The organism is Mesorhizobium sp. B3-1-7, assembly GCF_006439385.1.
Taxonomy (GTDB): Bacteria; Pseudomonadota; Alphaproteobacteria; order Rhizobiales; family Rhizobiaceae; genus Mesorhizobium.
Genome location: NZ_VFTL01000011.1, coordinates 57,672 through 113,023, shown reverse-complemented (window position 1 = coordinate 113,023; position 55,352 = coordinate 57,672). Strand labels below are relative to the sequence as shown.

Genomic DNA, 55,352 nt, shown 5'->3' with positions numbered 1-55,352 from the left:
TTCGACGCAATGGGTCGTGCCGTCCTATCACACGGCTAAGCCCGGCGAAGCCGAGGCGCTCGACCTGCTTGCCGAGATCCTCGGCGGCGACAACCGCAGCAGGTTGTACCAGCAGCTCGTCGTCAAGCAGGGTATCGCCTCAGAGGCCGGCGCCTACTTCCAGGGCACCATGCTCGACGCCACCAACTTCACCGTCTATGGCGCCCCGCGCGGCGACGCCAGGCTCGCCGATGTCGAGGCCGCGGTCGATGCCGAGATCGCCCGCATCGTCAAGGACGGCGTGAGCGACGATGAGCTGGAGCGGGCCAAGACCCGCTATGTGCGCTCCATGATCTTTGCGCGCGACAAGCAGGACGACATGGCCAACATGTACGGCTCGACGCTTGCCACGGGCGGCAATGTCAAGGACGTCCAGGAATGGCCGGACCGCATCCGCAAGGTGACCGCCGATGAAGTCAAGGCGGCTGCCGCCCGCTACCTCGTGCTCGATCGTTCCACCACCGGCTATCTCTTGCCGCAGCAGCAGGCGGGGAATTGATGATGAGCATGGTTCTTGGCCATACGATCGCTTCTCCTTCTCCGGCGAGCGAGGAAGGCAAGCTCTATCGCGCCGTCGCCACCCTTTGCTTCGCCCTGTTCTTCCTGCTTTTGCCGGTGCTTGCCGCGCGCGCCGAAATGAACATCCAGGAGGTGAAGTCGAAGAAGGGCGTCACCGCCTGGCTGGTGGAAGACCATTCGATTCCGCTGGTTGCGATCCGTTTCGTTTTCGACGGCGGCACCGCGCAGGACCCCGCCGGCAAGGAAGGCCTGGTCAACCTGATGACCGGCCTGTTCGACGAGGGCGCCGGCGACCTCGACAGCGAGGCCTTCCAGTTGAAGCTCGACGATGCTGGCGCGGAGATGAGTTTTCAGGCGGCGCGCGACGGCACCTATGGCTCGATGCGCATGCTGTCCGACCAGAAGGACGAGGCTTTTGGCCTGCTGAAGCTGGCGGTGAACAGCCCGCGCTTCGATCAGGCGCCGATCGACCGCATCCGCGCCCAGACACTCTCCGGCATCCTCGCCAATGAGCGGGACCCCAATACGATCGCCCAGCAGCGCTGGCTGCGCGCGATCTATGGCCAGCACCCGTACGCGCGGCCGGACGAGGGCAACAAAGACAGCCTCGAAACCATCACTGCCGACGACCTCAAGGCCTTCCACAAGGCGAATTTCGCCCGCGGCGGCCTGCATGTGGCGGTGGTGGGCGATATCGACGCCGCCACGTTGAGCGGCAGGCTTGACGAGGTGTTCGGCGACCTGCCGGACAAGCAGACGCTGGCGCCGGTTGCCGATATCACGCCCAAGCTCGGCCAGCAGCTCGAAGTGAATTACGATCTGCCGCAGACCTCCCTGCAGCTTGCCTGGCCGGGCGTGAAGCGGAGCGATCCCGATTTCTACGCCGCCGTGCTGATGAACGAGATTCTCGGCGGCTCGACTTTCACGTCGCGCTTGTATGAGCAGGTGCGCGAGAAACGCGGCCTTGCCTATAGCGTCAGCTCCGATCTCGTCGATCACGAGCATTCCAACGCGCTGCTGGTGACGACGGCGACGCGTTCCGACCGCGCCGCCGAAACGCTTTCGATCGTGCGCCAGGTGGTGAAGGACATGGCCGAGAACGGCCCCACCGAGGAGGAACTCGCGGCGACCAAGAAATACATGGTCGGCGCTTACGCCATCAGCAATCTGGATTCGTCCAGCTCCATCGCAGCGACGCTGGTGGAGCTGCAGATCGATGATCTCGGCATCGATTATATCAAGCGGCGCGCGGCTCTCATCAACGCGGTGACGCTCGCCGACGTGAAGGCGGCGGCTAAGAAGCTCCTGTCGTCCGACCCCGCGGTGATGGTCATCGGGCCGCCGCTGGTGCAGGTGGCGGGAGGCGGCAAGGGATGAGCCCGACCTTCGGGGTGGCCTTTGGCGGCGGCGGCGCGCGCGGTCTCGCGCATATCCACATCATCGAGGCTCTCGACGATCTCGGCATCAAGCCGGTGGCGATTGCCGGCTCGTCGATCGGCGCCATCATGGGCGCCGGCATGGCGTCGGGCATGAAGGGTGCCGAGATTCACGATTATGCCCGGTCGATCCTCGGCAGCCGGGCTGAAGTGGCCGCGCGCATGTGGCGCTCGCGGCCGGGCACGATCGCTGAGGCCATGCAGGGCGGCATTCGCGTCAGCCAGTTCAACATCGAGCGCATTCTGAAGGCTTTCCTGCCCGAGGCGATCCCGCAGACGTTCGAGGCGCTGAAGGTTCCGCTCAAGGTGACGGCGACCGACTATTTCGGCCACAGCCTTGCGGTGTTCGCCGAAGGCGACCTGCGTTCGGCGCTTGCCGCTTCGGCGGCCATCCCGGCGGTCTTCCGCCCGGTGACGCGCGAGGGCCGCGTGCTGATCGATGGCGGTATCTACAACCCCGTGCCTTTCGACCTCATCGAGAAGGACGCCGACATCATCATCGCCGTCGATGTCGTCGGCGCGCCGAGCGAGGCCGAGCGCAGGCATCCGACCACAGTCGACCTGATGTATGGCGCCACCCAGCTGATGATGCAGTCGATCATCGCCAACAAGCTCAGGCAGCACCCGCCGGACATTCTGATCCGGCCGAATGTCTCGAAATACCGCGTGCTCGAATTCCTCAAGATCGAGACGCTGATGGCCGAGACGGTCGAGATCAAGGACGAATTGAAGCGCGCCGTCGAGAAGGCCGTGGAAGCGCATGGCGGCAGGCGGGGAGAAGGGCGGTTTAGGTAGATCCGTGGAAGGCTCAGGCCTCGGCCAGGCTGGATCGCCGGTGTAAGCCGCCTCTCGACCTGTCGCGGCGCGCATTTACCACTAGCGGCGAACAGACCGCACATCATAATGTCGCGCCCATTCGAAGTGCCTTGAGGCCGCATGACCAAGCTCCTTTTCACCCGCGTTCCTTTCAACCCGGTCTCTCTCGGGCTCGTCTGCAATTTCATTGCGCACTATCCGCCCTTTGATGGATACGAGTTTGGACAGATGGTGAAGTCCTTGCGCTTCCAGATCGAGCAGCAGACGCACCTTATCGGTTCCATCGACGACGCGATCGTTGCTTACGTCGGCTGGATCGTGACCAACTGCGAAATTGCCGAAACGTGGGTTGCAAACAAGGGGCCGCTCAATCCCGATCCCGGCGGCACTGCCATTGCCGCGACGATTATGGCAACGCGCTCGTCCTCGCACATCCTGCCGCTGATCAAGGAAGCGAAACTGCTCAACCTCGACAAGTCGGTCTACTGGAAGCGCGACTTCATCGACGCCCGCGGTGCAATGAAACGCGCCGTCCGCAAACGGGACGCGTGATGGAACAGGCTACCCCAGGCGAGGCGCTGACCCAGGAAATCCTGATCCGCCTCGGCGACCGTTACGCCTCGATGTTCGTGCGCATCTGGCAACCGGCCGGCCAATCGCGCGGCACCGTGTTCTGCCTGCACGGCTTTGCCGGCAATGGCTCCGATTTCGATTACCTAGCGGCGTTCCTCTGCCGCAACGGCTATCTGGTGATCTGCCCCGACCTGCTCGGACGAGGGCGCAGCGCCTATCTCGGCTCGGGCTACGATATGGATCTCTATTCCAGGTGCCTACGCGCGCTCAGCCAGTTTGCCGGCAAGGAGAACCATTTCGTCGGCACGTCATGGGGCGGGCTGATCCTGCTTCTCTTTCTCTACGCGAACCGCGGCCGCGTCGACAGGATCATCCTCAACGATGTCCCCCTGATTGGCGGGCCGAAGGTCGATGCTTTGCGAAACGAGGCCATCCGCGAAGCCGCGCTTGTATTCCAGACGCGCGCCCAGGCAGGGGAATATCTGCGTGCCTCAAATCCAGGCATGGGGCGGGTGGAGAGGCCGGTCCTCGACCGCTTCATCGATAACAGAATTGCCGCGAGGGCTGGCGAGTTTCGTTTGGCCTACGATCCGGCCACGACCGGGAATTTCGAGGCCATGACCGGCCGCGAATACGACCTGTTTCCCATGGTCGCTAAGCTCGACGCCCAGGTCATGCTCATGTACGGCCGCGAGAGCGGGTTCATCGACAGGCAGGCCTTTGAACGATCCCGCTGCGCCCGACCCGATCTTTGCATCGTCGACAATATCGATGTCGGCCATCCGCCGTCGCTGATGACGCCCGATCAGGCTCTCCTGATCTTCGGGTTTCTGTCCGCCATGTGAGCAGTATCCGTCATGGCGGCATCGCACTTCGATGAAACATATACCCGATTGCTCTCAGCTGATCTCGATCGCGACGACGCGGCCGAAAATCCGTATAGAATCCTGATTTGCACCACGCCGAGAACCGCCGGCCATACCTATTGCCAGGTCATGCGGCATTTTGGACTTGGCCTGCCCACCGAATACTTCCAGTGGCAATTCGCGGTACCGCTCATGCGGCGCTGGACGGGAGACGACACATTCGACGTCCCGGCGCTCGATCGCGGTGCGTCGTCATATGGAAAGCATCTTCTGATGCGGCGCTCAGTCGAAGGCGTATTCGCGGCCAAGCTGTTTTTCGGCAATCTGGACTTCGCCCGCCTCTCGATCGGCGAGGATGATGCAAGCTCGTTCTATGTATTCCTGTCCCGCCGGAACAAAGTCGATCAGACGGTCAGCCTGCTTTCGATGCTGCATACTGGTCAGCCATTCGATGGCGGGGAAACGCTGCCCGGTGTCCCTATGTTGAGAACGATAAGTCAGAAGGCGGTTATTGACACCGTGCGACACATCGCGGACTCCGAGGCAAAGTGGCGGAGCTACCTTTCGACCATTGACGTGACGAGGGTTGCTCATGTGGCCTATGAGGATTTCGTCGTCAATCCCCACGACAATGTGAAGGCGACGATGCGGAACTGGTTTCCAGCCCGCAATCTGCGCAATGATGCCCTCGCTGCAAATGGTCGCTACAGCAACGACGCCTCCGTAAAGTCGATTATCGCAAGACAGTTCGGAGGCTTGATCCGTCAACTTTGGCGCGACATGCCTGTCGAGGCGGAGCGGAGCCGATCAGCGCCTTGACACTTGGACGGACATGCCGCTCGCCGGGCGCAGCGCCAGCGCATAGTCGAAGCGGATAACGTCGTCGGCGCGAGTAAAGGCGAACTGGCGCACGACCGCGCGAACCGCCTGCTCCACCTCGAGTCGGCCCAGGCGTGCGCCCCCGCACATACGCGGTCCGGTTAGGAAGGGAATGAAGGCGCGGCGGTCGAAACTGTTGTTGATGAACTCCTTGCGGCTGGCATCGAAAGTCCTCGGATTTTCCCAGAATTCAGGATGCTGGTGCACACCGACGACGGACAGCATGATAAGTTGCCCGGCCCGTAGCGACGTGCCATCCAGAACCGCATCGGTGCTTACTTCGCGGGTGAGGAACGGTATAGGTGGGAAATAGCGCATCGTCTCGTTGATGAAGCAGTCAGTAAACGGTGTCTGTGCCTTGCCGCCAGCAATCTCACTATAGATACGCTCCTGCACCTGCTGGTTGGCGCCGAGCCTATCGATCACCCACTGCACTGTCGTGACGGTGGTTTCGACGCCAGCGAACAGATTCATCACGAATTCTTCGATCGGGGAAAAGCCGTCGATCTCGGCTGCTCTTTCCGAGAAACGGTCCATTTCCGCAGCCGCCCGCGGATCCGCCATCAGTTGCGAACCGAAATCCGCGATGACCGCGTGGGCATCTTGGATGGCGCTGTCTCTTTCGGCATTGGTTGGCGTGACCCAGGAATAATACTGCAGGCGGCGCAATGTCTCACGGACTCGGTCGAAAAGCACAGCGGTTGGTCGCGCTTCCGCGACAAGTCCGAAGGCCTGATAGAAAATGGTCATGGCGCCGGTGAAAAGCGCCTGGTGGATTCCTGCGAGGGAGGTCTCGCAATCGGCAAGGTCGCCGCTGAATATATCCGACACGCTTTGCCCATGGGCGGGTTTGGCCGCCGCGAGATAGCGATCCTGGGTGATGGCGCGTCTTGTCGCCCATTCCTCGTCATTGGTGTTGAAGCGGCTGAAGCCGAGGGCCGAGATCAGCGAGAAGTTCTTCCGGAACAGGGCAGGCGACTTGACGATCTCGTCGACGCTCTCCGGATGGTCGAATACGACGAGGTTGCCGATTTCCTTAGCGCCGGTTGCTCGTCCATCATCCTGCCCGCTCCGCGCGAATAGGTTGTAGACGAGACTGTTGAGCATGCCTTCAATTTGTGCTGGATCGCTCACCCTACCTCCATGTCTGAACGCACGACCACTTCGGTATTCGTTCAGCTAACGATGTCCCTTATTGTTGCAAAAATGCGACAGTCACGCCGCAAAGTCGTTGGCATCCCGCAGCGGCAATAGGCGGTTATAAACTTGTCTGCAATAACAACCCGGCTGGAATCTGGGTGGGGACTTAAATGCATTCGCAGGGCACGGGTAAATTTTTAGCTACGGTGGCGGCTTCGGCTGCCTCCCTAACGGCAACAGGCGTGGCCACGGCTAACGCAACCGAGGCGCAGCCCTCGGATCAGACGGTCATCGATTCGCGCATCAAGATGTCGTTCGAAGGCTCGTACTTCTGGAACAATCTCCATAACGACGACAAGCTGAGCAGCGACAAGCTGGGTAAAGGCAACGGTGATATTTCCGGGGCAGTTTCGCTGACCAAGCAGATCTCTCCGGACTGGGATTGGCGTCTTGCCGCCGCTGTCCAACTCGGCAAGGACCGCTCTGCCCTCCTCTTCGAGCAGCCTGAGACGAACCCTGAGGGCCTTGTTACAGGGACTTACAGCGACGGCTACAGCTTCCAGACTTTCGATTTTGACGTCGGCAAGCACGTCAAGGTGCAACAGGCCGATATCCGTTTCTTCGGCGGCCTGCGGCTAGTGCATTCCGATGAAACATTGGGCGAGATTTCCGAAAAGTTCACCCCCACCAATCCTGCCGACAAGGGCATCGCCGCTGACAAGATCGGTACGGCCGAGTACTGGGGCATCGGCCCGCGCGTTGGTGCGGAAGCTTACTATCCGGTTGGCGAGAACTGGGGCCTGACAGGCTCGGCTTCGGGCGCAGTCATGTGGGGCCGCCGCACCGCGCATGTCGGTGTCAATATCTCGTCCACAAACCCAGACGAACACTTTTCCGAAACTCTGGCCAGTCAGGGCTCGAACGAAACGGTCTCGAACCTCGACGCATCGCTTGGCCTGAGCTGGACGCCGATAACGAACACTACCTTCACTGCTGGTTACAAGATCGAGGCGTGGCACAATCTGCTTGTGAACGCAGATCACAAGAATCAGGTTTTCCAAGGCCCGTTCCTGCGCCTCGAAGTCAAAATGTGATCGCGGCGGCCGGTCAGGGTGACTTCGGAGACAGGTTTCGAGTCCAGGTTTGCATCTAACAGGAACGTCAAACTGCATTACGTCGCGGTGGGCTCCGGCCCGCCGATCCTTTTCCTACACGGCCTTCCCGACCATGGCCTTGGTTGGCGCAGGCAGATCGAGGCTCTGCGCGGCAGTTTCAGGGTGCTGGCACCGGATTTGCGCGGATTCGGGCGAAGCGACGCGCCGCGGGGACATGCCCACTACACGCTGCTGCCGCATCTGGTCGAGGACGTGCTTTCGGTGCTCGTGGCCGAACAACTCTCCCAGGCCTCGATCGTCGGTCATGACTGGGGCGGGACGATTGCCTGGTGGCTGGCCATGCGGATCCCGCAGGTGGTTCGCCATCTGGTTGTCCTTTCCTCCCCTCATCCGCGCAACTATCTGCGCGCCATCGCCGATCCAGCCAACGCCCGGTATTTCGCCTATGTGCGCCGCTTCCAGGAGGCAGGCGCGTCCGCCATGCCGGCGCCGGAGGAGCTTGCCGGATGGGTCGCCGACGAGGCCGACCGACAGGCTCTCGCAGCGTCGCTCCGGCATTCCGATCCGGAGGCGATGCTGGGTTACTACAGGGCCAACATTCCGCTCGGCAGGGTGCCGGACATCGGTCAATTGCCTCTGGTCAAAGCACCGACGCTGGTGATGTTTGGCGCCCATGATCCCTATGTTCCGGCCAGTGCTTTCGAAGGCACATTCCGCGAAGTCGACAACATCAGCTCCGTGGTGGCGCTGCCGGACGCCGGCCATTTCATCCATCATGAGGCCGCCACTTTCGTCACGCGTGAGATCGAAGGTTGGGTGTCGCGGCCGCTGTCGAGCTTTCGCGTCGCGGGATAGAGACGCGATCGGCAATCGAGCCGGGCAGCGTCAGCACGGTTGTCTTTGAGCCCTCGTTGCTGTGAGGTTTCCGGACAAGGCGTTCTTCATCCCCCTTGCGTTCACCCTTGTTTTCGGATTAGATTTCGTTTGAGAAAACCTTTTCCCAAATCGCCCTGCGCTTGCTGACCTCATCCGTCATCACCACGCAGGCCGATAAGAGAAAACCTTTTCCCAACTCAGGGAATGGTTGCACGATATGTCTTCGGATGCCTCACCTGTCTCCGCCAAGCCGCCGGTCACGCTGCGCGAGGTCGCCGCCGCCGCCGGCGTCAGCGTCGCCACGGCGTCGAAGGCGCTGAACGGGCAGGGGCGGATGACGGCGGAGACGCGCGAACGCATCCGCGAGACGGCGCGGCTGCTCGGCTTCCGGCCGAACAGCCTGGCCCAGAGCCTGTTGCGAAAACGCTCCTTCACCGTCGGGCTGCTCACTAACGATACTTATGGCCGCTTCTCGCTGCCGCTGATGGCCGGCGTTTCGGATGCGCTGGTCGACAAGGGCGTCTCGGTGTTCCTGTGCAATGTCGAGGACGACCAGCGGCTCGGCCAGCTGCATGTCGAGGCCATGCTCGACAAGCGCGTCGACGGCATCGTCGCCACGGGAAAACGCATCGACCGCCATCTGCCCGTCGATCTCTCCAACCTGCGCATTCCGGTCGTCTACGCCTTCACCCAGCCCGATCCCGGCGCGGTCGGCCTCGTCTCCGACGACGCCGGCGGCGCGCGGCTGGCGGTAGAGCAGTTTTTGCGGCTCGGGCGCCGCCGCATTGCCCATGTCACTGGACCGGCGAGCTTCGAGGTGGTGCACACGCGGGCCGGGGCGTACCGCGATGTCCTGACGGAGAACGGCTTGCCCGCAACCGAGCCGCTGCTGGGCGCATGGTCGGAAGCCTGGGGCCACGATGCCGTGGCACGACTGTTCAGCAAGGCGGGGAGGGAGGGGTGGCCGGACGCCGTCTTCTGCGGCAACGACCAGATCGCCCGCGGCGTCATCGATGCGCTGCGCGAGCGTGGCATAAGCGTGCCCGAGGATGTTGGCGTCATCGGCTTCGACAATTGGGAGATCGTGGCCGAGGCGACGCGTCCGCCGCTGACTTCCATCGACATGAACCTGGCGAGCCTCGGGCGCGAGGCCGGGCTTGCCCTGCTTTCGCTCGTCGACGGCCAGCCGGCCGTGCCGGGCATCAGGAAACTGCCGTGCCGGCTGGTGGTGCGTCAGTCATGCGGCAGTCCGCCGCAATGAAGCAACAAGGCCACGCGCCCGAACAAGCAGGGCGGCGTGGCCAGAACAGGGAGGAGAACCATGAGGAGGAGTAAGATGAAGACCATTTTTGCCAGGCTGGCGCTTGCGGCAGCCGTCATTGGTGGCGGCCTGCAGGCGGCGTCCGCCGAGACCGCCAACATCTGGGTGCGCGCCGACGGCTCGAACTTCATGCCGCGCATCGTCGACGCCTTCAACAAGGCGAACAAGGACCAGGTCAAGCTCGACATCATCCCCAACGCCGAGATCATCCCGAAATATGGCGCGGCCGCCGCCGGCGGCACGGCGCCCGACGCGCTCTCGCTCGACCTGATCTACACGCCGTCCTTCGCCGCCGCCGGCCAGTTGGAAGACATCACCGACTGGGCGAAATCCTTGCCCTATTTTTCGAGCCTGTCGCCGGCGCATGTGAAGACCGGCACCTACAAGGACCGCATCTACGGCCTGCCGTTCTCGGCCGACGCCTCGGTGCTGATCTGGAACAAGAAGCTGTTCAAGCAGGCGGGGCTGGACCCTGAGAAGGGCCCGACCAATTGGGCCGAGATCGAGGCCGACGCCGAGAAGGTCAATGCGCTCGGCGGCGACATCAAGGGCTTCTACTTCTCCGGCAATTGCGGCGGCTGCAACATCTTCACCTTCACGCCGCTGATCTGGGCCTCGGGCGGCGACATCCTGTCCGAGGACGGCTCGAAGGCGACGCTCGACAGCCCGCAGCTGCGCGGCGCGATCGACCTCTACCGCTCGATGGTCAAGAAAGGGCTGGTGCCCGAGGGCGCGCAGACCGATACCGGCGCCAATTTCTTCGCCGCCTTCGCCGGCGGCAAGATCGGCATCTCGCCGTCCGGCGCCTTCGCCATCGGCGCGCTCAACACGCAGTACCCGGATGTCGATTACGGCATCACCTTCCTGCCGGGCAAGGATGGCGGTTGGTCGTCCTTCGCCGGCGGCGACAATTTCGTCGTCACCAAGGGCACCAAGAAGATTGCCGTGGTGAAGGAGTTTTTGGACTTCGCCTATTCGCTCGAGGGCCAGACCATCCTTGCCAAATATGGCAGCTTGCCGGTGCGCAACGACATCGCCAAGGATGCGCTCAAGGATCTCGACCCGCGCTACCAGGTGGCGGCCGAGGCGATGGCCAAGGGCAGGACGCCCTATTCGGTGGTGTTCAACGACCTGATCAACTCTGCCAACGGTCCGTGGACGCAGATGATCAACGAGGTGTTCTTCGGCGACGACGTCGACGGCGCCATCAAGAACGCGCAGGATACCATGCAGTCGATCATCGACCAGGCGCCGAACAAGTAGACACCAGGGCCAGCCGGCGGCGAGGATCGCGCAACGCCTCTCCGCCAAGGCTCTGACCGGCCGCCCGCCCCATCTCCCTGGCCGGGCGGCCGGATGATCCATCGCTGAATGGCAGGGACTGACGCGTTGAGAAAAGACCCCTTCATCCGGCCGCTTCGCGGCCACCTTCTCCCCGGTGGGGAGAAGAGTTTGGCGCCGACGCTTGCGATCTCCTCTCCCCTTGGGGAGCGGTCGGATTGCCCCGGATTGCCCTTCGCAATCCGGTCGGCAATCCGGGTGAGGGGGCGCCGGCGGGCTGGCTCCACCTTCTCCCCTTGCGGGAAAAGGGGGCCGAGCGAAGCTCGGTCGGATGAGGGGCGCTCCAGGGAACGCCGACGCCTCACTCCGCTGGAACACCCCTCGTCCGTCTTGGCACTGCGCGCCGATCCACCTTCTCCCGCAAGGGGAGAAGGGGAGGCCCAGCCATGACCGCCATCGCCACCACCTCCGCGCCCGCCCGAGCCCGCGCACGCACCAGCCGCCGGCAATGGGTGGGCCTGCTCTATGTCGCGCCGGCCGTCGCCCTGGTCACCGTCTTCTTCGTCATCCCGCTCGGCATGACGGCGTGGATGTCGCTGCACAACTGGCCGCTGATGGGCGAGCATTCCTTCATCGGCCTCGACAACTACTTTGCCATCCTGCGCGACATGCGCTTCTGGAATGCGCTGAAATTCACCTTCTACTATACGGTGATCGTCACCATCGCGATCTTCGCCGTCGCCTTCCCGCTGGCGATCTTCATCGAGCGGCCGCGCCCGCTCACCAATCTCTACCGCACCGCCTTCTTCATGCCGGCGGTGGTGGGTTTTGCTTCGGCAAGCCTGCTCTGGTCGTGGCTCTTGAATGTCGACTCCGGCCTGTTCAGCCCGGCCGCCTTCGACCTCGGCCTGACCGGCAAGAAGGTCAATCTTCTCGCCACCTTCCAGCCGGCCTTCTGGTCGATCATCGCCATGGTGGTCTGGAAGGTCGCCGGCTTCACCATGATCATCCTGATGACCGGTCTGCAATCGATCCCGCAGGACCTGCAGGAGGCCGCCGTCATCGATGGCGCCGGCCCGTTCGCCAGGTTCAGGGCGATCACCTTGCCGCTGATGCGCCGCACGCTGGCGCTGGCGCTGATCCTGTCGGTCGCCGGCTCGATCCTGGCCTTCGACCAGTTCTACATCATCCTGCGCGGCGGCCCGCGCAACCAGACGCTGACGGCCGTCTACTGGATCTTCAACCAGTCCTTCGTCTCGTTCAAGCTTGGCTACGGTGCCGCGCTCTCCATGGTGCTGCTGGTCATCCTGGTGGCGCTCAGCCTCATCCAGCTCTGGCTGCTGCGCAAGCCCGAGGGGCTCGACTGATGGCCGAGGCGATGTCGCAAAACCGCAAAGCGGCCTTCAGCCTCGCCAGGCACTCGACGGGCATCGTCGCCTCGGTGCTGTTTTTGGCGCCGATCGTGTGGACGGTGCTGTCGACCTTCAAGCCGGCGCAGGAAGCGCGCCAGCCGCCGCTGCCGCCCTGGCCGACCACCGGCTTCTCGATCGAGAATTATCAGACGCTGAACTCCTTCGGCGACGGGCTCTGGGTCTCGGCGCAGAACAGCATCTATGTCTCGGTGATGACGGTGCTGCTCTCGGTTCTGGTCAGCGTGCTCGCCGGCTACGGTTTTTCGCGCTTCCGCTTTCCGTTCCGGGATTTCTTCTTCGTCCTCATCCTGTCGACGATCATGATCCCGTTCCAGTCGATCCTGACGCCGATCTTCCTGGTGCTGACGAAACTCGGCCTGCACAACACGCTGACCGGGCTGGTCTGCGTCTATGTCACGCTGCAGCTGCCTTTCTCTATCTTCATGATGCGCAACGCCTTCGACGCCGTGCCGCGCGAGATCGAGGAGGCCGCGCGCATGGACGGCGCCAACAACGTCACCATGCTGGTGAAGGTGATGCTGCCGCTGGTCTGGCCCGGCGTCGTCACCATCGCGCTGTTCGCCTTCCTCGGCGCCTGGAACGAGTTCCTGGCCGCCCTCGTGCTGATGACCGACCAGTCCAAATTCACCTTGCCGGTGATGATGACCGCGCTTCAGTCCGGCCGCTTCGGCGCCATCGACTGGGGCGCCGTGCAGGCCGGCGTCACGGTGATGATGGTGCCCTGCCTGATCCTCTTCCTGGCGCTGCAGCGCTTCTACATCCGCGGCCTCATGGCCGGGGCCGTCAAGTAATTCGAATGGAGTGAAATCATGACCGCATCGCAGCCCGCCGCGCAGACCGGCACCTCCGCCAGGCCGAAGCTTGCCTTCCGGCCGCTTCCCGTGCCGCAGGTCGATGTCCGCGGCTTCTGGGGCGACCGTGTCGATGCCGTGGCCGCCAAGACCGCCGGCATCCTCTACGACCGTTGTGTCGAGGCGCGCATGCTGGAGCAGATCGATCCGGACGTGCCGTCGCCGGGTGTCGTCATCCCCTTCCATGTCAGCGACGGTTTTACCGCGCGCACCGTGACCACCCAGATGTTCTGGGATTCCGACTGGGGCAAGACGATCGAGACCGCGGCCTATTCGCTCTACCGCCGCCGAAATCCCGATCTGGAAAAGAAGATCGACGCCGTCATCGACATGTACGGCAAGCTGCAGCAGGAGGACGGCTATCTGTCGAGCTGGTACCAGCGCATCCAGCCCGGCCTGCGCTGGACCAATCTGCGCGACTGCCACGAGCTCTACTGCGCCGGCCACCTGATCGAGGGCGCCGTCGCTTACTTTCAGGCGACGGGAAAACGCAAGCTGCTCGACATCATGAGCCGCTATGCCGACCATATCGCCGACACCTTCGGTCCGGAGCCCGGCAAGCGGAAGGGCTATTGCGGCCATGAGGAGATCGAGCTGGCGCTGGTCAGGCTCGCCCGCGTCACCGGCAACGACAAATATATGAAGCTGGCCAAATACTTCATCGACCAGCGCGGCCAGCAGCCGCATTACTTCGACGAGGAGGCGCTGGCGCGCGGCGCCGATCCGAAGGATTTCTACTTCAAGACCTACGAATACAACCAGTCGCACAAGCCGGTGCGCGAGCAGGACAAGGTCGTAGGCCATGCGGTGAGAGCCATGTACCTCTATTCCGGCATGGCCGACATCGCGACCGAATATGGCGACGACACGCTCAAGGTGGCGCTCGAGCGGCTGTGGGACGATCTCGCGACGAAGAGCCTCTACGTCACCGGCGGTCTGGGTCCGTCGGCCGACAATGAAGGCTTCACCAACGACTACGACCTGCCCAACGAGACCGCCTATGCCGAGACCTGCGCTTCGGTCGGCCTGGTGTTCTGGGCGAGCCGCATGCTGGGCATGGGTCCGAACGCGCGCTACGCCGACATGATGGAGCGGGCTTTATACAACGGCTCGATCTCGGGCCTGTCGCTCGACGGCTCGCTGTTCTTCTACGAGAACCCGCTGGAGAGTCGCGGCGGCCACCATCGCTGGAAATGGCACCGCTGCCCGTGCTGCCCGCCCAATATCGGCCGCATGGTGGCCTCGATCGGCAGCTATTTCTACGGCCTCGCCGACGATGCACTGGCGGTCCACCTCTATGGCGACTCGACCGCGCGCTTCGAGATCGCCGGCCGGCAGGTTACCCTGGTCCAGACCTGCAACTATCCCTGGGATGGCGCGGTCGCGATCGAGGTCGGGCCGGAGGCGCCGATTGCGTTCACGCTTCATCTGCGCGTGCCTGCCTGGTGCCGCAAGGCAGCGCTTCGGATCAACGGCAAGCTGGTCGATCTCGAAGCGGCGACGGTCGACGGCTATGCCGCGATCCGCCGCGAATGGCGCCAGGGCGATAAGGTCGAGCTCGATCTCGAAATGTCGATGGCGCGCCTCTTCGCCAACCCGCAGGTGCGGCAGGACATCGGCCGGGTGGCGCTGGCGCGGGGTCCGCTGATCTACTGCGTCGAGGAAACCGACAATGGCGGCGGGCTGCATCGCATAGCGCTATCGCGCACGGCCAGGCTCGAGGCGCACAAGGAGCCGAACCTGCTCGGCGGCGTGGTCACGCTTTCGGCCATCGGCAGCCGGGCCGAAACGAAGAACTGGGGTCACGATCTCTATCGCCCCGAACCGCCGGCGACGAAGGAGACGAAGCTCAAGGCCATTCCCTATTTCGCCTGGGACAATCGCGACCCCGGCGAGATGCTGGTCTGGCTGAGCGAGGGGTAGGGCACCTGCGTCGTGTCGGCGAGACGAACTTCCGCCGGCAAGTCCTTCACGAATGGCGTGCAAGCCTACTGGATATTTGCAACGGAGGCGGATAGTGCCGACGCTCGATCGGGCGTTTCGGCATTCATGCTCACTTCCGTCACCAGCTTGCGGCGCAGGGCCGTGACGTAATCGCGCGGCTCCTTCGGTGACATCACGAAGGCCTGTGAGCCGCCGATAACCGACTGCTCAAAGTAGGAAGCCAGCGGTTGGCGAGGGTCTTCGTCGTCGGCCGGAATGGCGATTGCGTTGATCGTGTAACCCTTGGCGATGGCGTTTTCCCGGCTTGGCTGCACAGGCAGCCCGTCATTGTTCTCGCCATTCGAAGAGATGTCGATCACCTTCTTCATGGCATTTCCTGGAAACTCGTCGAGCAGGAGGCTTCCGACATCGATTGCCGTCGAAACCGAAGTTCCGCCCCGGCCTCGACGGATATGGCCGGTGTCGCCCGTCTTGCTGATCACCGACGCGGCCGCCTTGGCATCGTCCAGTCCGCAGATGCGTGTCCAGGGCAGCACGGTGCGCGAGCGACCCGGGCTCGACCATTCGAAATAGGCCACGCCGATGCAACCGAGATAGTTCTGGGAGATGGCGCGGATGATCTCGGGCGAGGTGAGCGCTTCGGCGTGGCCTTCACGCTGCATGTCGGCGATCTTGGGATCGATCGAGGAGGAGAAATCCACGGCGAAGACCACGGCTACGTCGACACGCATCGACGCCAGACCGACGTTGTTTGCATCCGCGACAGGTCCCCAAAGTATTGAGGTCGCGAATGTCGCCAGTCTCAGCAATGAATTGATATGCCTGATCGGCCCCGCATCAGAGCCAAAAGTCCCATGAATACATTCGACCATCTTATTTCCCCCTCTGACAAGAAACTTGTCGAGAAATCAGCTATTCCTCTTTCAGGGGATGCTAAATGAAGTGCGTCACGATAACGCTTGGAATGGCGGGCTTGGCGTTTGCGAGGCGTTAGTTTTGAGTTAGAATTTCGTCAGGCTGGGGGCCCGTTGGCAATGCAGGGTGGGAAAGGCTTCATTGCTGGCAGGATTTCTCTCTTCGGTGGTTTTCGAATTGAGAGGGAAGCTGGCAGTGAGCTCTTGCTGACCGGAAAGCGCGGTGCCGCTATCCTCGCCTATCTTGCCCTTTGTCCCGGTATGGCGGCGCCACGCGAGCGGCTGGCCGACCTGCTTTGGAGCGACAGCGACAGCGAACACTCACGCAACAGCCTGCGGCAAACGCTCAGTGTCCTGCGCCGGGATTTGTCGCGCGCGGGTATGGATATCATCCAGTCCCACAAGGAGCTGATTGGGATAAAGGCAAACGCGGTGCGGGTTGACGTGGAGGACTTCGAAGCCGGCCTGTCTGGCCGGTCCGCTTCGGAGCTCGAAACCACCCTGGCGCTTTATACGGGGCCGTTTCTCGACGGGTTTCATGTCGGCACCAATGTTTTCGACGATTGGGCGGCACAGGAACGCGAAAGGCTGCTGAGCCGCGCGCTTCCGTCGCTGGAGAAGCTCGCCCGTCTCGTGGATGCCGAAAGCGGGCTTGCCGTGGCCGATCGAATTCTGGCCATGGAACCGACGCGGGAGGAAGCCTACCGGCTGAAGATGGAACTGCTCGTTGCGGGCGGTCAGCGAGACCAGGCGTTGCGAACCTTCGAGGCTTGCAGAAGCGTCTTGAGGAAGGAGTTCGGTGTCGATGTCAGCGCCGAGACACGAACGCTCTGGCAATCGCTGCTTTCCTCGACAGAGTCACCGTCAAATCCGCAGACGGCCAACGGAGCCATCGCCGGTCAGCGCTCGGGACGCCCATCCATCGCCATGGCCGACTTCGTCAATTTGACGGGACAGCGCGGCGACGACTTCTTCGCCAAGGGTCTGGTCCACGATATCACCACGGCGCTTTCCGAGGTGGCCGACTACATCGTGATCTCGGCCCTCGAGAAAAACGGCGAGGAGCCGAGGGCGCAGGACAGCTTGCGGGCGCGTTACACACTGAAGGGCAGCGTCCAGCGGTCGGGAGACGGGCTGAGGGTGAACATCCAGCTTGTCGATGCCGCGGGTGGCCACAATGTCTGGGCTCAGAAGTTCGACGGCCAATCGGAAAGCGCGCTTCAATTCCAGGACAGGATCGCGCAGTCGGTCGTGCTGGCGGTGAGCCTTGAGCTTCAGTTGACCAACTGGAAGGTTCGCGACAAGAGCCCGCCCGGTCCTCCCGAAGTGCGCCGGCTGGTGAACGAAGCCCTGATGAAATATTTCGAGATGACCCGGGACTCGTTGCTGGTCTCGAAGGATCTCGCCGAAAAAGCTCTGGTGATTGCGCCCGACAACGTCCGCGCGAAACGGACGCTGTCAATCGCGACGACCATGGGGGGTGCGTTCGGCGCCTTGCCTCGCAAGCAGGAGCATATCGACCGTGCGATCGAGCTTGCCGAGGACTCGGTAAGGGCCGTGCCCGACGACGAAATTGCCCGCTGCATCCTGTCATTCGCCTACGAATGCGATGGCCGGATCGACGAGGCGATCGTGCAATGCCAGCACGCAATCAGCCTCAATCCGAGCTATCCCAGCGGCCACGGCGATATTGCGATGCTCTTCGCGCTGCGCGGACAGGTCAGCGAGGCGGTGCGCGCGGCCAACGAAGCGATCCGGCTTGGAACGCATGACGTCATCGACTTCTGGCGCCACCACGGCCTGGTTTTGGCGCTGTTTGCCGGTCAGGACGATCGGCGGGCACTCGAAGTCGCCCGCAAGGTGGTCAGGACAAAGCCGGGATTCGTGCGCGGCGCCCTTTATTGGGCGGCAACCGCTTCGGCGACAGGGAACAATGAAGAGGCCTCACGAGCTATCCATCACTGTCTGTCACAGCTTCCACATCTCAACCTGGGCAATGTCGCTCCTGGGTTCATGCCCCGCTATGTGAGGGACGACCATCACGGCAGGTTCCTCGAGATGCTGTCGAGAGCCGGCCTTCCTGGCTCGTGATCCGCGTATCTTCGACGGACCGAAGGCCGCTCTTGCGTGGCACCGCTACAAATGCACGAACGCCGTCAGCGGCAGGTGGTCGGAGGCGACGCGCGACAACGGCGTGTCATGCGCCTCGACGCCTGAAACCAGATCGTGCCGGTTGCCCATGATGCGGTCGAGCGCCAGCACCGGCAGGCCGGATGGGAAAGTCGGCACCGCCGGCGGCGTCGGGCCGAATGTCGTGTGCAGCGTGTTCAGCGCCGAGCGGTTGCCGAGCCGCCATTCGTTGAGGTCGCCGAGCAAAAGCGTCGGCCTTTCGTCGGCACTGCTCATGATGTCGAGCACGACGCGGGCCTGTTCCGAGCGCGAGCGGCGCAGCAGGCCGAGATGCGCCGCGATGACGCGCAGGCTCCGTTTCTCGTCGAGATCGATCTCGGCGACCAGCGCGCCGCGCGGCTCCAGCCCCGGCAGCTTGATCTGGTGGACGTCGCGCACGCTGCCGCGCTTGAACAACAGCACATTGCCGCGCCAGCCATGCCCCTTGCCGTTGCCGATGACCGGCACCGGCACCAGCCCGGTATCGTGTTCGAGCCGGGCGAGATCGAGCAGACCGGCGCGGTCGCCGAAGCGGTTGTCGGCCTCCTGCAGGGCGATCACGTCGGGGCTTATTTCGCGGATCACACGCGCCGTCCGCTCAGGGTCGAACCTGCGATCGGTGCCGATGCATTTGTGGACATTGTAGGAGGCAACGACGATCTCGGCGTCGTTGACGCGCTTGCGCGGCGTCGCCCGCGCCTTGCGCGCGCTTCTGCCGCGGATCGAGAGCAGCACCGTCTCGGGCAGACTGCGTCCTTTGATATCGTCTATCTCCATGATCCCGATGCTCGATTTCCTGCTCTAAAGATAGGGCGATCCCAGCCACAGCAAACGGTCGAAGACGCGGATTATGAACGGTCTTTCCCTCAGCGTTTGCAGCGTCACCGGCTGGGCCGTGGAGATGGCCGCCGCGATGCGGGCGTCGATCTCGGCGGCGAAGTTTTCATCCAGGACTTCCATGTCGATCTCGAAATTCAGCCTCAGCGAGCGGGCGTCCAGATTGGAGGAGCCGACATAGGCCCACACGCCGTCGATCGCCATCAGCTTCGAATGGTCGAACGAGCCTTCATGGCGCCAGACGCGGCAATAATGTTTCAAAACCTGGTCGAACTGCGCCGTCATCGCATGGTCGACGAGGAAAAGGTTGTTCACCGCCGGCACGACGATGTCGATTTCGACGCCGCGCCGGCCGGCCGTGGTCAGCGCGCTGATGAATTCGCGGTCCGGCAGGAAATAGGGCGACATGATGCGTATCGATTTGCGGGCCACCGAAAACGCGCCGATCAGCAGCTTGAGATTGGTTTCGTTGGATGCGTCCGGCCCGGTCGCCACCGCGCGCACCAGCATCGGCTGTCCGGGCGGCGGCACCGCGCGCTCGACCTGCCAGGGCCCGTCCTTCAGGGCCTCGTTGCCGGCAAAGCGCCAGTCCTCGGCGGCAACCGAGAACAGATCGGCCACCACCGGCCCGGTGACTTCGAAATGCGTGTCGCGCGAACTGTCGGAACCGGCGAATTCGGTCGAGAATCCCTTGCGGATGTTCATGCCTCCCGTGAACGCCACCGTGCCGTCGACGATCAGGATCTTCCTGTGGGTCCTGAGGTTCGCATAAGGAAGTCTCAGGCCCATGACGATGTTGCCGTTGAAGAGATCGACGGTGACGTCGGCTTCCCTGAGCTGCTTCAGGATGCTGGGCACCGAGTAGCGCACGCCGACGGCGTCGATCAGCACCCGCACGGTGACGCCGCGCTTGACGGCATTGCCGAGCGACTGCACGAAAAGCGCGCCCACCGCGTCATTGTCGAAGATATAGGTTTCGAGCAGCACGCTTCTTTGCGCCGAGTCGATCGCCCGGCACATCGCCGCATAGGCCTCATCGCCGGTCTTGAGCACGGCGATGGTGTTTCCCGATGTGAGCGGACGCCGCGCCACCCTGTCGCCAAGCGTCTTCAGCCCGGTGAAGCGCTGGCCGAATTCGGCGCTGATCAGGGCTTCGAGCGCGACGTCGCGGTCGTGCCTGGCGGCAGCCGCCTCGCTGGAAACGGGACGCATGGCGCTGATCGTCGCGCGGCGGATGCGGTTGATGCCGGCGATGGCGTAGATGATCGCGCCGAGAAAGGGTGACAAGAGCATCACGCCCACCCAGCCGGTGGCGGCGCGCACGTCTTCCTTGGTCATGATGGCGTGGACGATGCCCACCGCCGCCATCGCCAGCGACAGGATCAGGATAAGCGTGGACCAGTGACTCGCAATCGCCTCGAACATCGGCCCGACTATTGTGCGAGCCGGCGCGGAAGGCAATGCGGGTGGATTGTTCCCGCGCTCCTTCGGATACTTGAGACCGGGTGGCAAGAACCGCGGTCATGCGCTCGGCCAGTTCCGCGACCGGCCCGGCCCTTTCCCAGGCATGGAGCGTCCGGCCCAGTCCGTCCGGAAAGAGCCGGGGCAGACGGCCGTAACCCGAATGCCGAACGGAGCCATTTCCGAAAGCGATGCGGCTGCACGAGGCAAGACTGATGATCGTACGCAAGGGCACGATCGCTCAGGTCGCGGCTTCGGTCGGCTATGCGAGCGCGGCTCAGTTCAGCCGCGACTTCAAGCGGCATTTTGGACGGACGGCTTCTGAGGAGATGAACTGGGTCCGTCGTCACCTGGGCGAGCTCGCCTGGGCGGAGTAGTCCGCCATTGGCGCTCAGCCGGCTTCAGGGGCCTTTGGCTTCCTGAAGAAGCCCGACAGAATGTTCGGACCCGCTTCGCCAAGCCGCAGCCTGATCCCGTCCTCGAAGCAGTTCAGCGTCACGCACTCGAAGCCGCTGGCCGCGAGGAGCGCCACCAGCGAGTCGCGGTCGAAATGGTGCAGGTGCTCGTTGGGGAGGCGCATGCGCCACTTGGCGAACCATGTGTCGCCGTCGGCGCCGAGCTCGCGCCAGCGGCAATAGGGGACGGCGACGGCCAGGTGACGGGTCTGAAGGCGCGAGAGGAAACTGAGATCCGGGATGTGCTCGAGCACGTCGAACATGGCAACGAGGTCCCAGGTGCCGGCGAGCGCCTGATCCCAATCGACGAAGCGAACCCCCTTGGGCAGGGGGAATTCAGCGATCTCGCAGCCGGCGCAATCGGCGACGCCGGTTATCCTGGCGGCTTCGATGAATGTGCCGGTGCCATATCCGATTTCCAGCACGGAACGAGGAATCTCCCCGGTGATGCCCAGCACCCAGCCAAGCCGCTGATAGCCGAGCTTGATGGTCCGGTCGCTCAGGTCCTCGTAGTAGGAGATGTATTTCTTGTCGTATTTGATCGGTGTGAAATCGATCTGGTGGATCACGCCGAACCTGTCCACCTCATAGTTGTCCAACATGTCCGCGCGGCCTCCGGATGCCGAGTTCCTTATATGGTCAATGACATGCAGCCACGGTTCTAAGCGCCTCGGCACGTGAAGGCGCGGGCAAAGCCCCGATCCGCCGAACAGAGGCGTAGAACCTTGGATAGTCGCCGGAGCACAAGTCGAGCAAGCGAAGAAACGCCGGAACCTCTTCGCTGTAGACGGCGGTCGCGGCAAGCTTTGCGTTGTTGATCGGGCTGTCGAACCAGGCGTCGTATCCGCGGTATCCGGCCCATCGCTTGTCGCGCATTTGCCGGTAGCGTATCCGCAACCTGTCGATCGTGGCGGCTTTGGCGGCCGCCATCCGCTCCGGGCTGCGCGGGCTTCCATAGACCTGGCTCAACTCGTCCCGGGTTTTCGATATCAGTCCGAGAAAATCCGCCTTGCGCTTGCGATCGACTTCGTAACTGCGCAATCCGGCGCGATTGCCGGTGGCGCGCAGCCATTTCCTCGTACCGGTGGTTTCGACGGCAACCGCGAAAGCCTCGTTGAACGCGGAGTCGCCGTTCACATAGACTTTCTGATGCGCCAGCTCATGGAAGACAAGGCTTGCCAGATAGGTGTCGTTCTGACGCAGCATGGTGCTGAGCAGCGGGTCGCTGAACCAGCCCAGCGTGGAATAGGCCGTGATGCCCGTCACATAGACGTCCAGCCCCTGTCGCTGCAGTTCAGCGGCATTTCCGAGCGCGTCCTTACGCGAAAAATAACCCTTGTAGGGAACGCAGCCGAACATCGGAAAGCACCATGTTACCGGCGCGAGAGAGAATTGCGGCGCGGCAAAGACCGCCAAGGTCACGTCGTTCCGACCGACGTCGACATAACTGCGATAGCTGCTGTTGTCGGGCAGCGCCAGTTCTTCCGTGGCAAAGCGACGTATGGCGCTGGCCGACGTCAGCTTGCCGCGCAACGCCTCTGGCGTCGAAGGATCATGGATCAGCTTCGCAACATTCTTGCGCGCGGCCATGATCCCGACATGGCCTTCCAGTGATTGCGCATAGTAGGAAATGCTGGTGCACCCGGTCACGCCGGACGCCATGATCGCAGCGGCAAGCAATCGAAAAACGCGCTTCACAGCTTGCCCACCGCCTGCTCATCTCCCATGGAGCAAATGTCTCCATTTGCTCCCCTGTCTCAGGCGCGTCTATTTTCGTCAAGACCTGAAGGGTAGCGGGCTGGACACTCGATTTCGCAGCGGTGATCGGGCAATACGGCGCTCAAACGAAGATCTCACCCTCGCCGCGCGGCCAGCCGCAGCCACGGCGCGAGATGGAACGCTGCCATCAACAGATACATCGGCACCATGCCACTGAGCGCCGAGGCGCCCGACATGCACATCATGTCGTGGTCGCCATAAGCAGCCATCAGCAACGCCATTGCTGCGAAGGTGGGCGCCGCGGCGAGGCAGAGCCAGTCGGCGAGGCCGAGGCCGCTCAGGCCGGCCGGGCGAGGGGAGTCGATGCTCATGATATCCACCTTCTGAAGCGGGCAGGTTTCAAGCCCATAGGAACAAGGGCGAAGCAATCGGCTCCGGCGGCGCAACTCTACCGCCGGTTCCGCTTCATGCTCAGGCGTTCTTGTTGCGGAACGCCGCTTCGCCGGCATCCGACACCTCGACCCATCTCTGGTCGGGGGCGGCACCTTCCTCGTAGCTGTCGTGCCAGTTCCACCATTTGTAGGTCTGGGTCTGCGGATAGCCCTCGGGCGAATCCTCCCACACCTCCTGACGGCCGAGTGGCGTGACGTCGAGATAGCTCCACACGGTGCCGAACGCTTCGTCGCCGCGGTTGTTGACGAAATAGGTGCGGAAGATGCGCTTGCCGTCCTGGATGAAGACGTTGTGGCCGTGCCATTCGTCGACGCCGAAATCCTTATCCCAGCTGTCGGTGATGGTGTACCAGGGCATCTTCCAGTCCATGCGCTCCTTCAGCCGCCGGATGTCGGCCTGGGGCGCGCGCGAGGCATAGGCAAGCGTGGTGTCGCGGGCGTTGAGGTGCGCGAGGTTGCCGACCTGGTCGGCGCCGAGCGAGCAGCCGCGGCAGGCATGTTCGGGCCAGCCAAAGACGCCGGGCTCGAAGAAGGCGCGGTAGACGACGAGCTGGCGGCGGCCTTCGAACAGGTCGAGCAGGCTCGCCTTGCCGTTCGGGCCTTCGAACACATAGTCCTTCTTGACTTCCATCCACGGCATGCGGCGGCGTTCGGCGGCCAGAGCGTCGCGGGCGCGGGTGATGGCCTTTTCCTTCACCAACATCTCTTCATAGGCGCCTTCCCACGCTTCCTGCGAAACGACCGGCGGTGTCTTCATGTGTTGGGTCATTGCTCTTGTCCCGTTCTTGGGTTTGGTTGACGGGGACAGACATAGGGCCGCATCCGGCGATGGTGAGAGTTACAAGTGTGGCGCGATTTGCTGCAGCGGGCTTTGAGACGGCGGCATGGACTCGCTGATCAACGCCGCCGGCCGCGCGCTTGCCGCGGGCGATCCGCTCGGCGCCTTGAAGCGCGTCGCGCTGCGCGACGATGCGCCGGCGCTGGCGCTGCGCGGCATCGCGATGGCGCAGCTCGGCGATTTCGCCAAGGCCAAAGCCTTGCTGAAGGACGCCGCCCGCGCCTTCAGCCCGAGGGAAGCGGTAGCGCGTGCGCGTTGCGTCGTCGCCGAGGCCGAGATTGCGCTGGTCTCGCGCGACCTTGGCTGGCCGGAGAAGGCTCTGCGATCCGCCCGTGCGACGCTCGCCGCGCGTGGCGACCGGCTGAACGCTGCCTATGCCGGCAGTCTTGAGGCGCGCCGCCTCATCCTGATCGGCCGCCTCGACGAAGCCGAGCGCCTGCTGGCGGACTTCGATCCGGCGCCGCTGCCGCCGGTGGCGCGCGTCGCGCATGAACTGGCGGCCGCCGGCATCGCCGTCCGCCGCCTCAGGACCAAGGCGGCGCGCTCGGCCTTCGGCCGGGCATCGCTTGCCGCCTATCAAGCCAACATCCCGGCATTGAAGGCCGAAGTCGAAGCGGCGTCCCTGGTGCTGAACACGCCGGTCGGCCGGCTGATCGCGCGCAGCACCGAGAAAGAACTGCTGCTCGACGAGGTCGAAGCGCTGCTGACCTCGGGCGCGCTGGTCGTCGATGCCTGCCGCAATGTCGTGCGCCAGGCCGACGCGGTCGTTTCGCTTGCGACCCGGCCTGTATTGTTCGCGCTGGCACGCACGCTTGCCGAGGCATGGCCGGCGGATGCCTCGCGCGAAGTGCTGCTGAGGCGCGCCTTTCGCGCCAGGCACGCCGATGAATCGCATCGCGCGCGGCTCAGGGTCGAGATGGGACGGCTGCGCGCCGAGCTCGCCGGGCTGGCAGAAATCAACGCGACGGCCGCCGGTTTCACGCTCACGCCGGTCAGCGCCGCTGAGGTCGTCGTGCTGGCGCCGCCGGTCGAGGAGGAGCACGGTGCGGTGATGGCCTTCCTGACCGACGGCGAGGCCTGGTCGAGCTCGGCTCTGGCGATCGCGCTTGGCGCCAGCGCGCGCACCGTCCAGCGCGCACTGGAGCAGCTTGCGGCCGAACACAAGGTGCAGGCCGTCGGCCGCGGCCGGGCGCGCCGTTGGATGATGCCGCCGGTGACCGGATTCCCGACTGTGTTGTTACTCCCGGGTCCGCTGCCCAGCGACTAGTTTCCCGATACTGGATCGAGGAGACGTCATGAAACTGATCAGATTGCGGGCGCCAGGCGGCCTGGAAAAACTGGAACTGGTTGAGGAGGATCGGCCCGAAGCCGGACCGGGAGAGTTGCTGGTCCGGATCCGGGCGTGCTCGCTGAATTTCCACGACAGCATGGTTGTCACGGGCAAGAAGCCCTGCGCCGACGGTCGTATTCCGCTATCCGATGGCGCGGGCGAGGTGGTTGCTGTCGGGGACGGTGTCGAAGCATTCAAGGCTGGCGATGCCGTCGTCAGTTGCTATTGGCCCGATTGGCTGGGCGGCGAGGCTTCGCGCGCGAACAAGCGGGGCGAATTGGGCGACGATCTCGATGGCTATGCGCGGGAGTATGCGTGCATGCCCTGGCAGGCTTTCATGAAAGCGCCAGCGGGTTACACCCACGTGGAGGCGGCTACACTCACTTGCGCCGGGGTCACTGCCTGGAGAGGCCTGGTGGTGTGCGGTCAGGTGAAGCCCGGCGATACGGTGCTGATCCTCGGCGCGGGCAGCGTGTCGCTGTTCGCGCTGCAGTTCGCCAAGATGGCTGGTGCCCGTGTTGTAGCTACATCCTCCTCCGACGCGAAACTCGAAAAGCTCCGGCGACTCGGCGCCGATGCTCTCATCAACTACAAGGCCGTGCCGGACTGGGGGAGCAAGGCGAGGGACCTGACCGATGGACGCGGTGTCGATCATGTAGTCGAGGTCGGCGGCCCAGGCACGCTGGCCCAGTCGATAACGGCTTGCAGGATAGGCGGCCACATCGCTCTGATCGGGGTGTTGACCGGCTTCGCCGGAGAAGTGTCGATCCCGGCGCTGTTTTCCAATCAGATTCGCGTTAGTGGAATTTCCATCGGGAACAGGGCTGATCAGGAAGACATGATCCGGGCGATAACGGTCAATGGCCTCAGGCCCGTGATCGGTCGCAGTTTTCCGCTGCACGAGATTGCTTCGGCCTTCAGGTCGTATGAGAGCCAAAAGCATTTCGGCAAGGTCTGCGTCGAACTTTAAGGCGCCGGCTTCGGTAAATTCGCGACTGTGTTGTTACTCTCAGGTTTGAAGCCGGGCGGCTAGAGTCGAAGCTGACACAAGAGACCGATGGAGATTGGAAAATGAAACGAGCCGCTGCCGAGATCCTGCGTGAATACGGACCGTTCCCCGGCGTCGAGCGCGTCAACGGCGTTACCTATGATGGCGAAAATGTCTGGTTCGCCAGTGGTGACAAGCTGAACGCGCTCGATCCCGACAGCGGCATGATCGTGCGTACGATCGATGTCGCCTCGCATGCCGGTACTGCCTTCGACGGCGAATATCTCTACCAGATTGCCGAGGATCGTATCCACAAGGTCGACCCGAAGATCGGCAAGGTCGTCGCAACCATTCCTGCCCCCGGCAACGGGGGTGACTCAGGCATGGCCTGGGCCGAGGGTTCGCTCTGGGTCGGCGAATACCGGGCACACAAGATCCATCAGATCGATCCTGAAACGGGCAAGGTGATCCGCACGATCGAATCGAAGCGCGTCGTCACCGGCGTCACCTGGGTCGATGGCGAGCTCTGGCATGCCACCTGGGAGGGCGAGGAGGGCGATCTGGTGCGCGTCGATCCCGACACAGGCGACGTGCTGCAGGAACTGGCGATGCCCTCCGGCGTGTCGGGGCTGGAATCCGACGGCGGCGGCTGTTTCTTCTGCGGCGGCGGGAGCAGCGGCAAGATCAAGGCCGCGCGGCGCCCGGGACACGGCGGTGGCAAGTAACGAGCTAATGGATGGGCGGCCTGATCAGGCCGCCTCGCGTGCCGGCCGCGGCATGGGCTTGCTGGAGGCCTTGGCGGCGTTCGGCCCGTCGACATGCGCCCAGGCCGGCCGCTCGAACAGGAAGGTGCCGAAGCCGATGCGCTTGACGATGAAGTAGAGCACCACCGGGCTGACGACCGAGACGAGCAATACGGCGAGGCTCAGCATGCCGGTGTCGGTCAGAAGGCCGCTTGCCAGCATGACGCCGCGGAAGATCGACATCGGGATGGTGAAGGCGACATAGACGACCAGCGAATGCTCGCCGAGCCAGCGCAGCCATTCCATAAAGGCGAATTTCGACAGGAAGCCGCCGGCGACGCAGAGCGCCACCGCTCCGGCGACGGCAAGCGACAGATGCAGCGGCGGCCATGCCGCCAGGCCCATCTGCATGCCGACCGGCTGCACGGCGTAGCCCGGCGAATAGACGAGCAGGCCGTTGACGAGCGCCCAGGCAAGCAGGCCCGCAACGGCGATCGCCGGGCGAGCCTGTGTCCACTCGACCAGCCGGAATATCAGCGGCGCCAGGACGAAGCCGAGATAGAAGAACACGAAATAGGCCGCGAACTGCTCAAGCGCATAGCTGTCCGGCTTCGGCGCCCACATCTGCAGCGCGGCGGCGAGCGGGATGACGATCCAGTGCGGAACGCGAAGCTCCCGCAGCAGTCGTATGACGATCCCGAAAACCGCCAGCATGTAGATGAACCACAGGACGCCGTAGGGCTCGACGGCGGCCATCGCGAGATCGTGCAGCATGCCGGCGGGGTCGCGGCTGAAGATGCCGATCTTCAGCCCAATCGAGATGATCGCCCAAAGCACATAGAAATAGAGGTAATGGACGACGCGGCGGTCGACATAGCGCCGCCATGGCCGGTCGATCACCTGCGACAGGAACAGGCCCGAGATCAGAAAGAATTCCGGCATGCGGAACGGCGTCGCGAAGCCGATGACATAATGCAGGAAGCCGACGCCGCCGGTGTATTCACCGGTGTTGTAGGCCGAGTACATCATCACCACCAGGAGGATGGACAGGCCTTTTGCCGTATCCACCCACGGCATGCGGTTCGGGTTGCTCATGCGCGATCTCGAGGAAAATTCAACTGCCGCAATTGTAGCGGACACGCAAATCCCGCGCAGCATCAAGCTTCCATTAACGTAAACGCGGCCCTCGTTTCGGAGGAGGGCTCAACTGTCGGCTGATGTCGGAACCACGGCGGCGAAGCGCGTCTCGCGCATCGCTATCGCGACGATCGCACCCGACAGGAAGGTCAGCGCCGCGATTGCCCCGATCGCCGCGGAGAAGCCGAAGAAGTCGGCGATCAGGCCTGCCGACAGCGCCCCGATCGCATAGCCAAGATCGCGCCAGAAGCGATAGACGCTGAGCGAGCGCGCCCGCCAGGAGGGATGCGATGCGTCCGACACCGCCGCGATCAGGCACGGATAGACCATCGCCGTGCCGAGGCCCAGCAGCAGGCTCGCCAGCAGCCACCAGCCGAAATCGCGCGTCATGGCGGTGAGCATAAGCCCGGCCGCCTGCACCCACATGCCGGCGACGATCAGCCCTTTGCGACCCCAGCGATCGCTCAGCGGCCCGGTCGCGACCTGGAGGATGCCCCACACCGCCGGATAGACCGCCTTGAGGATGCCGATGCGCTCGATGCCGAGCCCGTTGGCAACGAAGAAGAGCGGAAACAGCCCCCAGCTCATGCCGTCGTTCAGATTGTTGACCAGGCCGGCCTGCGAGGCCGCGAACAGGTTGCGATCGCCAAACGAGGTCCGCATGAAGATCTCGCGGAAGCCGAGCGGCGAAGCTGCTTTCGGATGGTTCGCCAGCTCCAGCCGCACATGCTCGCGCGTGTCGCGCACAAGCAGGATCGATAGCGCCGCACCCAGGATCGCATAGCCGACGCCGAGATAGATCGGCACGGGACGAAAGCCGTAGCGGCTCGCGAGGTAGCCGGTCAGAAAAGCGGTGACGCCGACGGCGAGGTAGCCGGCGAACTCGTTGAGGCCGACGGCGAGCCCGCGCGATTTCGGTCCGACCAGGTCGACCTTCATGATCACCGTCATCGACCAGGCGAAGCCCTGGTTGATGCCGAGCAGCGCGTTGGCGGCGACAATCCAGCCCCAGCTCGGTGCTGAGATGATGATCAACGGCACCGGCAGGCCGAACAGCCAGCCGAGGATCAGCACGCGCTTGCGGCCCCATCTGTCGGCGAGCTGGCCGGAGACGAGATTGGCGCAGGCCTTGACCACGCCGAAACTGACGATGAAGGAGACGACCAGCGTGGTGGAAACGACGCCGAACTCCTCCGCGCCGATCAGTGGCACCACGGTCCGCTCGATACCGACCATGCCGCCGACGAAGGCGTTGATCAGCACCAGCAGCGCGAACTGCTTCCAGTTGGCCTTGAGGCCAAGCGCGACGGCGGGCGCCGCTGTGCTCAAGATTTCGCCCCGGCGTTGACGGCCCGGGTCCGCGCTGCCTCCGGCGGCGGGGGAGGGATGTCGGCGGTCATCGCGGCCACGAACTCATCCTCGTCCTCGATGCGGAAGGCCTTGTTGAAGCGCCGTTCGAAGCCGATGGTCGATGTCGGCTTGCCGCTCAGCGAGCGGCCGCAGACAGAACCGGAATAGGCGCCGGGCAGCACCTCGATGTGATCGGGCAATTCCTTCAGGCGACCCACGCTGGCGTAGAGCGCGCGGGCGCCGTCCTCGGCGTTTGAAGCAAGCTCGGTGCGGCCGAGATCGCCGACCATCAGCGTGTGCCCGGTGAGCACGAACCAGGGTTCGGTCGATCGCGTCCGGTCAGTGACCAAAAGGCTCAAATGTTCCGGCGTGTGGCCCGGCGTATGCATGACGGTCGCCGTCACATTGCCAAGCTCCAGCACCTCGCCGTCCTTGACACGCCGGAACGGGAAGTCGGCCGCAGCGCCTTCGAACAGCACGTATTCGGCGCCGGTCGCTTCGGCAAGCGTACGCCCCACCGAGATATGGTCGGCGTGGATATGCGTGTCGACGACATAGAGGATGCGCATGCCGGTCGCGCGCGCCGCCTCGACATAGGGCGCGATGTCGCCGAGCGGATCGACGACTGCCGCGGACGCCTTGCCGCCGCAGCCGAACAGATAGGAGGCGGCCACCGGGTCGCTATGCAGGAACTGCCTGAGAATCATCGCTTTTTCCTCCGATCAGGCGAACGTGCCGGGCAGCGCGCACTGCTTGACAGTCCGAGCTGAAGCTGCCATTCAATAATTCTATTGAATGACGATGCGTTAGTGAAAAGGCGATGTCAATCCGCAATCCGAAACAGGCGCTGTACGAGCAGTTCGCGATCGTCGCCAAGGCGCTCGGCCATCCGCTGCGCCTGGAAATTATCGAGCATCTCGCGCAAGGCGCGCGCAGCGTCGAGGCGCTGGCGGTCAAGCTGGGCCAGCCTGTCGCCAACATTTCCCAGCATCTGCAGGCGTTGCGCCGCGCCGGCATCGTCTCGGCCGAGCGCGACGGCAAGTTTGTCCACTACGCACTCGCGGATGAAAGCGTGCTCTCCGCTTTCGCCTCGGTGCGCGGCGTCGCCGAGCGGCATCTTGCCGAGGTCGACCGCATCGTGCGCGGCTATTTCGACGCGCGCGACGACATGCGGCCGGTCACGCGCGAGGAGCTTCAGACGCTGATGCGCGATGGGCTGGTGACGCTGGTCGACGTTCGCCCGGCCGATGAATTCGCGCTCGGCCATGTGCCTGGTGCGATCAATGTTCCACTGGGAGATGTCAGGGCCTGGTCAGGCGACGCCGCTCCCAACCGCGAAGTCGTCGCCTATTGCCGCGGCCCGTGGTGCGTGATGTCCTTCGAGGCGGTCGCGGCGTTGCGCTCGCTCGGGTATTCCGCGCGCCGGCTGGAGGACGGCATGCCGGAATGGAAAGCTGCCGGCCTGCCAGTGGAAGAGGCGGCCTGATCGTGACCATTGGACAGCGCGGAATGCTCGCAAGCGGATAGGCCGCTGAGCGCCAATTGCAGACGCTTGGTGACAACATGGCGAATGCCTTGAGCGGGGCAGTGAGCCGATTAAGCAGGTCCCCGCCCTTTCCGGGCAAACCATCTCGACCGCTTAGTAGGTGATCTTCGGGTACCAGTCGGTCCCGCGGCCTTCCGGCGTCCAGTCCAGGACGTTCCACAGCATCATCAAGTCCGGCTCGGTTGTCGGGTCTTTGCCCGGATCGGCTGACTCGAAACCCAGCTCCGCGCCCCAGAAGTGCCGAATGGTTCCGTCGCGCCGGGTGAAGACGTTTTCGGCGGCGGTGTCGGTCCCCTCGTCCATGATCGCGTGGTAGTCCCGGCTAAAATTCCCGTTGACGTCGGCGTAGAAAGGCAGGTTCTTCCAGCCACGCTCTACCTTGAAGGCGATCTGCCGCTCGATGGCCGAAAGGCCGACGACGGCGAGGGCGATTCGCTGGCGGAGGTGGTCGGCGTTGCCGTCCAGGCAACTCAGGAGCGCGGTGCACATTGGGCAAGGGCGCTGGCGCTTGGGGCCATACATCCAGTTGTAGACGAACAGAGTGTCCTTATCGCCGAAGAGCTCCTCGAAGCCGACGGGATTGGCGCCGGCCACGCTACTGGCTTCGCCAATGAACTGATAGTCGCCCTTCACCTCGCCGCCAGGCGGCAAGGCGCGACGCTGGGCGGCGACGCGCGCGATGTGGCGGTTGAGTTCGATCTCCTCGATCAACAGGGCCTCGCGCGCCTTGCGGTACTCGACGCTCTCGTTCGGCTGGCGGGCGCGGTTCTTGTGAGCGATCGCAGCAGCGGGTTGCAAGGTGGAACCGTCGGCCATGACGTGTCTCCTTTCCAATCCCTTTCAACTGGTCACCCGCCTTAGGGTTCCGCCTGGATCGCTGCTGCGCGCGATACGCAGACTGTCGTATTAAACGGTGCTTTATTGCGCTTCGTAGAGTTCCAGCGGCAGTCCATCCGGGTCGCTAAAGAAGGTGAAGCGCCGATCCGTATATGGGTCGATCCGGATTGGCTCTACGGCAACGCCGGCGGCTTCCAGGCGCACAACTACGAGGTCGATGTTCCCCACAGCAAATGCCAAGTGCCGCAGCCCTGTCGCCTCTGGATAAGACGGCCGCGGCACCGGGTCAGGGAAGGAGAATAATTCCAGCTGGGCGGATCCGATCCGCAGGTCGGCCTTCCAAGACTGCCGGTCCTCCCGATAGACCTCGCGGATCAGGTCCAGGCCGAGGAGCTCGACATAGAATCGTCGCGACCGATCGTAGTCGGTGCAGATAAGCGCGACGTGGTGAATGGCGTCCAGCATCTTTCGAACTCTAGCCAAGCCGGGCTTTTGGGCCAAGGTCAGAGCTGCCGCGCGGGAAAGTCCCATGTCGGCTTTTCGAGCGCAACATTTGCCCGAGGTAAACGTACGGCGCCTTTCGGGATTGGCTCGCGGTCGTTGCACGGCGACATTCGAGCGCGGCTGCCGTTCACGTAGCGGCAAATGTAAATTCGCTTCGGGTCAGAGCCTGACATCCAGACGGCGGACAACCGTACCATGGCCCGCTTGGTCGCGGGCGGGCCGTGCCGGTTCTGCTGTGAAACTGCGGACTCTCAGTCCTTGGCGCGCTCGACATAGGAGCCGTCGGCGGTCATCACCACCACGCGCGTGCCGGCGGAGATATGCGGCGGCACCGCGGTGCGCACGCCGTTGGAGAGCATTGCCGGCTTGTAGGACGAAGACGCCGTCTGGCCCTTGGTGACCGGCTCGGTGTCGACCACCTCGAAGGTGGCGCGCTGCGGCAGCACCAGCGAGATCGGCACGCCGTTGAACTGCGCGAGCTGGACGGCCATGCCTTCCTGCAGATAGGGCGCCATATCACCGACCACGGCTTCCGAGGCCACGACCTGGTCGTAGCTTTCCGGGTTCATGAAGTGAAAACCTTCGCCGTCGGAATAGAGGAAGGTGTGCTCGCGCTCCTCGACATAGGCGCGCTCGACCATTTCGGTCGTGCGGTAGCGCTCCGAGACCTTCACTCCGTCGCCGATGCGACGCATGTCGAGCTGGGTCACCGGCGTGCCCTTGCCAGGGTGGATGTTTTCGGCAAAGAGGATGACATAGAGCTTGCCGTCCTTATCGACGACGTTGCCTTTGCGTAAGGAACTGGCGATGACCTTGACCACGGTATTCGATCCCATTCGAGTTTGTCGGCCTGAAGGCGTCGATTTCCGCGAAGCGGCGACGGCGGCCATCGCCTGCGCCGTAGCGCATCTTGCGCTGAACCGCCAGCCTGCCGAGCGATTTTCCTGCCCATGACCGCCGCCTCGCCCTGGTGGACGCCGCATATCCATGCCGACCGCCGGCCAAGGCTGATGGCGCGCAATGCCATCGCCGCCGCCCTTCGCGGCTGGTTCGCGCAACGCGATTTCGTCGAGGTGACGACCTCGGCGCTGCAGGTTTCACCGGGCAACGAGGCGCACCTTGCCGCCTTCGCCACCGAGGCGATCGGGCCCGACGCGTCGCGCCGACCGCTCTATCTCCACACCTCGCCCGAATTCGCCTGCAAGAAGCTGCTCGCCGCCGGCGAGGAACGCATCTTCAGCCTCGGCCCCGTCTGGCGCAACCGCGAGCGCGGGCCGCTGCATCACCCTGAATTCACCATGCTCGAATGGTACCGCGTCGGCGATACGGTTGAACGTCTGATGGACGATTGCGCCGACTTCCTGGCGCTCGCCGCGGAAAAAGCAGGCGCCACAAGCTTCCGTTTCCGCGGTCGCGAGGCCGATCCCTTCGCCGAACCGGAGCGGCTGAGCGTGGCGGAGGCTTTCCTGCGCCATGCCGGCATCGACCTCCTGGCGACCGTCTCGGTCGACGGCAGCACCGATCGCGACGCGCTTCACGAAGCGCTGGTCCGAGCCGGACTGCGCACCGCGCCCGACGACAACTGGGCCGACCTGTTCAGCCGGGTGATGGTCGAAAAGATCGAGCCGGCGCTGGGGCAGGGGCGCGCCACCATCCTTTACGACTATCCGATTTCGGAAGCGGCACTCGCCCGGCCGAGTGCCGAGGATCCGCGTGTTGCCGAGCGCTTCGAGCTCTATTGCTGCGGCGTCGAGCTCGCCAACGCCTTCGGCGAGCTCACCGACCCTGCCGAGCAACGTCGCCGCTTCATCGCCGAGATGGACGAGAAGGAGCGCGTCTATGGCGAGCGCTATCCGCTGGACGAGGATTTCCTCGCCGCTTTGGCCAACATGCCGCAAGCCAGCGGCTCGGCTCTCGGCTTCGATCGGTTGGTGATGCTGGCGACGGGCGCCGCAAGGATCGACGACGTGATCTGGGCGCCGGTGGCGTGATGTCAGCCGCCGTTGGCCTTTGAGTCAGGTCGGGATTTTCCCCGACTCTGCAAGGCCAGGAATTGTTTGTAACCTTTGCGTCCCATGCGGGCGCGCAAAGCCTCGCGCGTCTCGGCTTCTCCGCATGCCGCCAGGATCTCGTCGAAATGATCGGCCAAAATATCCTGAATTGCAGGGTCGTTGAAATATGCATTCAACGGAACCCCATCCGGCACGCTGGGGGCATCCATCAGGGTCCAGAAAGCACGTCCGTGGGTGGAGACAAAATCCCGGGCACGTGAAGCCAGTTCGCGCACGATGGCGCTTCGCCGCGCGCACGAGCGCTGATGGGCGGCTTTGCTGAATGTCCTCAGGCCCGGCATGGAGGGCTGCGCGCCATGCACGTTGCTTCCGTGAATTCGGTAGGCCGAAAGCGGAAGATCTATGCAGGCCGAACCAGCCAAGGCATGCACGAACGGCATGAAATAATTGTCGGTCGCGGCATTGCCGACAACGGCCCGAGATGGCTTGCATCGGGCAAGATAATGCCGCTTGTACATGTTCGCCGTTCCAGGCGACCAGTGCCAGCCGGGCTCGTGCGGTTCTATCACCGTGGACTGTTGCCAGAGCAACTCGCGCTCTCGTCCTCCCAAGATCATGTGATCTGAATTTGCACGATCGGGATCGAAGGGCCTGCCCACCCTGCGGTGCAGCAGCCATGCAAAACCGGAAGACAGCGGCCGCCCGGCATGGTCGGTTTCAAGAACGCCGCTCGACGTTGCCGCGATCGTCGGGCAGTCGCGATGAAGCTGGGCATGGAAGGCCGCGAAGGTCGCGAACAGGAAATCGTCGGCGTCCACGATACAGACCAATTCCCCCGCCAGGCGATCCACGACGTGAAGGAATGCGCCCATCTGGTGCAGGTTGCTGTCCAGATATTCGAACGCCAGCCTGGGGTCGGTATTCTCGAACCCCGCGATGACATCGCGGCTGTCGTCGGTCGAGGCGTTGTCGACGACGAGGCATTCGAAGTCGTCATAAGTTTGTGACAGAACGCTCGATATCGCTTGGCCGACATAGCGGCCGTAATTGTGGTTGATGATGAGGAAGCTGATTTTCGGCGCGGTCATTATCGTCTCGGCTTCCTCTTCAGGAAGGCGCGGAGATCGCGGGACAACATTTTGCGAAGGACGCGCATCGGAATTCCGCCTCCGAAACCGGCTCTGAGGATAGATCTTGCCTGTGCGCCGGAAAACCGGGCCGTGACCTCCCTGCTGAATCCTTTGGCACCGAAGACAGACCTCAATTGCGGCGCGTTGCGCTTGAATATCTCGACCGCGATCTCATTGCTGAAATAGTCGCGCAACTTATCAGGGTTTTCCCGTGTGACCCGGTCTACGACAGGCCAAAACTCTGCCCCCAGAAGCCAGTCGAAACGGTCGCTTTGTTCGATCAGGAACCTTACGCTTTCATATGTGAATTGCTCCAACTTGATAGCGTAATCTCTTGTTCCGCTACGCATGCCCTCGATGCTTTCACCGGTCGCGAAATAGTTGCTCGAGTGCAGGCGATAGCCGGACAAGGGTATGTCGATCAGAGCGCTACCGGCAACGGCATGGCAGATCGTATTGAAATAGCCGTCCGCCGACGTCATCCGCGGGTTGCGGCCGTCGTCCAGGCTCAACAGACGCAGCACCGATGTACGGAACATGTTCGCGCTGCCTGGCGCCCAGAGCCAGCCTATTTGCCACCGCGGTATGGTCGCCGTGTTGGCGTCGAGGAGCCGGTATTGCGAGGGGGACACCGTCGGCAGTCTCAACACGGTCTGCTCGCCTCGAAGGCCTCGTTTCGCGTCCGGTCTGTTCAACTGGAGTTGCTGGTAGGAGGCCGTCAGGGCCTTGCCCGTCGAATCCATCTCGGCGACGTTGGCTGACGTGAAGCCGACGCTTCGTTGCAACGCCATGTGCACCTGAATGTGCGTCGAAGCGTAGTTGTCGAACAGCACATCATCCGCGTCCACGAAGATCACGAATCCGCCATTCACCTTGTCCAGTGACCACAGGGCGGCGCCGAGTTGGCCGCCGTTTTGCGCCAGCGTCTCGACCCGGAAACGCGGATCGCCCTCGACATGCCGGGCAATCACCTGCACGCTATCGTCGGTCGACCCGTTGTCGATCACGATGCACTCGAAATGCGGATAGTCCTGCCGGCGTATGGAATCGATTGCAGCGCCGACATAGCGGCCGTAATTCCAGTTGATGACGACGAAGCTGACGAGCGGCGGCGACAGCGCGCCGCCGGCCAGTTCGCCGATGTCGCGTCCAGCGATCGTGAATGACTTGGCCGCGACGATCCCGTTCTTGCGAATGATGATCTGCTGGTCCCGGTGCAACAGCTCGTATTCCCCGGCGACTTGGCTCAGGAAGGCTTCGATCCCTGCCGCCGGACGCCTGGCCATCGGCAGATCCGGTCCCCACCGATGATCGTCCAGGATCATCACGCCGCCATTGTCGAGCAGGTCCCAGGCCAGTCGGGCATCGCTGTAAGTGGCTGTGGCGGAATGGTCGCCGTCGACATAGATCACGTCGTATAGCCGGTGTTCGGCGGCAAGGCCCGGCAGGATCGTTACCGAGTGGCCCTTGCGTTTCTCGACCCGGTCGGCGAAGGGCTTGAGGTTGCGGTCGAAGCGCCGTTCGACCTCGGCCATGTCCGATTCATACTTCGAGCCGACATGCTCTTCGCCGCCTTGGAAGCTGTCCACGCAGGTGATGCGGGATTTTGGCAGGAACTGCAGGAAAAACAGCGCCGAACGGCCCTCGAGCGAGCCGATTTCGAGCACCGCCGTCGCCGTGCCGGCCTCGTCGCCGAGAAGCTTCTCCCAAAGCTTCAGGTGATGGGAGGTCCAGTCATAGGTAAACTCTCCACCGACGAAATAGTCCATCCTTCCCCCATTTTAGCCCGGCGCCATCAGCTCGGCGCTGACGCGCGCGGCCAAACCCCTTCATCAGAGCGTGAACGCTCTTCCCGCGATCGGAACCCCTTCCTGTCGCTTTGGGCGATTTGGTCGCGGTATCCTGATTGCCCGCCGCCCATTGCACAAGCGGCAATGGAACAATAGATGGTGCGGTGGCATCCATAGATGGTGCGGTGGCAGCCACGGATGGACGCGGCCGGATCCGGCTTGGCAGACCGCGTGAACAAACAGGAACAACCTTATGACCGATAAGCTCGACGCAGCGAAATTGACCGATCGCGTCGCGGCGCTCGTCGAGGCTGCCAGGCGCGCCGGCGCCGACGCGGCCGACGCGGTCGCGGTGCGCGGCCGTTCGGCCGGCGTCTCGGTCCGGCTGGGCAAGGTCGAGGGCACCGAATCGTCGGAGAGCGAGGATGTGTCGCTGCGCGTCTTCGTCGGCCAGCGTGTGGCGAGCGTCTCGGCCACCGCCGCATCCGACCCGAAGGCGCTTGCCGAGCGTGCCGTTGCCATGGCCAGGGTCTCGCCCGAGGATCCGTTCCAGGGCCTCGCCGATCCCGCGCTGCTCGCCCGCAATTTGCGCGATCTCGACCTCTTCGACCCGACCGAAGTTTCCGCCGACCAGCTCAAGGAAGCTGCCCTTGCCGCCGAAGCGGCCGCATTGGCGGTCGAGGGCGTCACCAATTCCGCGGGCAGCAGCGCCGGCGCCGGCCTTGGCGGCCTGGTTCTCGCCACCTCGCATGGCTTTGTCGGCCAGTATGTCGCCTCGCGTTTCTCGCGCTCGACCAGCGTCATTGCCGGAGAGGGCACGGCGATGGAGCGCGACTATGAATTCTCCTCGCGCCAGCATTTCGCCGATCTCGACGCGCCGGAAGAGATCGGCCGCAAGGCGGGCGAACGCGCGGTGCGTCGCCTCGGCGCCCGCAAGGCGGCGACCGGCCCGGTCGACGTGGTGTTCGATCCGCGCGTCGCGCGCGGCATAGCCGGCCATCTGGCCGGCGCCATCAACGGCGCCGCGGTCGCCCGCAAGACCAGCTTCCTGCGCGACATGATGGGCAGAGCGGTGGCCTCGGCCGCCATCACCGTCACCGACGAGCCTTTGCGGCGGCGCGGCCAGGCCTCGCGCCCGTTCGATGGCGAGGGCGTCGAGGGCGACAAGCTGCTGATGGTCGAGAAGGGCGTGTTGAACCACTGGTTCCTGTCGACCTCGGCCGCGCGCGAGCTCGGTCTCGTCACCAATGGGCGCGGCTCGCGCAGCGGTTCGTCGGTTTCGCCGTCCTCGACCAACTTTGCCATCGAGCCGGGCGAGCGTTCGCCGCAGGATTTGATCGCGTCGTTGAAGAGCGGCTTCTATGTCACCGAGGTCTTCGGCCAGGGCGTCGACATGGTCACCGGCGAATACAGCCGCGGCGCCTCCGGCTACTGGATCGACAACGGCGCGCTGGCCTATCCCGTGGCCGAGGTGACGATCGCCTCAAACCTGAAGACCATGTTCCTCAACATGGTGCCGGCCAACGATCTCGACCGCAATTTCGGCACGGCGGCGCCGACGCTCCTGATTGAAGGGATGACCCTTGCCGGCGCTTGACCAATTGACTTCGAATGAGGCCCGAGACGACCTCGCTCTGCTGCGCGAGGCCGCCCGCGAGGCCGGCATCATCGCCATGCGCTATTTCGGCAACAGCCCGCAGGTGTGGATGAAGGGCGGCACCTCGCCGGTAAGCGAGGCAGACCATGCCGCGGACGCCTATCTGCGCGAGACCTTGCTCAAGGCGCGTCCGGATTATGGCTGGCTGTCGGAGGAGACCGCCGACGACCATGCCAGGCTGTCGGCCCGCCGCACCTTCGTCGTCGACCCGATCGACGGCACGCGCGGCTTTCTCGACGGCCTGCATTCCTGGTGCGTCAGCGTCGCCGTGGTCGAGGACGGGCGTTCGCTGGCCGGCGTGCTCGAATGCCCGGCCAAGCGCGAGACCTATTGGGCGCTGCCGGGCGAGGGCGCCTATCTGAACGACAAGCGCATCCATGTGCGTCCGCTGGGCGAAAGCGTCGATATCGGCGGACCCAAGCCGCTGGTCGACTTGATGCCGGAGGCCTGGCAAGACAGGCTGCGGCGGACGGCCTACATTCCTTCGCTTGCCTATCGGCTGGCGATGATCGCCGCCGGCAAGCTCGACGCCACCTTCGTCAAGCCGAGCGCGCATGACTGGGATATCGCCGCCGCCGATCTGATCCTCACCGAGGCCGGCGGCGCATTGCTCGACCGTACCGGCAAGCCGCCGCGCTACGCCGGCGAGGTGATCAATCACGGCGCGCTCGCCGCCGGCAGCGGCGAGCTGCTTGCTGTGCTCGCCGGCGTAATTGCCGGCATTGACCAAGGGTGAGTCGGCCCGCAGTTCCAAAATCGGCCGCTTTGGGCTAAACGTTTCACAAAACTCATGAATCTGCGAAGGGTCGGCATGGCCGTGGAAGACGGAAAGAAGCAGCTTTTGCACCTGGTTTTCGGTGGCGAGCTGAAAAAGCTGGGTGGAACCGAGTTCCGTGACCTCGACTCCCTCGACATTGTCGGCATCTATCCCGACTATCAGACCGCGCTTGGCGCCTGGAAAGCCAAGGCGCAGGCCAGTGTCGACAATGCCCATATGCGCTATTTCGTTGTTCATCTGCACCGTCTGCTCGATCCAGAATCGAAGGTCGGCGGTTGACGTCGATGGAGCATGAAGCGGTGAAAGGGGCGACCAGGCGGCGCGCCGCCAGGCGCGGCGGAACGCGCACGCTGTGGCGGCGTATCCGCGAGCCGTTGGCGCAGTCGAGTTTCGTCAAGAACTTCATCGCCAGCCTGTTCGCCTGGTTCCTGCGGCTGATTCGCCTCACCAGCCCGCTCGTCGAGGGCTCGACGCAGGTAGCAGGCGGCGCTTATGCCCATCTCGAGCCCGGCATCATCGCGCTCTGGCATGGCCAGCATCTTTTGACCCCCGCCTATTATCCCAAGGGCCGGCAGCTGGTCGCCATGGTTTCGCGCAGCGCCGACGCCGAGCTCCAGGCGCTGATGATCGAGAAATTCGGCATCGAGGCGGTACGCGGCTCGGGCGGCCGCAACAGTTCGAGGCATCTCGACAAAGGTGGCGCCAAGGCCTTGATCGCGCTCAAGAAGTCGCTCGTCGCGGGCAAGAACGTCGCCATGATCGCCGACATCCCGAACGGCACGCCGCGCGACGCCGGGCTTGGCATCGTTCTCCTGGCAAGGCTTTCCGGCCGGCCGATCCTGCCCTCGGCCATCGCCACCAGCCGCCGCAAGGTGCTGGAGAAGAGCTGGGACAAGACCACCATCAACCTGCCTTTCGGCCGCTCCGCGGTCATCGTGGGGCCGCCTGTCTTCGTGCCCGCCGATGCCGACGACGCCGAGATGGAGCGCAAGCGCCAGGAGCTCACTGCCTCTCTCAATGTCGCGACGGCTGAGGCTTATCGCCTCGTGGACGGCGGCAAATGAGCGAGCGCTGGGCGCGTGCGGCCCTGACTGCCTATCGCTATGCGGGGGCGGCCGCCTATCCGCTGATCGGCCCCTATGTCGCCTGGCGCGCCTCGCGCGGCAAGGAGGATCGCGTCCGCCGCCGCGAACGCTATGGCGTCGCCGGCCGTCCCCGTCCGGAAGGGCCGGTGATCTGGATCCATGCCGCAAGCGTGGGCGAGACGATCGCGGTGGTGCCGCTGGTCGAGAGCATCCTCGACTATGGCGTCAACATCGTCCTGACCACCGGCACCGTGACCTCGGCCAAGGTCGCCGAAGAGCGTCTCGGCAACCGCATCATCCACCAATATGTACCGCTCGATCTGAAGCCGGCGGTAAGCCGCTTCCTCGATCACTGGCGGCCGGAACTGGCGATCATCGCCGAATCGGAAATCTGGCCGATGACCATCCTGGAGCTTGGCGCCCGCAACGTACCGCAGGTTCTGGTCAATGGCAGGTTGTCCGACCGCTCCTTCATGTCCTGGAAGAAGCGCGCCGGCGTTGCCGAGGCGCTGTTCGAGAATCTTGCCCACGTCATTGCCCAGTCGGATGTCGACGGCGAGCGGTTCCGCGCGCTGGGCGCCCGGCCGGTCACCGTCTCCGGCAACCTCAAGGTCGACACCAGCCCGCCGCCGGCCGACGAGCGGGCCTTAGCCACCCTGCAGCGCCAGATCGGCGGCCGTCCGACCTGGGCTGCGATCTCGACCCACGATGGCGAGGAGGTCGTGGCCGCGGAGGTCCATGCCAGCCTGCACAAGCGACATCATGGGCTCTTGACCATCATCGTGCCGCGTCACCCCGACCGCGCCGATGCGCTGGCCGCGCAGATTTCCGGCATGGGCCTGTCCGTGGCAAGGCGCGGCAAGGGTGACCGCATCTCCCACGATACCGACATCCTTCTCGGCGACACGATCGGCGAAATGGGCCTTTACCTAAGGCTGACCGAGATCGCTTTCGTCGGCCGCTCGCTGACTTCGCAAGGCGGCCAGAACCCGCTCGAGCCGGCGATGCTCGAAACCGCAGTGTTGGCCGGCCGTAACGTGCAGAATTTCCGCGAGGCCTATCAGCGTCTGCTCGACAGCGGCGGCGCCAAGCTGGTGCGCGACCGCGACATGCTGACCGGAGCCGTCAATTTCCTTTTGAGCAACGAAGTGGCGCGCCACGAAATGATGGCGGCCGGTGCTGCCACCGTCGACGAGATGCGCGGCGCGCTTGCCCGCACGCTGAAATCGCTGGAGCCCTATATCCAGCCTCTGGTCGTCAAGGCGCGCCTGAAAGGCGCAAACGGGCGCTAGATCATGATGCCAAAAATCGGGACCGGTTTTTGGAAAAGTCCATGCGCGAAGCCGAGACGCATGGGGCAGGCGCGATGACCAGCGAAGCGCCACCCTTCTGGTGGGAAAAGCCGGACTGGCGCGTGCTTGCGCTGTCGCCTGCATCGGCGATCTATGGGCTGGTCGCCGGCCGCCGCATGCGCCACGCCCCGCGCGAGAAGGTCGCAGCGCCGGTCCTGTGCGTCGGCAACCTGACCGTCGGCGGCAGCGGTAAGACGCCGGTCGCCATTGCTCTGGCCAAGCAAGCCAAGCGCATGCGGCTCACGCCAGGCTTCCTGTCGCGCGGCCACGGCGGGTCTTTCGCCAAGCCGCATGTCGTCGACGCGCATCATGACGCCGCCAAGCATGTCGGCGACGAGCCGCTGCTTCTGGCCGAACATGCGCCCGTCGCGGTGACGGCGAACCGCGCCGCCGGCGCGAAGCTGCTCATCGAGGAACATGACTGCGACTTCCTGATCATGGATGACGGCTTCCAGTCGGCGCGAATCCACATCGACTATGCGCTGGTCGTGGTCGACGCCCGCTTCGGCATCGGCAACGGCCGCGTCATCCCGGGCGGGCCGCTCCGCGCCAGGGTCGTCGACCAACTGGTCTTCACCAGCGGCCTGCTGAAGATGGGCGAGGGGGCCGCCGCCGACGGCGTCGTGCGCCAGGCGGCGCGCGCCGGCCGGCCGATTTTCCTGGCACATGTCGAGCCGGCCAACCCGTCACGCTTCGCCGGCGGCCGCTTCCTGGCCTTCGCCGGCATCGGCCATCCGGAGAAATTCTTCGACACGGTGCGCGGCGCGGGCGGCGAAGTCGCGCTGTCGCGAGCCTTCCCGGACCATCATTTCTACGCCCAGGACGAACTAGGCGACCTCCTGACGCTTGCCCGGCAGGAGGGGCTGCGCCTCGTCACCACGGCAAAGGACGCCGCGCGGCTGCGCCATGGCGAGACGCCCTCCGGTTTCCTCGACCAACTGGACGTGCTCGATATCGAGGCCGTGTTCGAGCTCGATCATGTGCCCGAACGCATCGTAGACGAGACGCTCGACGCCTGGCGCCTGCGCAAGATGCGGGGCTGAGCTTCGAGCGTGGTGCCGAAAAGCGTCAAGCGGTCTTCAGATCCAGCGCCGGCTTGCCCGGTGCCCGCCGTCAATTGCCGTCGATCAGCCGGCGGAAGTAGCGAACCGTCTCGCCGAGCCCATCCTCGAGAGCGACGCGAGGAGACCAGTCCAACGTCGCTCGCGCCAGATCTATGTCGGGCTGGCGCTGGCGGGGATCGTCTTGCGGGAGGGGCTTGAACTCGATTTTGGACTTGCCGCCGACGATACCCAATACAAGTTCGGCCAGTTTCAGGATCGTGACTTCCGTCGGGTTCCCAACGTTGAGGGGGCCCACGAAATCGTCGGGCGTAGCCATCATCCGAACCATCGCGTCGACGAGGTCGTCGACATAGCAGAAGCTGCGCGTGTGGCTTCCGTCGCCGTAGATGGTTATGGGGTCGTTCCGCAGGGCCTGGACAATGAAATTGCTGACCACCCGTCCATCCGACGGGTGCATGTGCGGCCCGTATGTGTTGAAGATGCGCACCACCTTGATCGGCAATTTCGACTGGCGCCAGTAGTCGAAGAACAGCGCCTCGGCACATCTCTTGCCTTCGTCGTAACAGCTGCGCGGCCCGATCGGATTGACGTGGCCCCAATAGGCCTCGGTCTGAGGGTGGACTTGCGGATCGCCATAGACCTCGGATGTCGATGCCTGAAGAATCCTGGCTCCGGAAGCGCATGCGAGATCGAGCATGTTGATCGCTCCATAGACGCAGGTCCTGGTCGTCTCGATCGGAATGCGCTGATAGTGAACGGGCGAGGCCGGGCAGGCGAGATTGAAGATCTCATCCGTTTCGACTTTGAGCGGCACGGTAACGTCGTGCCTGAGAAACTCGAAATTTGGATTGCCCAGAAGGTGACGGATGTTTTCCTCCGAGCCGGTCGAAAAATTGTCGGCACATATTACCTGGTGTTCCCGTGCCAGCAGCAGGTCGCATAGATGGGAGCCGATAAAGCCGGCCCCACCCGTCACAAGAACCTTCACGATAACCCCCGTACCCATCGCCCTTTGCTGTCTAATAGCCTCAGAAATGCGAAAGTGTCAGCACTGAAATGACGGCCTGGGACCGTCGATGGGAGGGGAAGAGGAGGTGGCTACGGCTATCGTGCGCGCCGCATCGCCTTCAGGATCGCCTCGTCGCGCTCGACATTGAGCTTGCTCTCGAAGTCGAAATGCCAATCCCTGTCGCGCAGCGCGGAAGTCGAGGCGTCGCCGCGCCGGATTTTCTGGTCGAGGTCGGCGAGCGAGCGCGACCAATAGTGATTGATCCTCAGGATATCGAGCTGGGGAGGCACGCCGGGTGCGATGGTCCGTCGATGGGTGTCCATCCCTTCACCGGACAGGAATTTCGACTGATGGACGCCCGGCTTGTAGACCATGCGGGGATTGAGGATTGTCTTGACCGTCGTGATGTCCGGCCCGGCTCGCATCGTGTATGCCTCGACCACCCGCCGTTCCGGTCGCTCGACATGGCCGGAGGAGCCATAGAACGCTTGCCAGACGCAAACGCCTGGCAGGTCGCGATAGTCCCTCAGAACCGAGGGCACGTCACGTCCGTCGGGCGCGAAAAGAAACTCATCGATGTCGAAGAATCCGATCCACAACGCGTCACGCCAGTGCCTGCGGATGCAGTCCCTATAAGCCGACAGTTGCCCCACCGGCCGCGGCCAGTCGACCAGCGTAACCAGCCCCTCCTGGATGAACGGGTTCAACACGGCTTTGAAGTCGTCGGTCGAGAAGTTGTTGTAGAGATAGAAATGCTCAAATCCCACATTCTGGTGGAACCTGATCCATTCGGCCAGGAACGGCGCTTCCTCACGGAAGATGGCGCAGGCCGTCAGCTTGAATCGGGGCGCCCTCGACACCGCCCGATCGCGCAATCTCGCACGCATGACAAGCGGCATGCGAACAAGGGTCTTGAGAGATTTCCTGAAGTTTTTCAATGCGGTGCCCTAAGCGGTCGAGGTCGATGGCCGCGGTGCCATGGGCTCGCATGGCCTATCCCCGCTTGCGCAATTCCGGGTGCATCTCGATCTCGCGGGCAAGCGAGACCGCCGCGTTCACATAGGGCTCCTGCCGGGCGACGCTCCAATATTTGAGCTCGTCGAGGGGAATGTTCTCGCCCGTCACCGCGCAGCGCACGAAAGAGCCGGGACTGGTGACCTGGAAGTCGCCGTCGAGATAACGGATCCGGGCTTCCCTGCCGCCCGGGCCTTCGAAACGGTTCATCATGAAAGGACGCTTGAGCTCATCGGGTTTCAATCGCCACAAATCGCAAGCAACGTCAAGCTTGACGCAATGCTCATCCAGTATGGCTGAGCGGCAAAATGGTTTCCGGAATCCGGCATGGACATCGCCTCGACCCGCCTGAACACGCTGATCAAGGAGGCGCTCACGCCGCAGGCGGTGCCGTCGCCCAAGGCCGATCCGGCGACGACGGCTTTGATCAAGGCGCTGATCCAGCCGCCGGCGCCCACGACGGGGCAGGCGGCGCAAATCGCGGCCCAGTCGCTGCAAAGCGCGCAGCCGCGCCAGGCCGCTCAGGCATCGCAACGCCTGTCGTCCTCCGAGGTCGAGGACGCCTACCGGGCCGTCATGGAGCCCGATGCCGCCGCCGACGATACGCCGGCAAGACCCTCGACCGGCCGGGCGGCGACGGATACCGATCAGGCCCCACGCGGCTTCGTTCCGCCACCGGCAGCGGTTACCGACAATATGTCCAGGCCCGCGGTTGCGCCCGCATTATCCACGTTTTCGCCGGCCATCGCTTCCGCTTCAGCGCTGGTCGCGGCCAATGCCAACGCGCCTCAGCCGCGCGGTGCCTCCGTCCGCCCGGCTGGACATGCCCCGCGATCGGAAGCCGCGCCGATATCCCTTTGGACGATCTCGGTTGTCACGGCCATCGTCTCTGCGGTGACGGCAACGATCATGGTGCTGCTGCTTCGCTAACCCCGCTCAGAGCAATTCCAGGAAAAGTGTGAGCGGTTAGGCCCGGCGACTTCGCCGTTGCCTTTCCGTCCGGGATTGCGTCAAAAAATAAGGAGATGGAGTGGTTCGCCGTTTTCGTGAAACGGTGAAACGCTCCAATGCATGTCGCCCGGAAGTGCGCAGCGGTTCTGGGACAACGACATGCATCAAAACAAAGACTTAAGCGCGTCGCCTGAATCCCTTTCAGCGCGACGCGCTTTAGCCGTCGTCCTGAAGGAAAGCTTCGAGCTTTTCCGGAGCAAGCCCTGCCTGTTCGGCGATGCGCCTGGCAAGGTCCGCCGCCGCCGCGCGCGGCCGGCCGACCGGGCGGTCCATCCAATAAGACACCGGATTGAGCGCGACGCGCTCATCGACGGCGACGATACGGCCGGACCCGATCTGGTCCGCCGTGAGCGGCGGTCGCGCCAGCGCGATACCCAGCCCGTGCGCTGCCGCGTCGAGCACCAGATTATAGTCTTCGAAACGCCGGTCCCGGGGGCGCGGGCGATAATCCACGTCCTGCGCCGCGAACCAGGCGCGCCAAGCGGAAGCGTCGGAATCGTTGATCAGCGGGAATTTCAGCAGCCGGGCTGGGTCGCCTCGTCCGATCTCCTTCGCCAGCTCGGGCGAGGCGATCGGGAAAATATGCTCCTCAAACAGCTGCACCGAGACGCGGCCCGGGATGCGGCCGCGCCCGCAGCGCACCGAAAGGTCGATGCCTTCGTCGGCGAGGTCGGCCTGGCGGTTGTCGACGTCGAGCACGATGCGCAGCTTGGTCGGATGGTTCTCCAATACGGCCATGCGCGGCATCAGCCACAGCCCGCTCACCGACGGGATCGAGGCCAGCCGCACCACGGCGGTGCCGCGCGGCTCGACCCAGCGGTCGGAGTTGGACGAGATCAGCGCCAAGGCCTCGGTGGTCCGCAAATGCAGGCGGTTGCCCTCGATCGTCAGCGTCACGCCACGCGCGTTGCGCTCGAACACCTTCAAGCCAAGCCAGCCCTCCAGCTTGGCGATCTGGCGGCTTACCGCGCCATGGGTGAGGTTGAGTTTTTCAGCCGCCGCGGAAAAACTCCCCATACGCGCCGCCGCATCGAAGGCGCGCAAGGTTTCGAGCGGCAGTATCTGGTCAGAGCTGTGAGCCATGTTCACAGCTGACCCTCGAATTGGTCGTTTGTCAATTGCCCGGCAATGGCGTTTTCTGCGTCCATGGCAAGGAAAGACGAGGTTACGGCAATGAGCGCTTACACCGGCACGTTGAATGAGACACAGCGCATGGACACCACCGCCGCGATCGCGGTGACGTTGACGGTCATCGGCTGGGCCTCGGCTTTCCCGGCAATCCGCGCCGGCCTTGCCGCCTTCCAGCCGCTGGAGTTAGGGGCGCTGCGCTTTGCCATCGCGGCGGTTCCGGCCGCCATCTTCCTCGCGGTGAAGCGCCCGGCGCTGCCCAGGATCGACGAATTGTGGCGCTTCGGCTTCGGCGGCGCCATCTTCGTCGCGCTCTACACCGCCATGCTCAATTTCGGCGAGCTCACCGTCTCGGCGGGCGCGGCCGGCTTCATCATCAATGTCAGCCCGATCTTCACCGCCATCATGGCGATGGCGCTGCTTGGCGAGCGCTTCTCGGGGCTTGCCTGGCTGGGCACTGTCATCTCCTTCGCCGGCATCGGCATCATCGCGGTCGCCGGCGGGCACGGCCTGCATTTCAACGCCGGCGCGCTGCTGGTGCTGGGCTCAGCACTTTGTTCCGCCGTCAACACCATCGTGCAAAAGCCGCTCTTTGCCCGCCATCATCCGCTGACGATCTCCGCCTCCAATATGGTGCTCGGCGCGCTCTGCCTGTCGCCGTTCCTGCCGGAAGCGTTTTCGCAGGCGGCGGTCGCCGACACCGCCGGTCTCGGCGCCGTCATCTATCTCGGCATCGTGCCCTCGTTGATCGCCTATGCCGCCTGGGCGACCGCGCTCTCGCGCCTGCCTGCCGCACGTGCGTCGAACTTTCTCTACCTCGTCTCGCCGACCTCCGCCTTGATCGGCTTCTTCTGGCTGGGCGAAGTGCCGTCGCTGCTAGGCATCCTCGGCGGCGCGCTGGCGCTGGGCGGCGTGATCGTGGTGAATTTGAAGCGGTAGATCAGAGAGTTGTGATCGTTTCCCGACTCGATTGATGATTTGCGATCCGTCACCGATGCCCTCTGTGATGTAGGCACAGGGCGAGCTATCCTGATCCGACTTGATGAGGGGGACCGGGATGGGAAGAGGGCTTGTAGCCGCGTTTTTCTGTTTGCTCATGCTGAGCGGGAAAGCCTTCGCGGGCTGGTATCAAGTGGAAAACTACGAAGGCTCCATCGGGCCGAACCCGGTCCATTTCTCCCTGCAGCGCTATGCCAGCTTCGGCAGCGGCATCACCGTCGAAGGAAGCTATTTCTACGACGCCAGGCAAAACCCGATTGCGATCTACGGCAAGGCGGAGGGCTCAAAGCTGACGCTGTGCGAGATCGCGGACGACAAGGAATTTCAACGCGTCCTCGTCATGGGGTCGAAGACACCCGTCGACACCTCGGGATGTCCTTTCTCTCTCGAGATCAGTGACAGCGGCGTTGCGGGAAGCTGGAGCAAAGGCGTGGACAAATTTCCCGTTACGCTCAGGAAGGTCGCGAGTCTCGACGATACAGGCGACCTGAAGATCGACGGCACCGTCGAAATTCCCTTTTGGGCTGAGACGACCCGCGACAGATTTGCGGGGATCTACACGAAGTCCGACGCCGGCATCTGCATGACGAAAATGCTGGTGATCGATAAGAAGAAAAAGAAAGCCGTTCAGGAGATCGGCTTCGACGATGAGGACTGCAACGCCGGTATGTCGACGACGCCCATTTACATGAACGTGCAAAAATGGGTGGAGAGCGGCAAGGTCATCATTTCAGTGGATTTTGGAGGCGGCAAATTCGCAAGCGCGAACGACTATGTCCTCAACCCGAAGTCAAGAAAATACCATCTAAAGCAATGAATATTCAGGTCTGCCCTATTGTAGTGGCGGATCACCGTCCCTGCGTCGACCTTCTCCAGTATGATTGAGCCACGCGGCGCACGCTCTCGCCAAGACTTTATGTGTTGTGCTATCGGTCCGACGGGGGAGCATTTAATATGGCTGAGCCGAACGACGAGAATCTGTGGGCAACGGCGCAGACCTGGCAAGCATTGGCTGTCGCTGCCGCAATAATCACGCCTGTCGCATGTTTGTTTTTCCTGCCTTGGATACTGCAGGCAGACGACGACGAAGCGATGCTGCGCCGCGTCCAAATGGCTGGAGCCGCAGCTGCGATCGGGGCTACCCTGGTGACGTTCTGCACAGTTGTCTGGCGCGGCCTTATCTCGACCCAACAGGCGAGGCTGCAAAGGCACCAGATCGACAAGCTTTCCGACCAGATCGCGGCGACTGAGCGCAACAATCTCGCAGCGCTCCTTCAGAAGGGAGCCGAGCTCATCGCGGAGACCGATAAACCGGCGAAGGTCGCGGCCGGCGTCGCCTCGCTGCGCGCCGTCGGAGAAGGTGCTGAAGACAAGTTCGCGGTCCAGGCGATGGATATCATCGCCGACTATCTTGTCGGTCGAGCGGAGGAAATCTTCGACAACAAAACGCTCGCGATTGCCGCCGTTGACGCGCTCGGATTGATTTGGCAACAAACCGGAAGGCTATCCACTCGCGTGCTCAATCTGACCTACGACGGACAGGTCGAGCATTTTCACCTGGTCACTGGCGTGAGAGAAGTCGCCTATCGCCGGGGCGACTTCTACGGGGTGGAGCTGACCCCAGAATCCAAGGGCAAGACCTTTGTCCGTTTCGAGATGTGCACGATCCTGGAGAGCGAGATTGATCTCGGTCTCGGACGCTTCGAGGGCGTCGCCTTCAGAGATTGCGCGATCATCGCCTTCAACGCTCTGAGGCGCAGACAGAATGTCCACTTCCACGACTGCGATTTCAGCAAGTGCAATGTCCAGAATGTGGAGCGCTTTCCCGATCTTCGGCCGTACGGGTGCTATTACCTTGCAAAGTGGCCGCCCATAGGCGCACCGCCGGAATTTGATTGGTCGACGAGATTACATGTGGGGCGACCAGCGGACGAAGAATTGTAGGGGAGCCATGCCGCCCGCCTTTCTGGCGCAGCGCTTTGGTTCGGCGTCAGGTTGTGCCTCAAAGCCCCACGTCTGCCAGCCGGGCTGGGGCGATCGGCAAAACATCCCTAGGCGTGGCATGTCGGGGTACAGCCGCTCGATCAGGAGAAGTTCGAAATAGTAGAACGACGAGTGGCCGATGCCGAGTTGCTCGTCGGGATAAACCTTTTCCAGCACCAGAACGACTTTAAGCGAACCCCAGGCCTCGTGACGGCGTGGCTGTTGGCGAGATCGATCACCCAGAGGAACAACACTGCATCGCGCCCGGCTGTGCAACTGGCCGCTAACCCTGCTGTTGCGCAACGAGCCAGGCGCACGATCACCGCCGCCCGAACAGCCTTTCTATGTCGGCGAGCTTGAGCTCGATATAGGTCGGGCGGCCGTGGTTGCAGGTGCCGGACCCGGGCGTCGCCTCCATCTGGCGCAGCAGCGCGTTCATCTCCTCGGCCTTGAGCAGCCGGCCTGACCGCACCGAGCCGTGGCAGGCCATGGTCGCGGCTATTCTGTCCAGCCGTTCCTTCAGCGTCTCGACGGTGTCGTTGTCGGCGATCTCGTCGGCAAGGTCGCGCACCAGCTGCTGTACATTGGTCTCGCCCAGCATCGACGGCGTCTCGCGCACCGCCACCGCGCCGGGGCCGAAGCGCTCGAGGCCGAGGCCGAATTTGGCGAGCGTGTCGGAATGCATCGCCAGCCGCTCGGCATCATCTTCCGGCAGGTCGACGATCTCGGGCAAAAGCAACATCTGCGAAGGCACCGCGCGCGCGTGCAGCGCATTCTTCAGCGCCTCGTAGACCAGCCGCTCATGCGCGGCATGCTGGTCGACGATGACGAGCGAATCCCGCGTCTGGGCGACGATGTAGTTCTCATGCACCTGCGCGCGCGCCGCACCCAGCACCATGCCGAGCAGCGCTTCGGCCGGCTCAGCGACGCCGGCCCGAGCGTCGGCACTGGCGAGCGGGCCGGTGTCGAAGGCGGCCTGCTCGTTCTCGGCAAAGCCATTGGACCGCGGCCTTGGTTCAGCGTAGCCCATGTCGAGTGGCCGCTGCGCCGAGCGCAACGGATCGAAGCCTCCGGAGCCGGAAGCGTGATAAGCGGCCTCGTAGCTGCGATGGCCGTTGGCCGGGCCGGCATGCGAGTAGGGCGCCGCCCCCGGCCGGAATGCCGCCATCATGCCGGCGGCCCCCGTGGTCGCCGCGCGGATGCCAGCGCCGGCCAGCGCCTCGCGGATGGCGCCGACGATCAGCCCGCGCACCAGGCCGGGATCGCGGAACCGCACATCGGCCTTGGCCGGATGGACGTTGACGTCGACTGTCCCCGGGTCGAGCGTCAGGAACAGCACGGTCACCGCATGCCGGTCGCGCGGCAGAACGTCGGCGAAGGCACCGCGGATCGCGCCGGCGATCAGCTTGTCGCGCACCGGCCGTCCGTTGACATAGGCATATTGCTGCAGCGCATTCGCCCGCGTGTAGGACGGGATCGAGACGTGGCCGGCGAGGTGGACACCCTCCCGCGCGGCATCGATGGCAATGGCATTGTCGGGAAAATCCTTGCCCATCACCTGCGCGACGCGGGCAAGGCGGCCTTCCGGCGTGTCGTCCGTAGCCGGCAGTTCCAGCGTCGAGCGGTCGGGACCGGCAAGCGTGAAGCGCACGGCCGGGAAAGCGATCGCGATGCGCTTCACCACGTCGCTGGTGGCCGAGCTTTCGGCGCGCTCGCCCTTCATGAATTTGAGCCTGGCCGGCGTGGCGAAGAAGAGGTCGCGCACTTCGACCGTGGTGCCGCGATTGGCCGCCGCCGGCTTCACCGGTAAGACGCGCCCGCCGTCGATGGCGATCTCGGCCGCGCTGTCGCCGCTTGCCGTGCGCGAGCGGATCGACAGCCGCGCGACGGAACCGATCGAGGGCAGCGCCTCGCCGCGGAAGCCGAGCGAGCGGATGTCGTGGATGTCGTCGGAGAGCTTCGAGGTGCAGTGCCGCGCGATCGCCAGCGCCAGCTCCTTTTCGGGAATGCCCGAGCCGTCATCGGTGACGCGGATGAGGTTCAGACCGCCGCCCGCCGTGACGATCTCGACGCGCGAGGCGCCGGCATCGAGGGCATTCTCGACCAGCTCCTTCACCACGCTCGCCGGACGCTCGATGACCTCGCCGGCGGCGATCTGGTTGATCATCGTTTCGGAAAGCTGGCGGATCGGCATGCGGTCATTATAGGCGGATTCGCGGCCGGTGGGGGAGGGAGAGAATGACGGCGGCGGTGGATCAGCTGGCGGCGCGAATCTCGCGCACCCCCTTGCGCAGCCGTCGCCGCAACAAGTTGCGCAACGTCACCCCATCGCCGTAGCCGACCTTGGCCGCGATCTCCTCGACGCTGTCCGATGTGGTTTTCAAGAGATGCACCGCCTGTTCGACGCGCAGATCCTGGAAGAAGGACAGCGGCGTCTTGCCCAGCACATCGTTGACGCGCCGTGACAATGTGCGCTTGCTGGCGCCGAGCGCCGCGGCCGCCTCATCGAGGTTGAAACCGTCGGCAAGCCGTCCACGCGCCCATCGTTCAAAGCGCTCGACCAGCGGATTCGAATGAGCAAGGTGATCTGAAATTGCGTAGGCAGATTGGAGCGGCCGGCTGTCGACGATCAGATATTTCGCGGTCAGCGCAGCGAGTTCCGGACTTGCCTGCCGGATCACCAGCAAAGCGAGATCGATATGGCCGAGCGCTGCGCCCGCGGTGACGAATTGGCCGTCATTGACCAGCATGCGCGAAGCGTCGAGCCGTATTCCGGGATAACGCTGCCTGAACATCGGCGCCAACCACCATGTCGTCGTCGATGGCCGTCCGTCGAGCAGGCCGCTTTCGGCGAGAACGAAGGTGCCGATGCACGCCGCGCCGATGCGTGTGCCGTCGCCGGCACGAGCCTGCAGCGCTTTGACCGCCGCGCCGACATCGCTCCGCTTCAGGGCAGCGCCCAGTGGCTCGGGCATTTTCTGGCCGAGCGCAGGGATCAAAAGCCAGTCGGGGGCTGGTTCGCTGCCGATCGGCACGACTGGCACTTGCATTCCCTGTGCGGTGCGCACGCTGTCGCTAACCCCCACGATGGTGGTGACGAAGCGGTTGGGCGGCGCCGGCAGCATGGCGGCGAGTTCGTTGGCCGTACCGAAGACGTCCAGAACGCAGGCCAGCCCGGTGTCGAATGCGCCGTCGAGAACAAGTACGGAAATGTTCATGGCAAGAATGATATCAAAGAAGTCATTTCTGCCAATACTGTTTTCGCCTCAGTGCTGCGACCCTGCTCCGCGACGGTCGATCTGGCCGTGCACCGAAGGAGAGAAGAAATGATCAAGCTTGCACTGTTCGCCCGTTTCGAAGCCAAGCCTGGCAAGGAAAAGGACGTCGCGGCCTTCCTGCAGGCGGGGCTGCAGCTTGCCAACCGGGAGGCCGGGACGCCGATCTGGTTTGCCCTGCAGCTTTCGCCAAGCGTCTTCGGCGTTTTCGACGCCTTTCACGACGAAGCCGGGCGCGAGGCGCATCTCACCGGCGAGATCGCCAAGGCCTTGATGGCCAATGCCGAGACCCTGTTTGCCGGACCGCCGACCATCGACAGGATCGATGTGCTCGGGTTGAAGAACGACGGCTCGGTGTGAGCCTGTCGGCCGCACCGTGAACTGGCTATATGCCGGCTTGCGGTGCGCGGTTTCACGCCTGCGCCACCAGCCAGTCCCTGACCCTTCGCGCATTGTCACTGAGATCTCGGTTCTTCGGCCAGATCACATGGAAGCCGATGCCGGTCCGCATCACATGGTCGGTCACCGGCACCAGCAGCCCGGACGCAACCAGCCGCTCGACCAGATGCCGCCATCCGAGCGAGATGCCTTGTCCCTCCATCACCGCCTGGATCACCAGCGCATAATCGTTGATGCGCAACCCGCGCTCGGCATTGCGCAGGCTGGTGCCGGCGGACGCGAACCATTCGTCCCAGTTGGGCGCCTCGCGGTAGGGCTCCTCGAGATGGATCAGCCGGTGCGTGGCCAGTTCCTCGACCGTCCTCGGCTTGCCGAATTTGGCGAGATAGCTCGGTCCCGCGACCGGGAAGATCTCCTCGTCGGAGAGCGACAGCGAGTGATAGTCCGGCCAGTCGCGCGGCACGCCGCCGCGCACGCCGAGCGGAATGCCCTCGGCGATGATGTCGAGATCGCGGTCGGCGGTCTGGATGCGCAGGTCGACGCCCGGCAGTTCGTCGCGGAACTGCTGCAGGCGCGGCATCATCCAGAACGAGCCGAAGGCTGTAGAGGCGGCAAGCGTCACGTGCCCGCCCGTCGCCTGCAGGCGCAGGTCCTCCGCCGATTTGCGGATATGCGACAGGCCGAGCGAGACGTCGGCATGGAAGCGCTCGCCGGCCTCCGTCAGAATCACCTGGCGGTGGCGCCGTTGGAAGAGCTTGGCGCCGAGCTGCTCCTCCAGGCCGCGCACGGCATAGGAGACGGCCGCCTGGGTCATGCCGAGTTCGCGTCCGGCGGCGGTGAAGCTCGACAGCCGGCCCGCGGCTTCGAAGACGATGAGGCTGCCGGCTGAGGGCAGGAGGTGGCGCAGGCTTCGCATAAGGTGAGCTTATACAGAAGATCAGGATTTTCCAGCGTCACAGCCATATTTTGCCTCGCTAACGTGAGTGGCGGGAAGAAGGAGGCTCCATGAACGCACCGGCCGTTGAATTGACCGAACAGACCCACCGCCGCGGCGGTGGCCGTCTTGGCCGCAAGGCGCTGAGAAGCACGCCGATCGCGTCCTTCCCGACCCTTGTCCGCAAGATCCCCGCCTATGAGATCGTGCCTGACGAGGCGGTGGAGCTGATCCACGAGGAATCGCTCAAGATCCTCGAGGAGGTTGGGTGCGAATTCCGCGACGACGGGGCGATCGAGCTCTGGAAAGCGGCCGGCGCGGACGTGCGGGAGACGCGCGTCCGTATCGACCGCGCTTTGCTGA

Annotated in this window: 54 protein-coding genes and 4 pseudogenes (2 of these 58 cut by a window edge); 33 read left to right on the top strand and 25 right to left on the bottom strand. The window is 63.8% G+C overall.

Annotated features, from left to right (window positions below):
- The 6 genes from FJ417_RS11765 to FJ417_RS11740 form a co-directional block, all read left to right on the top strand.
- A protein-coding gene (locus tag FJ417_RS11765; RefSeq protein WP_140783528.1) for a pitrilysin family protein crosses the window boundary here: on the top strand, nt 1-538 show its 3' end. The gene continues 824 nt to the left of window position 1, outside the view; the window shows 538 of its 1,362 coding nt (coding positions 825-1,362); the start codon falls outside the window, past its left edge; the stop codon is at nt 536-538.
- Between the two features lie 2 nt (nt 539-540).
- The gene (locus FJ417_RS11760) at nt 541-1,935 is read left to right on the top strand and encodes a pitrilysin family protein (RefSeq protein WP_246687434.1); all 1,395 of its coding nucleotides are present in this window, start codon (nt 541-543) and stop codon (nt 1,933-1,935) included.
- Nucleotides 1,932-2,789 (top strand): patatin-like phospholipase family protein, encoded by an 858-nt coding sequence (locus FJ417_RS11755; RefSeq protein ID WP_140783526.1) that lies wholly within the window; start codon nt 1,932-1,934, stop codon nt 2,787-2,789. The genes FJ417_RS11760 and FJ417_RS11755 overlap by 4 nt, the downstream gene beginning before the upstream one ends.
- 141 nt (nt 2,790-2,930) lie before the next feature.
- Nucleotides 2,931-3,362: a hypothetical protein gene (locus tag FJ417_RS11750; RefSeq protein ID WP_140704247.1), complete on the top strand. Its 432-nt coding sequence runs from the start codon at nt 2,931-2,933 to the stop codon at nt 3,360-3,362.
- The gene (locus FJ417_RS11745; RefSeq protein WP_140704245.1) at nt 3,362-4,228 is read left to right on the top strand and encodes an alpha/beta hydrolase; all 867 of its coding nucleotides are present in this window, start codon (nt 3,362-3,364) and stop codon (nt 4,226-4,228) included. The genes FJ417_RS11750 and FJ417_RS11745 overlap by 1 nt, the downstream gene beginning before the upstream one ends.
- Nucleotides 4,229-4,240: 12 nt before the next feature.
- Nucleotides 4,241-5,068: a Stf0 family sulfotransferase gene (locus FJ417_RS11740; protein WP_140783525.1), complete on the top strand. Its 828-nt coding sequence runs from the start codon at nt 4,241-4,243 to the stop codon at nt 5,066-5,068.
- On the opposite strand, the gene FJ417_RS11735 is transcribed toward FJ417_RS11740, so the two are convergent.
- Nucleotides 5,057-6,262 carry a cytochrome P450 gene (locus FJ417_RS11735; protein ID WP_140783524.1) on the bottom strand — a complete coding sequence of 402 codons (1,206 nt, stop codon included), beginning with the start codon at nt 6,260-6,262 and terminating at the stop codon, nt 5,057-5,059. The genes FJ417_RS11740 and FJ417_RS11735 overlap by 12 nt on opposite strands.
- A gap of 176 nt (nt 6,263-6,438) precedes the next feature.
- Here FJ417_RS11735 and FJ417_RS11730 point away from each other — a divergent pair, with 176 nt between their 5' ends.
- The 7 genes from FJ417_RS11730 to FJ417_RS11700 all read left to right on the top strand — a co-directional run bounded on the left by FJ417_RS11730 (nt 6,439) and on the right by FJ417_RS11700 (nt 15,068).
- Nucleotides 6,439-7,362, top strand: a complete 924-nt coding sequence (locus tag FJ417_RS11730; protein WP_140783523.1) for an Lpg1974 family pore-forming outer membrane protein — start codon at nt 6,439-6,441, stop codon at nt 7,360-7,362.
- Between the two features lie 18 nt (nt 7,363-7,380).
- Nucleotides 7,381-8,238 carry an alpha/beta hydrolase gene (locus FJ417_RS11725; protein WP_140783522.1) on the top strand — a complete coding sequence of 286 codons (858 nt, stop codon included), beginning with the start codon at nt 7,381-7,383 and terminating at the stop codon, nt 8,236-8,238.
- A gap of 238 nt (nt 8,239-8,476) precedes the next feature.
- Nucleotides 8,477-9,520, top strand: coding sequence for a LacI family DNA-binding transcriptional regulator (locus FJ417_RS11720; RefSeq protein ID WP_140783521.1), 1,044 nt, complete (start codon nt 8,477-8,479; stop codon nt 9,518-9,520).
- Between the two features lie 75 nt (nt 9,521-9,595).
- Nucleotides 9,596-10,843 (top strand): sugar ABC transporter substrate-binding protein, encoded by a 1,248-nt coding sequence (locus FJ417_RS11715; protein WP_140783520.1) that lies wholly within the window; start codon nt 9,596-9,598, stop codon nt 10,841-10,843.
- A 464-nt stretch (nt 10,844-11,307) separates the two neighbouring features.
- Complete coding sequence (locus FJ417_RS11710) at nt 11,308-12,228, top strand: sugar ABC transporter permease (protein WP_140783519.1); 921 nt, start codon at nt 11,308-11,310, stop codon at nt 12,226-12,228.
- Entirely contained in the window at nt 12,228-13,085 is an 858-nt protein-coding gene (locus FJ417_RS11705; RefSeq protein WP_140641154.1) for a carbohydrate ABC transporter permease, read from the top strand. Before FJ417_RS11710 ends, FJ417_RS11705 begins: the two co-directional genes overlap by 1 nt.
- Nucleotides 13,086-13,103: 18 nt before the next feature.
- Nucleotides 13,104-15,068: a glycoside hydrolase family 127 protein gene (locus FJ417_RS11700; RefSeq protein ID WP_140783518.1), complete on the top strand. Its 1,965-nt coding sequence runs from the start codon at nt 13,104-13,106 to the stop codon at nt 15,066-15,068.
- A 65-nt stretch (nt 15,069-15,133) separates the two neighbouring features.
- Here FJ417_RS11700 and FJ417_RS11695 read toward each other — a convergent pair whose 3' ends face one another.
- On the bottom strand, nt 15,134-15,820 hold the full coding sequence (locus FJ417_RS11695; RefSeq protein WP_246672281.1) for a DUF1194 domain-containing protein: 687 nt from the start codon (nt 15,818-15,820) through the stop codon (nt 15,134-15,136).
- A 303-nt stretch (nt 15,821-16,123) separates the two neighbouring features.
- On the opposite strand from FJ417_RS11695, the gene FJ417_RS11690 reads away from it, so the two are divergent.
- Nucleotides 16,124-18,094, top strand: a complete 1,971-nt coding sequence (locus FJ417_RS11690) for a BTAD domain-containing putative transcriptional regulator (RefSeq protein WP_140783562.1) — start codon at nt 16,124-16,126, stop codon at nt 18,092-18,094.
- 45 nt (nt 18,095-18,139) lie between these two features.
- Here the strand turns inward: FJ417_RS11690 and FJ417_RS11685 are convergent, their stop codons facing one another.
- From FJ417_RS11685 to FJ417_RS11675, 3 genes and pseudogenes are all read right to left on the bottom strand, one after another.
- Entirely contained in the window at nt 18,140-18,949 is an 810-nt protein-coding gene (locus tag FJ417_RS11685) for an endonuclease/exonuclease/phosphatase family protein (RefSeq protein WP_181183201.1), read from the bottom strand.
- Between the two features lie 24 nt (nt 18,950-18,973).
- Entirely contained in the window at nt 18,974-20,434 is a 1,461-nt protein-coding gene (locus FJ417_RS11680) for a phospholipase D-like domain-containing protein (RefSeq protein ID WP_140783516.1), read from the bottom strand.
- A gap of 141 nt (nt 20,435-20,575) precedes the next feature.
- A pseudogene (locus tag FJ417_RS11675) lies at nt 20,576-20,659 on the bottom strand (short-chain dehydrogenase/reductase); the annotation flags it as partial.
- On the opposite strand from FJ417_RS11675, the pseudogene FJ417_RS11670 reads away from it, so the two are divergent.
- Nucleotides 20,656-20,847, top strand: a pseudogene (locus tag FJ417_RS11670) (helix-turn-helix domain-containing protein); the annotation flags it as partial. The pseudogenes FJ417_RS11675 and FJ417_RS11670 sit on opposite strands and share 4 nt — an antisense overlap.
- Nucleotides 20,848-20,861: 14 nt before the next feature.
- On the opposite strand, the gene FJ417_RS11665 reads toward FJ417_RS11670, so the two are convergent.
- The 4 genes and pseudogenes from FJ417_RS11665 to FJ417_RS11650 form a co-directional block, all read right to left on the bottom strand.
- Nucleotides 20,862-21,527, bottom strand: a complete 666-nt coding sequence (locus FJ417_RS11665; protein ID WP_140783515.1) for a class I SAM-dependent methyltransferase — start codon at nt 21,525-21,527, stop codon at nt 20,862-20,864.
- Between the two features lie 37 nt (nt 21,528-21,564).
- Nucleotides 21,565-22,587, bottom strand: coding sequence for an aminopeptidase (locus FJ417_RS11660; RefSeq protein ID WP_140783560.1), 1,023 nt, complete (start codon nt 22,585-22,587; stop codon nt 21,565-21,567).
- Between the two features lie 191 nt (nt 22,588-22,778).
- Nucleotides 22,779-22,970, bottom strand: a pseudogene (locus FJ417_RS11655) (hypothetical protein); the annotation flags it as partial.
- A gap of 145 nt (nt 22,971-23,115) precedes the next feature.
- Entirely contained in the window at nt 23,116-23,865 is a 750-nt protein-coding gene (locus FJ417_RS11650) for a DUF899 domain-containing protein (protein ID WP_140783513.1), read from the bottom strand.
- A 115-nt stretch (nt 23,866-23,980) separates the two neighbouring features.
- On the opposite strand from FJ417_RS11650, the gene FJ417_RS11645 reads away from it, so the two are divergent.
- The 3 genes from FJ417_RS11645 (at nt 23,981) to FJ417_RS11635 (ending at nt 26,977) form a co-directional block, all read left to right on the top strand.
- Complete coding sequence (locus tag FJ417_RS11645) at nt 23,981-25,201, top strand: helix-turn-helix domain-containing protein (protein WP_140783512.1); 1,221 nt, start codon at nt 23,981-23,983, stop codon at nt 25,199-25,201.
- A 28-nt stretch (nt 25,202-25,229) separates the two neighbouring features.
- A complete protein-coding gene (locus FJ417_RS11640) occupies nt 25,230-26,234 on the top strand; it encodes an NAD(P)-dependent alcohol dehydrogenase (RefSeq protein ID WP_140783511.1) in 1,005 nt (334 codons plus the stop codon).
- A gap of 101 nt (nt 26,235-26,335) precedes the next feature.
- Entirely contained in the window at nt 26,336-26,977 is a 642-nt protein-coding gene (locus FJ417_RS11635) for a DUF5074 domain-containing protein (RefSeq protein ID WP_140783510.1), read from the top strand.
- Nucleotides 26,978-27,001: 24 nt separating this feature from the next.
- Here FJ417_RS11635 and FJ417_RS11630 read toward each other — a convergent pair whose 3' ends face one another.
- The 3 genes from FJ417_RS11630 to FJ417_RS11620 form a co-directional block, all read right to left on the bottom strand.
- Nucleotides 27,002-28,090 carry an acyltransferase family protein gene (locus tag FJ417_RS11630; RefSeq protein ID WP_140783509.1) on the bottom strand — a complete coding sequence of 363 codons (1,089 nt, stop codon included), beginning with the start codon at nt 28,088-28,090 and terminating at the stop codon, nt 27,002-27,004.
- A 108-nt stretch (nt 28,091-28,198) separates the two neighbouring features.
- Entirely contained in the window at nt 28,199-29,461 is a 1,263-nt protein-coding gene (locus FJ417_RS11625; protein ID WP_246687433.1) for an MFS transporter, read from the bottom strand.
- Nucleotides 29,458-30,189, bottom strand: coding sequence for an MBL fold metallo-hydrolase (locus tag FJ417_RS11620; RefSeq protein ID WP_140783507.1), 732 nt, complete (start codon nt 30,187-30,189; stop codon nt 29,458-29,460). The genes FJ417_RS11625 and FJ417_RS11620 overlap by 4 nt, the downstream gene beginning before the upstream one ends.
- 113 nt (nt 30,190-30,302) lie before the next feature.
- Here FJ417_RS11620 and FJ417_RS11615 point away from each other — a divergent pair, with 113 nt between their 5' ends.
- A complete protein-coding gene (locus tag FJ417_RS11615) occupies nt 30,303-30,968 on the top strand; it encodes a metalloregulator ArsR/SmtB family transcription factor (RefSeq protein ID WP_140783506.1) in 666 nt (221 codons plus the stop codon).
- Nucleotides 30,969-31,121: 153 nt separating this feature from the next.
- Here the strand turns inward: FJ417_RS11615 and FJ417_RS11610 are convergent, their stop codons facing one another.
- The 3 genes from FJ417_RS11610 to efp form a co-directional block, all read right to left on the bottom strand.
- Complete coding sequence (locus FJ417_RS11610; RefSeq protein ID WP_140783505.1) at nt 31,122-31,844, bottom strand: DUF899 family protein; 723 nt, start codon at nt 31,842-31,844, stop codon at nt 31,122-31,124.
- 102 nt (nt 31,845-31,946) lie between these two features.
- On the bottom strand, nt 31,947-32,330 hold the full coding sequence (locus tag FJ417_RS11605; RefSeq protein WP_140656470.1) for a VOC family protein: 384 nt from the start codon (nt 32,328-32,330) through the stop codon (nt 31,947-31,949).
- 290 nt (nt 32,331-32,620) lie between these two features.
- Nucleotides 32,621-33,190 carry an elongation factor P gene (efp, locus tag FJ417_RS11600; protein WP_140542739.1) on the bottom strand — a complete coding sequence of 190 codons (570 nt, stop codon included), beginning with the start codon at nt 33,188-33,190 and terminating at the stop codon, nt 32,621-32,623.
- Between efp and FJ417_RS33095 the strand changes: the two genes are divergently transcribed.
- A complete protein-coding gene (locus FJ417_RS33095) occupies nt 33,177-33,323 on the top strand; it encodes a hypothetical protein (protein WP_181183204.1) in 147 nt (48 codons plus the stop codon). The genes efp and FJ417_RS33095 overlap by 14 nt on opposite strands.
- Complete coding sequence (epmA, locus tag FJ417_RS11595; protein WP_140783504.1) at nt 33,320-34,360, top strand: EF-P lysine aminoacylase EpmA; 1,041 nt, start codon at nt 33,320-33,322, stop codon at nt 34,358-34,360. Before FJ417_RS33095 ends, epmA begins: the two co-directional genes overlap by 4 nt.
- 2 nt (nt 34,361-34,362) lie before the next feature.
- Here the strand turns inward: epmA and FJ417_RS11590 are convergent, their stop codons facing one another.
- Both FJ417_RS11590 and FJ417_RS11585 read right to left on the bottom strand, forming a co-directional pair.
- Nucleotides 34,363-35,469 (bottom strand): glycosyltransferase family A protein, encoded by a 1,107-nt coding sequence (locus tag FJ417_RS11590; RefSeq protein ID WP_140783503.1) that lies wholly within the window; start codon nt 35,467-35,469, stop codon nt 34,363-34,365.
- Nucleotides 35,469-37,280 carry a glycosyltransferase gene (locus FJ417_RS11585; protein ID WP_140783502.1) on the bottom strand — a complete coding sequence of 604 codons (1,812 nt, stop codon included), beginning with the start codon at nt 37,278-37,280 and terminating at the stop codon, nt 35,469-35,471. Before FJ417_RS11585 ends, FJ417_RS11590 begins: the two co-directional genes overlap by 1 nt.
- A 274-nt stretch (nt 37,281-37,554) precedes the next feature.
- On the opposite strand from FJ417_RS11585, the gene FJ417_RS11580 reads away from it, so the two are divergent.
- The 6 genes from FJ417_RS11580 to lpxK all read left to right on the top strand — a co-directional run bounded on the left by FJ417_RS11580 (nt 37,555) and on the right by lpxK (nt 43,216).
- Entirely contained in the window at nt 37,555-38,898 is a 1,344-nt protein-coding gene (locus tag FJ417_RS11580; RefSeq protein ID WP_140783501.1) for a TldD/PmbA family protein, read from the top strand.
- Nucleotides 38,885-39,694, top strand: coding sequence for a 3'(2'),5'-bisphosphate nucleotidase CysQ (locus tag FJ417_RS11575; RefSeq protein WP_140783500.1), 810 nt, complete (start codon nt 38,885-38,887; stop codon nt 39,692-39,694). Before FJ417_RS11580 ends, FJ417_RS11575 begins: the two co-directional genes overlap by 14 nt.
- 75 nt (nt 39,695-39,769) lie before the next feature.
- Complete coding sequence (locus FJ417_RS11570; protein WP_140641199.1) at nt 39,770-40,015, top strand: DUF4170 domain-containing protein; 246 nt, start codon at nt 39,770-39,772, stop codon at nt 40,013-40,015.
- Between the two features lie 5 nt (nt 40,016-40,020).
- Nucleotides 40,021-40,800, top strand: coding sequence for a lysophospholipid acyltransferase family protein (locus FJ417_RS11565; protein ID WP_140641575.1), 780 nt, complete (start codon nt 40,021-40,023; stop codon nt 40,798-40,800).
- Nucleotides 40,797-42,113: a lipid IV(A) 3-deoxy-D-manno-octulosonic acid transferase gene (gene waaA, locus FJ417_RS11560; protein ID WP_140783499.1), complete on the top strand. Its 1,317-nt coding sequence runs from the start codon at nt 40,797-40,799 to the stop codon at nt 42,111-42,113. Before FJ417_RS11565 ends, waaA begins: the two co-directional genes overlap by 4 nt.
- Nucleotides 42,114-42,187: 74 nt before the next feature.
- Nucleotides 42,188-43,216, top strand: a complete 1,029-nt coding sequence (gene lpxK / locus FJ417_RS11555) for a tetraacyldisaccharide 4'-kinase (RefSeq protein WP_140783559.1) — start codon at nt 42,188-42,190, stop codon at nt 43,214-43,216.
- Nucleotides 43,217-43,286: 70 nt separating this feature from the next.
- Here the strand turns inward: lpxK and FJ417_RS11550 are convergent, their stop codons facing one another.
- The 3 genes from FJ417_RS11550 to FJ417_RS11540 all read right to left on the bottom strand — a co-directional run bounded on the left by FJ417_RS11550 (nt 43,287) and on the right by FJ417_RS11540 (nt 45,473).
- Complete coding sequence (locus tag FJ417_RS11550) at nt 43,287-44,243, bottom strand: UDP-glucuronic acid decarboxylase family protein (protein ID WP_140783498.1); 957 nt, start codon at nt 44,241-44,243, stop codon at nt 43,287-43,289.
- A gap of 98 nt (nt 44,244-44,341) precedes the next feature.
- Nucleotides 44,342-45,133, bottom strand: a complete 792-nt coding sequence (locus tag FJ417_RS11545) for a glycosyltransferase family 92 protein (protein WP_246687432.1) — start codon at nt 45,131-45,133, stop codon at nt 44,342-44,344.
- Nucleotides 45,134-45,239: 106 nt separating this feature from the next.
- Nucleotides 45,240-45,473 (bottom strand): DUF2093 domain-containing protein, encoded by a 234-nt coding sequence (locus FJ417_RS11540; RefSeq protein ID WP_040986608.1) that lies wholly within the window; start codon nt 45,471-45,473, stop codon nt 45,240-45,242.
- Between the two features lie 114 nt (nt 45,474-45,587).
- Here FJ417_RS11540 and FJ417_RS11535 point away from each other — a divergent pair, with 114 nt between their 5' ends.
- A complete protein-coding gene (locus FJ417_RS11535) occupies nt 45,588-46,190 on the top strand; it encodes a hypothetical protein (RefSeq protein ID WP_140783497.1) in 603 nt (200 codons plus the stop codon).
- Nucleotides 46,191-46,427: 237 nt separating this feature from the next.
- On the opposite strand, the gene FJ417_RS11530 is transcribed toward FJ417_RS11535, so the two are convergent.
- Nucleotides 46,428-47,354, bottom strand: a complete 927-nt coding sequence (locus FJ417_RS11530; RefSeq protein WP_140783496.1) for a LysR substrate-binding domain-containing protein — start codon at nt 47,352-47,354, stop codon at nt 46,428-46,430.
- Nucleotides 47,355-47,444: 90 nt separating this feature from the next.
- On the opposite strand from FJ417_RS11530, the gene FJ417_RS11525 reads away from it, so the two are divergent.
- The 3 genes from FJ417_RS11525 to FJ417_RS11515 all read left to right on the top strand — a co-directional run bounded on the left by FJ417_RS11525 (nt 47,445) and on the right by FJ417_RS11515 (nt 50,342).
- The gene (locus FJ417_RS11525) at nt 47,445-48,338 is read left to right on the top strand and encodes a DMT family transporter (protein ID WP_140783495.1); all 894 of its coding nucleotides are present in this window, start codon (nt 47,445-47,447) and stop codon (nt 48,336-48,338) included.
- Between the two features lie 118 nt (nt 48,339-48,456).
- Nucleotides 48,457-49,215: a hypothetical protein gene (locus FJ417_RS11520; RefSeq protein WP_140783494.1), complete on the top strand. Its 759-nt coding sequence runs from the start codon at nt 48,457-48,459 to the stop codon at nt 49,213-49,215.
- A gap of 137 nt (nt 49,216-49,352) precedes the next feature.
- Nucleotides 49,353-50,342: a hypothetical protein gene (locus FJ417_RS11515; protein ID WP_140783493.1), complete on the top strand. Its 990-nt coding sequence runs from the start codon at nt 49,353-49,355 to the stop codon at nt 50,340-50,342.
- A 54-nt stretch (nt 50,343-50,396) separates the two neighbouring features.
- Here the strand turns inward: FJ417_RS11515 and FJ417_RS33500 are convergent.
- The 3 genes and pseudogenes from FJ417_RS33500 to FJ417_RS11500 all read right to left on the bottom strand — a co-directional run.
- A pseudogene (locus FJ417_RS33500) lies at nt 50,397-50,483 on the bottom strand (DNA methyltransferase); the annotation flags it as partial.
- A gap of 217 nt (nt 50,484-50,700) precedes the next feature.
- Nucleotides 50,701-52,575, bottom strand: a complete 1,875-nt coding sequence (mutL, locus tag FJ417_RS11505) for a DNA mismatch repair endonuclease MutL (protein WP_140783491.1) — start codon at nt 52,573-52,575, stop codon at nt 50,701-50,703.
- A 61-nt stretch (nt 52,576-52,636) separates the two neighbouring features.
- Nucleotides 52,637-53,599: a helix-turn-helix domain-containing protein gene (locus FJ417_RS11500; RefSeq protein WP_140783490.1), complete on the bottom strand. Its 963-nt coding sequence runs from the start codon at nt 53,597-53,599 to the stop codon at nt 52,637-52,639.
- 108 nt (nt 53,600-53,707) lie between these two features.
- Here FJ417_RS11500 and FJ417_RS11495 point away from each other — a divergent pair, with 108 nt between their 5' ends.
- Nucleotides 53,708-54,016 (top strand): antibiotic biosynthesis monooxygenase, encoded by a 309-nt coding sequence (locus FJ417_RS11495; RefSeq protein WP_140641219.1) that lies wholly within the window; start codon nt 53,708-53,710, stop codon nt 54,014-54,016.
- A 52-nt stretch (nt 54,017-54,068) separates the two neighbouring features.
- Here FJ417_RS11495 and FJ417_RS11490 read toward each other — a convergent pair whose 3' ends face one another.
- Complete coding sequence (locus FJ417_RS11490) at nt 54,069-54,971, bottom strand: LysR substrate-binding domain-containing protein (RefSeq protein WP_140641221.1); 903 nt, start codon at nt 54,969-54,971, stop codon at nt 54,069-54,071.
- A gap of 89 nt (nt 54,972-55,060) precedes the next feature.
- On the opposite strand from FJ417_RS11490, the gene FJ417_RS11485 reads away from it, so the two are divergent.
- A protein-coding gene (locus tag FJ417_RS11485) for a trimethylamine methyltransferase family protein (protein WP_140783489.1) crosses the window boundary here: on the top strand, nt 55,061-55,352 show its start. Its footprint extends 1,259 nt past the window's final position; 292 of the gene's 1,551 nt are visible here — the first part of the coding sequence; it begins with the start codon at nt 55,061-55,063; the stop codon falls past the right edge of the window.

Bases quoted from the DNA above. Each gene is read 5' to 3' on its own strand.
- FJ417_RS11760 (WP_246687434.1), top strand. From the start codon at position 541: ATGAGCATGGTTCTTGGCCATACGATCGCTTCTCCTTCTCCGGCGAGC.
- FJ417_RS11755 (WP_140783526.1), top strand. From the start codon at position 1,932: ATGAGCCCGACCTTCGGGGTGGCCTTTGGCGGCGGCGGCGCGCGCGGT.
- FJ417_RS11750 (WP_140704247.1), top strand. From the start codon at position 2,931: ATGACCAAGCTCCTTTTCACCCGCGTTCCTTTCAACCCGGTCTCTCTC.
- FJ417_RS11745 (WP_140704245.1), top strand. From the start codon at position 3,362: ATGGAACAGGCTACCCCAGGCGAGGCGCTGACCCAGGAAATCCTGATC.
- FJ417_RS11740 (WP_140783525.1), top strand. From the start codon at position 4,241: ATGGCGGCATCGCACTTCGATGAAACATATACCCGATTGCTCTCAGCT.
- FJ417_RS11730 (WP_140783523.1), top strand. From the start codon at position 6,439: ATGCATTCGCAGGGCACGGGTAAATTTTTAGCTACGGTGGCGGCTTCG.
- FJ417_RS11720 (WP_140783521.1), top strand. From the start codon at position 8,477: ATGTCTTCGGATGCCTCACCTGTCTCCGCCAAGCCGCCGGTCACGCTG.
- FJ417_RS11715 (WP_140783520.1), top strand. From the start codon at position 9,596: ATGAAGACCATTTTTGCCAGGCTGGCGCTTGCGGCAGCCGTCATTGGT.
- FJ417_RS11710 (WP_140783519.1), top strand. From the start codon at position 11,308: ATGACCGCCATCGCCACCACCTCCGCGCCCGCCCGAGCCCGCGCACGC.
- FJ417_RS11705 (WP_140641154.1), top strand. From the start codon at position 12,228: ATGGCCGAGGCGATGTCGCAAAACCGCAAAGCGGCCTTCAGCCTCGCC.
- FJ417_RS11700 (WP_140783518.1), top strand. From the start codon at position 13,104: ATGACCGCATCGCAGCCCGCCGCGCAGACCGGCACCTCCGCCAGGCCG.
- FJ417_RS11695 (WP_246672281.1), bottom strand. From the start codon at position 15,820: ATGCGTGTCGACGTAGCCGTGGTCTTCGCCGTGGATTTCTCCTCCTCG.
- FJ417_RS11690 (WP_140783562.1), top strand. From the start codon at position 16,124: ATGCAGGGTGGGAAAGGCTTCATTGCTGGCAGGATTTCTCTCTTCGGT.
- FJ417_RS11685 (WP_181183201.1), bottom strand. From the start codon at position 18,949: ATGGAGATAGACGATATCAAAGGACGCAGTCTGCCCGAGACGGTGCTG.
- FJ417_RS11680 (WP_140783516.1), bottom strand. From the start codon at position 20,434: ATGTTCGAGGCGATTGCGAGTCACTGGTCCACGCTTATCCTGATCCTG.
- FJ417_RS11665 (WP_140783515.1), bottom strand. From the start codon at position 21,527: ATGTTGGACAACTATGAGGTGGACAGGTTCGGCGTGATCCACCAGATC.
- FJ417_RS11660 (WP_140783560.1), bottom strand. From the start codon at position 22,587: ATGGCGTCCGGCGTGACCGGGTGCACCAGCATTTCCTACTATGCGCAA.
- FJ417_RS11650 (WP_140783513.1), bottom strand. From the start codon at position 23,865: ATGACCCAACACATGAAGACACCGCCGGTCGTTTCGCAGGAAGCGTGG.
- FJ417_RS11645 (WP_140783512.1), top strand. From the start codon at position 23,981: ATGGACTCGCTGATCAACGCCGCCGGCCGCGCGCTTGCCGCGGGCGAT.
- FJ417_RS11640 (WP_140783511.1), top strand. From the start codon at position 25,230: ATGAAACTGATCAGATTGCGGGCGCCAGGCGGCCTGGAAAAACTGGAA.
- FJ417_RS11635 (WP_140783510.1), top strand. From the start codon at position 26,336: ATGAAACGAGCCGCTGCCGAGATCCTGCGTGAATACGGACCGTTCCCC.
- FJ417_RS11630 (WP_140783509.1), bottom strand. From the start codon at position 28,090: ATGAGCAACCCGAACCGCATGCCGTGGGTGGATACGGCAAAAGGCCTG.
- FJ417_RS11620 (WP_140783507.1), bottom strand. From the start codon at position 30,189: ATGATTCTCAGGCAGTTCCTGCATAGCGACCCGGTGGCCGCCTCCTAT.
- FJ417_RS11615 (WP_140783506.1), top strand. From the start codon at position 30,303: ATGTCAATCCGCAATCCGAAACAGGCGCTGTACGAGCAGTTCGCGATC.
- FJ417_RS11610 (WP_140783505.1), bottom strand. From the start codon at position 31,844: ATGGCCGACGGTTCCACCTTGCAACCCGCTGCTGCGATCGCTCACAAG.
- FJ417_RS11605 (WP_140656470.1), bottom strand. From the start codon at position 32,330: ATGCTGGACGCCATTCACCACGTCGCGCTTATCTGCACCGACTACGAT.
- FJ417_RS33095 (WP_181183204.1), top strand. From the start codon at position 33,177: ATGACCTTGACCACGGTATTCGATCCCATTCGAGTTTGTCGGCCTGAA.
- epmA (WP_140783504.1), top strand. From the start codon at position 33,320: ATGACCGCCGCCTCGCCCTGGTGGACGCCGCATATCCATGCCGACCGC.
- FJ417_RS11590 (WP_140783503.1), bottom strand. From the start codon at position 35,469: ATGACCGCGCCGAAAATCAGCTTCCTCATCATCAACCACAATTACGGC.
- FJ417_RS11585 (WP_140783502.1), bottom strand. From the start codon at position 37,280: ATGGACTATTTCGTCGGTGGAGAGTTTACCTATGACTGGACCTCCCAT.
- FJ417_RS11580 (WP_140783501.1), top strand. From the start codon at position 37,555: ATGACCGATAAGCTCGACGCAGCGAAATTGACCGATCGCGTCGCGGCG.
- FJ417_RS11570 (WP_140641199.1), top strand. From the start codon at position 39,770: ATGGCCGTGGAAGACGGAAAGAAGCAGCTTTTGCACCTGGTTTTCGGT.
- FJ417_RS11565 (WP_140641575.1), top strand. From the start codon at position 40,021: ATGGAGCATGAAGCGGTGAAAGGGGCGACCAGGCGGCGCGCCGCCAGG.
- waaA (WP_140783499.1), top strand. From the start codon at position 40,797: ATGAGCGAGCGCTGGGCGCGTGCGGCCCTGACTGCCTATCGCTATGCG.
- lpxK (WP_140783559.1), top strand. From the start codon at position 42,188: ATGACCAGCGAAGCGCCACCCTTCTGGTGGGAAAAGCCGGACTGGCGC.
- FJ417_RS11550 (WP_140783498.1), bottom strand. From the start codon at position 44,243: ATGGGTACGGGGGTTATCGTGAAGGTTCTTGTGACGGGTGGGGCCGGC.
- FJ417_RS11545 (WP_246687432.1), bottom strand. From the start codon at position 45,133: ATGCGTGCGAGATTGCGCGATCGGGCGGTGTCGAGGGCGCCCCGATTC.
- FJ417_RS11540 (WP_040986608.1), bottom strand. From the start codon at position 45,473: ATGATGAACCGTTTCGAAGGCCCGGGCGGCAGGGAAGCCCGGATCCGT.
- FJ417_RS11535 (WP_140783497.1), top strand. From the start codon at position 45,588: ATGGACATCGCCTCGACCCGCCTGAACACGCTGATCAAGGAGGCGCTC.
- FJ417_RS11530 (WP_140783496.1), bottom strand. From the start codon at position 47,354: ATGGCTCACAGCTCTGACCAGATACTGCCGCTCGAAACCTTGCGCGCC.
- FJ417_RS11525 (WP_140783495.1), top strand. From the start codon at position 47,445: ATGAGCGCTTACACCGGCACGTTGAATGAGACACAGCGCATGGACACC.
- FJ417_RS11520 (WP_140783494.1), top strand. From the start codon at position 48,457: ATGGGAAGAGGGCTTGTAGCCGCGTTTTTCTGTTTGCTCATGCTGAGC.
- FJ417_RS11515 (WP_140783493.1), top strand. From the start codon at position 49,353: ATGGCTGAGCCGAACGACGAGAATCTGTGGGCAACGGCGCAGACCTGG.
- mutL (WP_140783491.1), bottom strand. From the start codon at position 52,575: ATGCCGATCCGCCAGCTTTCCGAAACGATGATCAACCAGATCGCCGCC.
- FJ417_RS11500 (WP_140783490.1), bottom strand. From the start codon at position 53,599: ATGAACATTTCCGTACTTGTTCTCGACGGCGCATTCGACACCGGGCTG.
- FJ417_RS11495 (WP_140641219.1), top strand. From the start codon at position 53,708: ATGATCAAGCTTGCACTGTTCGCCCGTTTCGAAGCCAAGCCTGGCAAG.
- FJ417_RS11490 (WP_140641221.1), bottom strand. From the start codon at position 54,971: ATGCGAAGCCTGCGCCACCTCCTGCCCTCAGCCGGCAGCCTCATCGTC.